Annotated in this window: 68 protein-coding genes, 4 tRNA genes and 1 pseudogene; 9 read left to right on the forward strand and 64 right to left on the reverse strand. The window is 46.8% G+C overall.

Annotated elements, in window-relative coordinates; all coding sequences use genetic code 11:
* From H503_RS0105360 to H503_RS0105385, 6 genes and pseudogenes are all read right to left on the reverse strand, one after another.
* Nucleotides 1–251 (reverse strand): annotated as a pseudogene (locus H503_RS0105360) (helix-turn-helix domain-containing protein); the annotation flags it as partial.
* 164 nt (nt 252–415) lie between these two features.
* Nucleotides 416–607, reverse strand: a complete 192-nt coding sequence (locus H503_RS0105365) for a helix-turn-helix domain-containing protein (RefSeq protein ID WP_026385519.1) — start codon at nt 605–607, stop codon at nt 416–418.
* Between the two features lie 623 nt (nt 608–1230).
* Nucleotides 1231–1422 carry a helix-turn-helix domain-containing protein gene (locus tag H503_RS0105370; protein ID WP_026385520.1) on the reverse strand — a complete coding sequence of 64 codons (192 nt, stop codon included), beginning with the start codon at nt 1420–1422 and terminating at the stop codon, nt 1231–1233.
* A 484-nt stretch (nt 1423–1906) separates the two neighbouring features.
* Nucleotides 1907–2095 (reverse strand): helix-turn-helix domain-containing protein, encoded by a 189-nt coding sequence (locus H503_RS0105375; RefSeq protein WP_009014624.1) that lies wholly within the window; start codon nt 2093–2095, stop codon nt 1907–1909.
* A 370-nt stretch (nt 2096–2465) separates the two neighbouring features.
* On the reverse strand, nt 2466–2636 hold the full coding sequence (locus H503_RS12215) for an excisionase family DNA-binding protein (RefSeq protein WP_108911970.1): 171 nt from the start codon (nt 2634–2636) through the stop codon (nt 2466–2468).
* Nucleotides 2637–3123: 487 nt separating this feature from the next.
* Nucleotides 3124–3318 carry a helix-turn-helix domain-containing protein gene (locus H503_RS0105385; RefSeq protein WP_009014626.1) on the reverse strand — a complete coding sequence of 65 codons (195 nt, stop codon included), beginning with the start codon at nt 3316–3318 and terminating at the stop codon, nt 3124–3126.
* 427 nt (nt 3319–3745) lie between these two features.
* Between H503_RS0105385 and H503_RS0105390 the strand changes: the two genes are divergently transcribed.
* Nucleotides 3746–3829, forward strand: a tRNA-Leu gene (locus H503_RS0105390).
* A 46-nt stretch (nt 3830–3875) separates the two neighbouring features.
* On the opposite strand, the gene H503_RS0105395 is transcribed toward H503_RS0105390, so the two are convergent.
* The 7 genes from H503_RS0105395 to H503_RS0105425 form a co-directional block, all read right to left on the reverse strand.
* On the reverse strand, nt 3876–4352 hold the full coding sequence (locus tag H503_RS0105395; protein ID WP_009014627.1) for an S-ribosylhomocysteine lyase: 477 nt from the start codon (nt 4350–4352) through the stop codon (nt 3876–3878).
* Nucleotides 4353–4594: 242 nt separating this feature from the next.
* Nucleotides 4595–4900, reverse strand: a complete 306-nt coding sequence (locus H503_RS0105400; protein ID WP_026385521.1) for a hypothetical protein — start codon at nt 4898–4900, stop codon at nt 4595–4597.
* 36 nt (nt 4901–4936) lie between these two features.
* The gene (locus tag H503_RS0105405; protein WP_026385522.1) at nt 4937–5488 is read right to left on the reverse strand and encodes an N-acetylmuramoyl-L-alanine amidase family protein; all 552 of its coding nucleotides are present in this window, start codon (nt 5486–5488) and stop codon (nt 4937–4939) included.
* Nucleotides 5485–5676, reverse strand: a complete 192-nt coding sequence (locus H503_RS0105410; RefSeq protein WP_248604840.1) for a hypothetical protein — start codon at nt 5674–5676, stop codon at nt 5485–5487. The genes H503_RS0105405 and H503_RS0105410 overlap by 4 nt, the downstream gene beginning before the upstream one ends.
* Before the next feature lie 4 nt (nt 5677–5680).
* Nucleotides 5681–6016, reverse strand: a complete 336-nt coding sequence (locus H503_RS0105415) for a hypothetical protein (RefSeq protein ID WP_026385524.1) — start codon at nt 6014–6016, stop codon at nt 5681–5683.
* The gene (locus tag H503_RS12440; RefSeq protein ID WP_155877836.1) at nt 6016–6174 is read right to left on the reverse strand and encodes a hypothetical protein; all 159 of its coding nucleotides are present in this window, start codon (nt 6172–6174) and stop codon (nt 6016–6018) included. The genes H503_RS0105415 and H503_RS12440 overlap by 1 nt, the downstream gene beginning before the upstream one ends.
* A gap of 16 nt (nt 6175–6190) precedes the next feature.
* Nucleotides 6191–6643 carry a hypothetical protein gene (locus H503_RS0105425; RefSeq protein WP_026385525.1) on the reverse strand — a complete coding sequence of 151 codons (453 nt, stop codon included), beginning with the start codon at nt 6641–6643 and terminating at the stop codon, nt 6191–6193.
* 50 nt (nt 6644–6693) lie between these two features.
* Here H503_RS0105425 and H503_RS0105430 point away from each other — a divergent pair, with 50 nt between their 5' ends.
* The gene (locus tag H503_RS0105430; RefSeq protein ID WP_026385526.1) at nt 6694–7719 is read left to right on the forward strand and encodes a tyrosine-type recombinase/integrase; all 1026 of its coding nucleotides are present in this window, start codon (nt 6694–6696) and stop codon (nt 7717–7719) included.
* Between the two features lie 618 nt (nt 7720–8337).
* Here H503_RS0105430 and H503_RS0105435 read toward each other — a convergent pair.
* The 36 genes from H503_RS0105435 to H503_RS0105625 form a co-directional block, all read right to left on the reverse strand.
* Nucleotides 8338–8913, reverse strand: coding sequence for a hypothetical protein (locus H503_RS0105435; RefSeq protein WP_026385527.1), 576 nt, complete (start codon nt 8911–8913; stop codon nt 8338–8340).
* 11 nt (nt 8914–8924) lie between these two features.
* On the reverse strand, nt 8925–9551 hold the full coding sequence (locus H503_RS0105440) for a DUF2313 domain-containing protein (RefSeq protein ID WP_026385528.1): 627 nt from the start codon (nt 9549–9551) through the stop codon (nt 8925–8927).
* Nucleotides 9544–10605: a baseplate J/gp47 family protein gene (locus H503_RS0105445; protein WP_051201288.1), complete on the reverse strand. Its 1062-nt coding sequence runs from the start codon at nt 10603–10605 to the stop codon at nt 9544–9546. Before H503_RS0105445 ends, H503_RS0105440 begins: the two co-directional genes overlap by 8 nt.
* Nucleotides 10592–11050, reverse strand: a complete 459-nt coding sequence (locus tag H503_RS0105450; RefSeq protein WP_026385530.1) for a DUF2634 domain-containing protein — start codon at nt 11048–11050, stop codon at nt 10592–10594. Before H503_RS0105450 ends, H503_RS0105445 begins: the two co-directional genes overlap by 14 nt.
* A 12-nt stretch (nt 11051–11062) precedes the next feature.
* A complete protein-coding gene (locus H503_RS0105455; RefSeq protein WP_026385531.1) occupies nt 11063–11467 on the reverse strand; it encodes a DUF2577 family protein in 405 nt (134 codons plus the stop codon).
* The gene (locus tag H503_RS0105460; RefSeq protein WP_026385532.1) at nt 11460–12485 is read right to left on the reverse strand and encodes an XkdQ/YqbQ family protein; all 1026 of its coding nucleotides are present in this window, start codon (nt 12483–12485) and stop codon (nt 11460–11462) included. Before H503_RS0105460 ends, H503_RS0105455 begins: the two co-directional genes overlap by 8 nt.
* The gene (locus H503_RS0105465; RefSeq protein WP_026385533.1) at nt 12482–13021 is read right to left on the reverse strand and encodes a hypothetical protein; all 540 of its coding nucleotides are present in this window, start codon (nt 13019–13021) and stop codon (nt 12482–12484) included. The genes H503_RS0105460 and H503_RS0105465 overlap by 4 nt, the downstream gene beginning before the upstream one ends.
* 11 nt (nt 13022–13032) lie before the next feature.
* Complete coding sequence (locus tag H503_RS12120; RefSeq protein ID WP_026385534.1) at nt 13033–14943, reverse strand: phage tail protein; 1911 nt, start codon at nt 14941–14943, stop codon at nt 13033–13035.
* Between the two features lie 175 nt (nt 14944–15118).
* On the reverse strand, nt 15119–15499 hold the full coding sequence (locus H503_RS0105480) for a hypothetical protein (protein ID WP_026385535.1): 381 nt from the start codon (nt 15497–15499) through the stop codon (nt 15119–15121).
* 50 nt (nt 15500–15549) lie between these two features.
* Entirely contained in the window at nt 15550–15990 is a 441-nt protein-coding gene (locus H503_RS0105485; protein ID WP_026385536.1) for a phage tail tube protein, read from the reverse strand.
* A gap of 12 nt (nt 15991–16002) precedes the next feature.
* On the reverse strand, nt 16003–17145 hold the full coding sequence (locus H503_RS0105490) for a phage tail sheath C-terminal domain-containing protein (RefSeq protein WP_026385537.1): 1143 nt from the start codon (nt 17143–17145) through the stop codon (nt 16003–16005).
* 5 nt (nt 17146–17150) lie between these two features.
* On the reverse strand, nt 17151–17672 hold the full coding sequence (locus H503_RS0105495; RefSeq protein WP_155877837.1) for a phage tail terminator family protein: 522 nt from the start codon (nt 17670–17672) through the stop codon (nt 17151–17153).
* A 26-nt stretch (nt 17673–17698) separates the two neighbouring features.
* Complete coding sequence (locus H503_RS0105500) at nt 17699–18148, reverse strand: HK97 gp10 family phage protein (protein WP_035196034.1); 450 nt, start codon at nt 18146–18148, stop codon at nt 17699–17701.
* Nucleotides 18148–18498 (reverse strand): phage head closure protein, encoded by a 351-nt coding sequence (locus tag H503_RS0105505; RefSeq protein ID WP_051201289.1) that lies wholly within the window; start codon nt 18496–18498, stop codon nt 18148–18150. The genes H503_RS0105500 and H503_RS0105505 overlap by 1 nt, the downstream gene beginning before the upstream one ends.
* Nucleotides 18476–18793, reverse strand: a complete 318-nt coding sequence (locus H503_RS11850; RefSeq protein ID WP_051201290.1) for a head-tail connector protein — start codon at nt 18791–18793, stop codon at nt 18476–18478. The genes H503_RS0105505 and H503_RS11850 overlap by 23 nt, the downstream gene beginning before the upstream one ends.
* Nucleotides 18794–18799: 6 nt before the next feature.
* Entirely contained in the window at nt 18800–19057 is a 258-nt protein-coding gene (locus H503_RS0105515) for a hypothetical protein (protein ID WP_026385541.1), read from the reverse strand.
* Nucleotides 19058–19071: 14 nt separating this feature from the next.
* Nucleotides 19072–20199 carry a phage major capsid protein gene (locus H503_RS0105520; protein WP_026385542.1) on the reverse strand — a complete coding sequence of 376 codons (1128 nt, stop codon included), beginning with the start codon at nt 20197–20199 and terminating at the stop codon, nt 19072–19074.
* A 12-nt stretch (nt 20200–20211) separates the two neighbouring features.
* Nucleotides 20212–20799 (reverse strand): HK97 family phage prohead protease, encoded by a 588-nt coding sequence (locus H503_RS0105525; protein WP_026385543.1) that lies wholly within the window; start codon nt 20797–20799, stop codon nt 20212–20214.
* Nucleotides 20777–22039, reverse strand: a complete 1263-nt coding sequence (locus H503_RS11855) for a phage portal protein (RefSeq protein WP_051201291.1) — start codon at nt 22037–22039, stop codon at nt 20777–20779. Before H503_RS11855 ends, H503_RS0105525 begins: the two co-directional genes overlap by 23 nt.
* A gap of 16 nt (nt 22040–22055) precedes the next feature.
* On the reverse strand, nt 22056–23816 hold the full coding sequence (locus H503_RS0105535; RefSeq protein ID WP_026385544.1) for a terminase TerL endonuclease subunit: 1761 nt from the start codon (nt 23814–23816) through the stop codon (nt 22056–22058).
* Between the two features lie 6 nt (nt 23817–23822).
* Nucleotides 23823–24200 (reverse strand): hypothetical protein, encoded by a 378-nt coding sequence (locus H503_RS0105540; RefSeq protein WP_051201292.1) that lies wholly within the window; start codon nt 24198–24200, stop codon nt 23823–23825.
* Between the two features lie 69 nt (nt 24201–24269).
* Nucleotides 24270–24674 carry an HNH endonuclease gene (locus H503_RS12945; RefSeq protein ID WP_051201293.1) on the reverse strand — a complete coding sequence of 135 codons (405 nt, stop codon included), beginning with the start codon at nt 24672–24674 and terminating at the stop codon, nt 24270–24272.
* A gap of 175 nt (nt 24675–24849) precedes the next feature.
* A complete protein-coding gene (locus H503_RS0105550) occupies nt 24850–25365 on the reverse strand; it encodes a hypothetical protein (protein WP_026385546.1) in 516 nt (171 codons plus the stop codon).
* A gap of 60 nt (nt 25366–25425) precedes the next feature.
* Complete coding sequence (locus H503_RS0105555) at nt 25426–25848, reverse strand: RusA family crossover junction endodeoxyribonuclease (protein ID WP_026385547.1); 423 nt, start codon at nt 25846–25848, stop codon at nt 25426–25428.
* Nucleotides 25849–25852: 4 nt separating this feature from the next.
* Nucleotides 25853–26089, reverse strand: a complete 237-nt coding sequence (locus tag H503_RS0105560; protein ID WP_026385548.1) for a hypothetical protein — start codon at nt 26087–26089, stop codon at nt 25853–25855.
* The gene (locus tag H503_RS0105565; protein ID WP_026385549.1) at nt 26086–26355 is read right to left on the reverse strand and encodes a hypothetical protein; all 270 of its coding nucleotides are present in this window, start codon (nt 26353–26355) and stop codon (nt 26086–26088) included. Before H503_RS0105565 ends, H503_RS0105560 begins: the two co-directional genes overlap by 4 nt.
* Nucleotides 26356–26366: 11 nt before the next feature.
* Nucleotides 26367–26591: a hypothetical protein gene (locus H503_RS0105570; protein WP_035196037.1), complete on the reverse strand. Its 225-nt coding sequence runs from the start codon at nt 26589–26591 to the stop codon at nt 26367–26369.
* On the reverse strand, nt 26588–27397 hold the full coding sequence (locus tag H503_RS12125) for a DnaA/Hda family protein (RefSeq protein WP_051201295.1): 810 nt from the start codon (nt 27395–27397) through the stop codon (nt 26588–26590). The genes H503_RS0105570 and H503_RS12125 overlap by 4 nt, the downstream gene beginning before the upstream one ends.
* Nucleotides 27398–27410: 13 nt before the next feature.
* Complete coding sequence (locus H503_RS0105580) at nt 27411–28145, reverse strand: DnaD domain protein (protein ID WP_026385551.1); 735 nt, start codon at nt 28143–28145, stop codon at nt 27411–27413.
* 64 nt (nt 28146–28209) lie between these two features.
* The gene (locus H503_RS0105585; RefSeq protein WP_026385552.1) at nt 28210–28698 is read right to left on the reverse strand and encodes a hypothetical protein; all 489 of its coding nucleotides are present in this window, start codon (nt 28696–28698) and stop codon (nt 28210–28212) included.
* 11 nt (nt 28699–28709) lie between these two features.
* Nucleotides 28710–29618, reverse strand: coding sequence for a recombinase RecT (locus H503_RS11870; protein ID WP_051201296.1), 909 nt, complete (start codon nt 29616–29618; stop codon nt 28710–28712).
* Nucleotides 29619–29630: 12 nt separating this feature from the next.
* Nucleotides 29631–29891, reverse strand: a complete 261-nt coding sequence (locus H503_RS0105595; protein WP_026385553.1) for a hypothetical protein — start codon at nt 29889–29891, stop codon at nt 29631–29633.
* Nucleotides 29892–29895: 4 nt separating this feature from the next.
* Complete coding sequence (locus H503_RS0105600) at nt 29896–30876, reverse strand: YqaJ viral recombinase family nuclease (RefSeq protein WP_026385554.1); 981 nt, start codon at nt 30874–30876, stop codon at nt 29896–29898.
* An 84-nt stretch (nt 30877–30960) separates the two neighbouring features.
* On the reverse strand, nt 30961–31266 hold the full coding sequence (locus tag H503_RS0105605; RefSeq protein WP_026385555.1) for a hypothetical protein: 306 nt from the start codon (nt 31264–31266) through the stop codon (nt 30961–30963).
* A gap of 2 nt (nt 31267–31268) precedes the next feature.
* Nucleotides 31269–31421: a hypothetical protein gene (locus H503_RS12445; protein WP_155877839.1), complete on the reverse strand. Its 153-nt coding sequence runs from the start codon at nt 31419–31421 to the stop codon at nt 31269–31271.
* A 387-nt stretch (nt 31422–31808) separates the two neighbouring features.
* Nucleotides 31809–32102 carry a LysM peptidoglycan-binding domain-containing protein gene (locus H503_RS0105625; RefSeq protein WP_026385558.1) on the reverse strand — a complete coding sequence of 98 codons (294 nt, stop codon included), beginning with the start codon at nt 32100–32102 and terminating at the stop codon, nt 31809–31811.
* Between the two features lie 153 nt (nt 32103–32255).
* Here H503_RS0105625 and H503_RS0105630 point away from each other — a divergent pair, with 153 nt between their 5' ends.
* Nucleotides 32256–32768: a hypothetical protein gene (locus H503_RS0105630; protein WP_026385559.1), complete on the forward strand. Its 513-nt coding sequence runs from the start codon at nt 32256–32258 to the stop codon at nt 32766–32768.
* Here H503_RS0105630 and H503_RS0105635 read toward each other — a convergent pair.
* Both H503_RS0105635 and H503_RS0105640 read right to left on the reverse strand, forming a co-directional pair.
* On the reverse strand, nt 32733–33047 hold the full coding sequence (locus tag H503_RS0105635; RefSeq protein WP_026385560.1) for a hypothetical protein: 315 nt from the start codon (nt 33045–33047) through the stop codon (nt 32733–32735). The two genes, H503_RS0105630 and H503_RS0105635, sit on opposite strands and share 36 nt — an antisense overlap.
* Nucleotides 33048–33136: 89 nt before the next feature.
* Nucleotides 33137–33346, reverse strand: a complete 210-nt coding sequence (locus tag H503_RS0105640; RefSeq protein WP_026385561.1) for a hypothetical protein — start codon at nt 33344–33346, stop codon at nt 33137–33139.
* 168 nt (nt 33347–33514) lie between these two features.
* Here H503_RS0105640 and H503_RS12130 point away from each other — a divergent pair, with 168 nt between their 5' ends.
* The 4 genes from H503_RS12130 to H503_RS12220 all read left to right on the forward strand — a co-directional run bounded on the left by H503_RS12130 (nt 33515) and on the right by H503_RS12220 (nt 36732).
* Entirely contained in the window at nt 33515–33925 is a 411-nt protein-coding gene (locus H503_RS12130) for a helix-turn-helix domain-containing protein (RefSeq protein ID WP_051201297.1), read from the forward strand.
* 3 nt (nt 33926–33928) lie between these two features.
* Nucleotides 33929–34201 carry a hypothetical protein gene (locus H503_RS0105650; protein WP_026385563.1) on the forward strand — a complete coding sequence of 91 codons (273 nt, stop codon included), beginning with the start codon at nt 33929–33931 and terminating at the stop codon, nt 34199–34201.
* 29 nt (nt 34202–34230) lie between these two features.
* Nucleotides 34231–35088, forward strand: a complete 858-nt coding sequence (locus tag H503_RS0105655; protein ID WP_211219245.1) for a KilA-N domain-containing protein — start codon at nt 34231–34233, stop codon at nt 35086–35088.
* Between the two features lie 123 nt (nt 35089–35211).
* Nucleotides 35212–36732 (forward strand): recombinase family protein, encoded by a 1521-nt coding sequence (locus tag H503_RS12220; protein ID WP_071604136.1) that lies wholly within the window; start codon nt 35212–35214, stop codon nt 36730–36732.
* Here the strand turns inward: H503_RS12220 and H503_RS0105660 are convergent.
* From H503_RS0105660 to H503_RS0105680, 5 genes are all read right to left on the reverse strand, one after another.
* Nucleotides 36695–36770: transfer RNA gene (locus H503_RS0105660), tRNA-Lys, on the reverse strand. The genes H503_RS12220 and H503_RS0105660 overlap by 38 nt on opposite strands.
* Before the next feature lie 3 nt (nt 36771–36773).
* A tRNA-Gln gene (locus H503_RS0105665) sits at nt 36774–36849 on the reverse strand.
* Between the two features lie 16 nt (nt 36850–36865).
* A tRNA-His gene (locus H503_RS0105670) sits at nt 36866–36941 on the reverse strand.
* Between the two features lie 127 nt (nt 36942–37068).
* On the reverse strand, nt 37069–37497 hold the full coding sequence (locus H503_RS0105675; protein ID WP_009014628.1) for a HutP family protein: 429 nt from the start codon (nt 37495–37497) through the stop codon (nt 37069–37071).
* 28 nt (nt 37498–37525) lie between these two features.
* On the reverse strand, nt 37526–37756 hold the full coding sequence (locus tag H503_RS0105680; protein WP_009014629.1) for a hypothetical protein: 231 nt from the start codon (nt 37754–37756) through the stop codon (nt 37526–37528).
* A gap of 156 nt (nt 37757–37912) precedes the next feature.
* Here H503_RS0105680 and H503_RS0105685 point away from each other — a divergent pair, with 156 nt between their 5' ends.
* Nucleotides 37913–41104: a DEAD/DEAH box helicase gene (locus H503_RS0105685; RefSeq protein ID WP_026385565.1), complete on the forward strand. Its 3192-nt coding sequence runs from the start codon at nt 37913–37915 to the stop codon at nt 41102–41104.
* A gap of 68 nt (nt 41105–41172) precedes the next feature.
* Here H503_RS0105685 and H503_RS0105690 read toward each other — a convergent pair whose 3' ends face one another.
* From H503_RS0105690 to H503_RS0105725, 8 genes are all read right to left on the reverse strand, one after another.
* Nucleotides 41173–42201, reverse strand: coding sequence for a ribonucleotide-diphosphate reductase subunit beta (locus H503_RS0105690; RefSeq protein WP_009014631.1), 1029 nt, complete (start codon nt 42199–42201; stop codon nt 41173–41175).
* A gap of 21 nt (nt 42202–42222) precedes the next feature.
* Nucleotides 42223–44505, reverse strand: a complete 2283-nt coding sequence (locus H503_RS0105695; RefSeq protein WP_009014632.1) for a ribonucleoside-diphosphate reductase subunit alpha — start codon at nt 44503–44505, stop codon at nt 42223–42225.
* A 159-nt stretch (nt 44506–44664) separates the two neighbouring features.
* On the reverse strand, nt 44665–45765 hold the full coding sequence (locus tag H503_RS0105700; protein WP_016460016.1) for a glycosyl hydrolase family 18 protein: 1101 nt from the start codon (nt 45763–45765) through the stop codon (nt 44665–44667).
* Nucleotides 45766–45870: 105 nt separating this feature from the next.
* Nucleotides 45871–46803: a manganese-dependent inorganic pyrophosphatase gene (locus tag H503_RS0105705; RefSeq protein ID WP_009014634.1), complete on the reverse strand. Its 933-nt coding sequence runs from the start codon at nt 46801–46803 to the stop codon at nt 45871–45873.
* A gap of 46 nt (nt 46804–46849) precedes the next feature.
* A complete protein-coding gene (locus tag H503_RS0105710) occupies nt 46850–48448 on the reverse strand; it encodes an NAD(P)/FAD-dependent oxidoreductase (RefSeq protein ID WP_021736553.1) in 1599 nt (532 codons plus the stop codon).
* A 3-nt stretch (nt 48449–48451) separates the two neighbouring features.
* Nucleotides 48452–49384 (reverse strand): CdaR family protein, encoded by a 933-nt coding sequence (locus tag H503_RS0105715; RefSeq protein WP_016460014.1) that lies wholly within the window; start codon nt 49382–49384, stop codon nt 48452–48454.
* Nucleotides 49371–50231 (reverse strand): diadenylate cyclase CdaA, encoded by an 861-nt coding sequence (gene cdaA, locus H503_RS0105720; RefSeq protein WP_014129023.1) that lies wholly within the window; start codon nt 50229–50231, stop codon nt 49371–49373. The genes H503_RS0105715 and cdaA overlap by 14 nt, the downstream gene beginning before the upstream one ends.
* Nucleotides 50232–50261: 30 nt before the next feature.
* Nucleotides 50262–51533 carry a M20 metallopeptidase family protein gene (locus H503_RS0105725; protein WP_014129024.1) on the reverse strand — a complete coding sequence of 424 codons (1272 nt, stop codon included), beginning with the start codon at nt 51531–51533 and terminating at the stop codon, nt 50262–50264.
* A gap of 315 nt (nt 51534–51848) precedes the next feature.
* Between H503_RS0105725 and H503_RS12550 the strand changes: the two genes are divergently transcribed.
* On the forward strand, nt 51849–52058 hold a 210-nt coding region (locus H503_RS12550), incomplete at its 3' end, for a transposase family protein (RefSeq protein ID WP_026385566.1).

Raw genomic sequence — 52058 nt, forward strand, 5'->3', positions numbered from 1 at the left:
TGACAGGCGACAGCCATCATTGACTGTCCGGCATTTACTTGTGAAACCAATTCAAGTTTCTCCTCTGGGGACCATGCCTTGTAATGTGCTTTGTGACACAATGCTTCCGGTCCGCCAGCCTGTTCGATACGATTCCAAGTACGAATCTTGTTACGAAAATTTGCTGTTTTAATTCCTTTAGGTGTTTTTACCCACTTACCTTGACGATAAAGTTCTACACACATCAGCTTAAATTCAGTCGTATAACGCAAAATGTACCCTCCTTACTGGGTGTCCAGTAAAGAGGGTACATTTCAAGAAGCCGATGCTCTCTTAGGTCCCTTTTTCTTATCATATTCTTTTCAGCAATTCAGAGTCATCCCAGCTATGCTGGGATAAAGTTTTCTGCCTCATTTTTCCCAGGCATTTATATGCCTCAAGTAAAACTGCTTTTTCCTGAGCTAATCCATTCATCAATGGATGCTTTTTTGAAACGCCATTGCCGCCCAATTCGCACAGCCGGGATTCCCCTTCCCGACCGGATCCAAAAATGGACAGTTACGGAGCTTACCCCTAGATATTTTGCTACTTGTTCGATTGAAATCCATTGATCTTTAACGTCTGCCATATGTACCAATCCTCCATATTCTCCAAATTCCTTTTCTGCATTGCATAGAACGTGCACCAGAATTCCACTATTACAGTACCATACCGACATCTATTTTTCACTTCTCAATTTCTTACATTATTTTGTAATAGTTTTTATTCAAAAAATTGATTTTCTCTATATCCTTGTCCAAATAAGGACGTTCTGGGCAATCAATTTCCGGTATGTTCATTTTTTCTTTATCTTTTACGGGATCTATCGTTTTTTATGCACGTTTTTTTCTTTTCCCCCATCAAGTGAATCTTTTTCCTATCTGGTTATACCTAATACATCTACTAGTTGATTTCTCTAATCGCAGCGCCTCTTTTCATGGAAACGCCAAAGCGCTTCGTAATCATCTCTTTATTTTACTAAACAAAGAGACTTTATTATTATACTATAGTTCGAATTGTATGGGACTTTAAAAAAATTGAAAAATACGCTATAACAAATAAATATTACTTGCAATAACTTTTTTATCAAAAAGTTAGGGTTAACCATTGGGTTCTCATAAGAAAAAACTCCCCACAGAAGACGTTACCATCCTTCTTTGGGGAGTTCCTACATGAGGGGACCGGCAGCAAACCAACATCCACCCATTCATTTCAACTGAAATAGCTTTTTCCCGATTTAATCCATTCATCAATATCCGAGATCCGAAAACGCCATTGACGGCCAATACGGACAGCAGGGATGTCCTTTCCCGAGCGGATCCAGAAACGTATGGTCACAGCGCTGATGCCAAGATATTCAGAAAGTTCCTCAATGGAGATCCACTGTTTCTCAATCTTTGACATAGAGCATCCTCCTTTCCGTGATTTGATGGGCCATGCCTTCGCAAAGTAAGCAGAAATCATTATAGCAGATTTATATTTCCTTTTCAATTGATTTTAATATATTATTTGATATTTATATTTATTTTATTATTAAATCAATTATCAATTATATAATTTTTTCTTTATACTGAAATTGTTTATTCTTATTCCATCTTTCACTATGATTCTTTTATTCTATTTGTAAAAGATGAAAATTTCATGAAGATTTTACTCTTGCCAATTCATCATCGCGATTTTCTTCTGTTTTCTCTAAATCTCTTTTGTTTTTACCTTTTTATTGTAGTGAATGCATCCTATCAAAACAACAAGTTCCAATCTATAGGAATAGCAAGATCTACAAAATCATAAGAAAAAAATTATTTATGAATGCATGAAAGAAGCGGGGCCTATTCTCTTATGCCCCGCATTTATCATCCGATACGAATCAGCAGCCATTTTCAGGCTGTCATACGAGTTCACTTCTTCCGGATTCAATCCATTCATCAATCTCTTCAATCCGAAAGCGCCATTGACGGCCAATCCGGACAGCCGGAATATCTTTTCCCGAACGGATCCAAGAGCGAATGGTCACGGCACTGATACCAAGATACTCAGACAGCTCTTCAATGGATATCCACTTATGGTCCACCATCATCCTCTCCCATCTCTTTCCGTATTGATAACCATGATACAGCTTCATGTTTATTACGGTTATTATGGTTATTATGGTATTTATTTTCTTTAGTTGGTATTATACTACAAAAAGAAATATAATAAAAGTTGCAATTTTCTTACTTATTATCAAAAAAAACGCTAATATATTAAATTATATAAAATTATACGAAATTATATAGGATAATATATATATTTTCTTTTTCCTTATAGTTTTTATTATTCGCACAAAAAAGAGACCCCTAAGCTTAATGATGCTTACTGAACCAGCCTCAGGGTCCCTCACTTTTTACCCGATTCTATAAAAAGTCTTCCGATCCTGTAGACGGAGGAATATGTGCACACGCCTTTGTTCAGGCGCTGAAATTGCTTCTTCCTGATTGGGTCCATTCATCGACGTCCTCGATCTTGAAGCGCCACTGACTGCCAACCCGAACAGCTGGAATATCCTTTTTCGAACAGATCCAAGAGCGATTGGTCACGGTACTGACATCAGGATATTCAGAACGTTCTTCAATGGATATCCACTTTCTTTAAATTTGAGATATAGCCAGCCTCTCCTTACATGAAATCCATGAGTGACTGAGAAGAAGACGCATCTCGATTTCCTTGGCATCCTGAGAAAAGCCTGACGCGCATTTATGAGCAGATGGCAATCCTTTTGACCTCTTATTCATGGCGTATTCCGCAGCCCAGCAAATCGTATAAAAAGATGAAATCAGTCCCCACCTTTCGTCATCGTGTCCGAATCCCAAGTCCTCATCAAAAAGAAATCATCTTTCTTATGATTCTTCATATCTACTTTTTCTTATCATTCTATTCATCCTTTGATGATTTAGATTGTACTAAAATTTAAATTACATGTAAATTTAGTATTTTCTAATTATAGCGATATCCATAGTAGATAAGGATCCACCCGCAGGATACAAACACATTGTCTTCATCGCAAAAAAGACCCTGCCCTTTTTCAGGCAGAGCCTTCTTTCCCATGGAAAAAGAGGAAAAAATCGGTCAATCATCGAAATTGCTTTTTCCTGATTTGATCCATTCATCAATATCCTTGATTCGGAAACGCCACTGCCGCCCCACCCTTTTTCCAGGCAGGTTCTTTCCACTGCGCAGCCAGTAGCGAACCGTCACAGGACTGACACCGATATATTCGGCGACTTCTTCAATATTGATCCAACGCTCTTTATTTTCATTCATAAGCCCTCGCAATCTACGGCCGCCAGAAAAATCAATTCTGGCTCCTACCGCCCTGCACAGTTCATCCTTATGGAAGGTATGAACCCCTACGACGCTCACCGTATCTCTTTCAGGAATCGTGCTGCGATTTATTTTTTGAATGATGACGATTTATCTTTCATTGAATCATTCTTATATCAAATATATTATATAGTAAATATTTTATAACTTAAAGTTTTGTCCTTTATATCACGATGTTAAAGTAATATTAAGTACCAAGTTTTACAATTTATAAAAATCTACATCTTTTATTTATCAATTTGATAACAAACCCTCCAAATTGTAGACAACTCTTCTCCACGCCTTCCCAAAATCAACATTTGCAATTCTTGTCATTTTAGATTATAATCTTTCATATCCCTGTGTGGCTTGACGCGGGGATCTTTATGCGGATGTGGCGGAATTGGCAGACGCGCTAGACTTAGGATCTAGTGTCTTCGACGTGCAGGTTCAAGTCCTGTCATCCGCACCAAAAAAGGACCTATCGCTTTGAGCGACAGGTCCTTTTCCTTTTTCATTTACACCAAACGACGTTCATAGGGATCACTGCTGATTCCCTTTTTTAGGATTTGTTTGGCCCATTCCTGGGCGCAAAAGAGGGAATGGTCCTTATAGTTGCCGCATTCCTTTTCCTTTGTTCCCGGCACGTCTTCCCATTTTGTCGTTACAATAAGTTCCAACGCTTCCTTGAGGGCTTTTGCCACGTCCCTGGGATCATGGTGGCCCCAGCACAGGAGATGGAAACCTGTGCGGCAGCCAAAGGGAGAGCAGTCAAGATATCCTTTGATGCGAGGGCGTAGATAAAGGGCCAAAAGATGCTCTAAGGTATGCATGCCCCCTGTAGGGATTTCTTCTTTGTTTGGCTGGGCCAGGCGGACATCAAAATTGGAGACAATATCGCCGTGTTCCCCTTGTTCTTCCCCAATGAGACGTACATAGGGGGCAATGACCTTTGTATGGTCAAGGGTAAAGCTTTCGATGATAACTTTTTCCATGATTGTTCCTTTCCGCGTTATCGCATGACAGCAAAAGTCGTACATAAATCAAAACTCCCCACCCTCTTTGAGGATAGGGAGCTTACAGTTGAAGTGGTGAACTTACCCATACCACATACGAACCTCACCGTACTGGTATCACAGGACTTTTTTACAGTCCGGATCCGTCGGGAAGTCGCATGAAAATAAAGGCCATAGCACAAGACACGGCTATGCCTTTATTATATCATCAATCTTCGATTTCATACACCCTTGGCAGGTTCTTCTTTTGCGTTCTCCGCCGTTGCTTTCGTCAGTACGGTCTTTACCACAAACACCAGCCCTTCCATGACCAGCGGCAGAACGATGCCATCACGGACGCGGCACCAGCCGGATTCCTGAGGAGCCTGTGCCTTCACCTTTTCAGAAAAGCCATCTACGGCATTTTCAATGATTGGCATAACTTGTTCCAGCAGAGTGTTGGTGACCTGGTCTTTCAGTTCATCGGTCACGACATCGACATTCAGCACATCAACAATATTGTCTCTCACATCAGTCCATTTACTCATGATTATTTTCTCCTTTTCAACTTTCGCAGCATACGGTTACTGGATGCTGCATTCATAGTCCGTTACACCTCTGGCAATTGCCCTGGCAAAATCATCCTGCTTTTCTTCCAGCAGCTGTTCATCATCATCATTGGAAATGAAAGCCAGCTCAACAAGGACCGCCGGAGCATCGGTGTTAGTCAGTACATAGAGCCCATTGACACCGGGCGTAGCCGTTTTAACGCCGCGGTCTACAGTCCCCAATGCGTCAACAATCTGATTCTGGATGCAGGCTGCCAGAGCATGACCGGCAGAGCTGCCTGCACACGCCCATGTTTCTGTACCGGTTGCGGAAGCTGCTTCTGCGGAATTGCAGTGGATAGAGATGAAAAGATCTGCACCACTGGCATTCGCCTGATCACAGATTTCTTCAAGGCTGTCGCACTGGAAGACGTTCGTCACACCTACACCAGCAGCCTTGAGATAGTGAGCAACAAGGTCACCCACTGCCAGTGCTACATCGCACTCACGCAGCCCAGTATTGCCGTTCACCGCGCCCGGGTCCGGATTGCCATTGGGTGCATGGCCAGGATTAATAAATACGTTCATTTATTGTCACCTCCTTTCGGTGTGGAGCCCTTGATTGTGCCGCCGATGTATCCCAAAAGGCCGGTCACAATGCTCATGGCCAAATTATCGAGCCCATAAAAAATAGCCATTATCAGGCTCGCTGAAAGAGCAATAATGACTAGAATGTTTTCGATATCAATTTTTTCAAACTGGAACAACTCAACCACCGCCTTACACGTCATCCGGAAGCTTGTGCGGAAGGCTGCTAAAGCGCTTATAGATTCCGCTTACAATACCGTTCCCTCCAAGGTCACAGTATGCGGCATACATTGAGCCCATGATTTCCACCGTATTAATCGGGGCATATCCTTTTTCAAGGCATGTCTCCATTCCAGTGATAAGACGGTCGCGTAGCAGGGCCTGCACTCCCTTGACCAAAGCTTCATTTCGTACTTCCTTTTCGTCTTCTTGCTCTTTAATGCGTTTTCGCTGCTGTTTCCACTCATACAACAGGATGCCTGAAAATAAGGATGGCACGCCTGCTAAAAGAATCTGCCACCAATCCACTATTTAGCCTCCTTAGTTGTGCTGTCGGCGGTCTTGCCCGGTTCAGCATCCTTGGGCGCTTCTTCCTGGTAAAGGCAGCACTTCGGATTCTGGCAGGTACCGTCATCACGTAAAACCTTCAAGCAACGAACACATCTCTTCTTGAGTTTAAATGCCATGATTGTGGTCCTCCTTTTATTCGTTCAATGCTTTCATATCCGAATCAAACTGTGCATCGAGATTTGTCAGTTCAGTTCTGAGTTCGTTCTGAGTATCCGCATCACCGGCAAGAGCCGCAGCCAGATAATACTTCATGAGTTCTTCTTTGTCAGATTCATACGTAGACTGCAGCTCTGCCTGTTTTTTTGCTTTCTGCTCCTCGGCTGTTGGCTCCGGTGCAATGTATGCGGTCGGCTTACCATCTGCACCTCGTACATATTCGCCAGTCAGGTACTGGTTATAATCTGCTGCGGAAATGACATCTACGACAGCTGCATCCTCGAACAAATCTTTAGCCTTTTCCGTTAAGGAAGCCAGCTTTCCTGTATTCTTGTCCTTGCCAGGGTCAAAGTCGCAGATCAGCGAACCAACGCGCTTGCCATCTGCATCGAACCCCGCCACGTAGTAATCAACGTTCGTACCGTTCATTCATTAATCCTCCTATAGTAAAATGGCCTCCGTAAAGGAGGTTTTTTATTATGCGTAAACCAAATGGATACGGCTGCATCAAACGGCTGTCCGGTAACCGGAGGAGGCCGTTTGTTTTTGTAATATCGGAGAATGGTAAGCAAAGACCTGTTGAATATTTTACCAACCAGATTGACGCTGAAATCTTTCAAGCTGATTACAACAAAACTCATAACCATCGCTCCCTTCCTGGTCATCAAATCACATTGGAAGAACTGTACCATCGGTGGCTGCCAGCACACACGGCAGATACCTCGCCATCAAAATCGACACTGTGCAGCTATGAAAATTCATTCAAGCATCTCTCATCCCTGCACCAGGAACCGTTTGCCAGTCTGAAATACATGGACTATCAAAGAATCATAGATGATATGAGAAAAAGCGGGCTGTCGTACAGCTCGCTTAAAAAAGTACGGTCACTCATTTCATTACTTTCTCAGTATGCCAGTAAAATCGAGCTAGCCAACAAGAACTATGCTCCTCTCTTATCCATCGGAAAGAACAAGCAGGTCCGCCCGCACAAGCCGTTTAGTCGGCAGAAGATAAACCGTTTATGGAAAGCAGTTTGCAATGATAACGTTGATACTGTGCTGATATTGCTTTATACGGGTATGAGAGTCGGAGAACTGCTCCATCTCCATAAGTCAGACGTCAACATCCGGCAGCGTTTCATCCGGATCACCAAGAGCAAAACCGTTTCCGGCATCCGGATTATTCCCATCCATCCCAGAATCCTTCCATTGATAATTGCCAGGATGGATTCTCCCGGAACCACTCTTCTGAGTGACACCAACGGGAATCCATATGACTACAGTCGCTATTGCATCATCTGGCGCTCAGTCATGCAGCTCATCAACGCTGCCGGCCATACAACACACGATTGCAGGCATACTGTCACAACCCTGCTTGACAATGCCGGGGCCAACGAAACTGCCAAGCGGCGCATCTTAGGGCACGCGGGCGGCGATGTCACCGAGCGCGTCTATACCCACAAAAATATTAGGCAGCTCCGGAAATGCATTGAACTATTAAAATAATGTTACTAATACGATACTGTAAAGCAGATGGCAACCACGATTTCACTATATATTTTGTGATTTCGTGGTTGTTACTACTGTTTCCAGCAAATCTGATGAAAATACGGTGATTCCAGAATTACTGATTCCCAGAAATGTCCACAACCAGCGTAAATGCTGGATTGCAATAAAAGAAAATCTTTTCAGGGACCGTGCATATTCTCCATAGTTCTCTCCTCCAAAAGCAACCAGTATACAGTGGGTATATCCAAGAAGCAATAACGCGTTCAGCTTCCCTATCGCATTTACATCTAACTGGACGCTAATTCCATGTTCAGAAGCTCCTGGCACTGGATATTATACTTTTTTGGAAGTTGTTCGGAATGGTATGACAGGAGCAACAATCAATACATACTCTGGCAGTGGTCAGATATTAGATCATACAATTAGGGCTATCGCCATAGGATGGTAAACAGTGGGGAAGTAGTTATGAATCGCAAACTCTTACGCTACCGATACAAAGCAAGATATTGGTCATTATCGGGATGCACGAAGGCACTACAAAACAAACGGTTTCTTACTCACAATCGGAGAATAAATGGGTTGGTTCAGATAGCTCTCTTTATTTGTTTTATATTGCTATTTGCAAATAGCAAGAAAGGAAAGCGTTTCAGGTTCTTTATTAAGGCTAGATGTGACCATCGTCCCACTCAGACCGTTATACTGCGCTGAAACGCCGTAATGCTGGATATACCCATTAAGCATAGTGGAGGACAGCGGTAATGTGAAAGAACCAGAGCCATTGATGATTTGGAAAATTCCCCACTGTATAATTAGCCCGCCGAAAAAGGAGCCCAGGCAAACATACCCATTTTGTGCGATATTGTACTTCACTCCGGATGCCGTCAGCACCATCTTGAGAAGCTGCCCGAACCAGCTACCTGTTTCAAGCGCCGTAATGGCTGTGATGGCCGTAGTGAGGGCCAGCTTTTTGATGATGTCATCACCGAGTGTTGCGATTTTCTCAAACAGCTTAAACCGGTTTTCGTGAGCAGCGTCTGATTCGTCGTGCCCCTTCAGCGCCTTTCCTCCGGATTCATCTAATTCTTGAGCCTTTGCGTCGATTGCGTCCATATTGGCATTGATATCAGCAATGTCAGCAGCATCGTTGTAATCCGGCTTAATCAAATTTAAAAAAGCAGTTCTCAGTGCCATTGATTTTCCTCCTATTCAACATCTTTAATCATCGAGTCTTTCCAAGTCCTCGTCTTCATATATTCCCAGTCATGGCGCAAGGCATAGTTATCAGCCCATTCGATTCCTTGTTCTTCCTCCCAAGTTCTAGCCTTCAAGTTTTTCCAAAATAGTGGATAGTAAAAATTCCGCCAGACGTTATAGTCATAGCGGAATTCATAATCAATATGAGCTGGTTTAATTTGGTCGACAGCTGCGACAAGGTCGTCAGTATAAGGGGCTGGTTCCAAATAATGCCGAAATGCATATGTAATCGTCGCGTCTCCATCGTATTCTGCGAGACAATCTCCTGTGTAGATTCCGTCGCAAATTTGCTGTATAACCGTCATCGACGCAAATCGCTTCGCTAGCCAGGCAGACTGGATATTCACCCGTCGAGCATCCAATGTTGCGTCTTTGCCAGGCCTAAGCCCCAGGTCTTTTTCTAAGACGCTGCAGCCATGCTCATCCAGGCGGTCAAAAAACATGTTGTTGTAGTCCTGGTCTAATTTTTCGTTTGCGCTTTTCATATCTGTATCAACGGCGGCATAAAGGGCTTTAACCCACGGGTCCTGCCTATACCACGCATGCAGCGCACGCAGCATGACTTTATCAAGCATAGGTAACATCTCCTAACACTGCGACCGATTCTTTCGGGATGACGATATTTGATGTCCCGCCGTTCACCTGCAGGTCTGCATAGTCAAGGACGCCCGTGGTTCCAATGATGGCAGCGCCAATTCTGGCGCAACTTATATAGTCTGTTTCAGCCTCTGTCGCGGCGAATGCCTGCGACTTAATGTACTGCTCAATCGCAGCCGTAATATTTTGTTTGATTTCCTCTAAGTCTTCAGATACAGATACAGATACAGATACAGATACAATATCAGCAGCCTTCACTGTACAGACTGCACCGACTGGAGCCTGTCCATCCCCGCGCCCTGTTTGGCCAGGGTCAATATAATCCTGCACCGCCTTCACGAGAGTTTCCGACGCCGGCTTATTGTCGTTCCCGATGATTACGACCTTAACAGTATTCTTACCAGCCCAATGCGGAAAAACGCGGGCATGGCCGACACCGTCCACAGCCTTCGCCCAAGCTAGATAGTGATATTTGTTGCCACATGTTGCAGGAATCTGTAGTTTTTCGTAATAGCGCTTCCGAAATTCGTCATCAGTTTCGACGGCATATCCACCTTCAGCCGGCGCCGGATTCGTAACGGCACCGATGCCGTTAATTGTAACGGGCATCTTAACAATCGTGTCTGCTGCGACATTTCCCTCTGTCCCTGGGCTGAGTGCCTTAACAATCACGGTATCACCCTGGGCAACTGTTTTAGTTTCGGCAGCAGCAAATTGCACCCCGTCTTCGGTTTCAAAAAGATCTCCTCGGATGATTCGACCCGTGCCAGCAATGATTTTTACAGTTGCTGTCGCACTAACCGCGGCGTTGCGCATGATTCCAACTCGTTGCATGCACCAAGCATCTAATTCAGGACCTTCTAGATTATCAACGTTCTGTTTCTCCTCGATTAGGAAGGCTTTTTTCCACAACTGATACTGCCCGAAAGAAACTCCGCGCGTAATGTCGTAGGTTGGGAATCCTTCAGTTTTTTGATAGTCGTCCGACACACCTTTCAGAATCGTATTGTGAATTTGGTTAATCGTATACATTCTCATTCACCTCAATTTCCGTTCCGTCATGCATCACTGCGGTGAAGCTGAAAATGCCTGTCTGTCCGGAAAATGTCCAATCCTTCGTTTCCTTCACGACAGGGCATGTTTTCAGCAGGTCATCAGATATTTGTCGTTTGATCGTTGCAATAGCGACTGAGCGCGGCAGTCGATAGCCAACCAATCCGTTGGTGTCGACCCCAAAATATCTGTCGTAAATTGCATATTTGTTTTTAACCGTATTAATGAACAACCTGATATGCTGCTGAATGCTCTCTGTCAGCGTGCATTCACGGTTAAATCCTGAATTAAAGATGAATCGTCTCTTTCTCCAATCAAAATAGGGGCTTCGACCTAATGTCGTTGCCCCTATTGTTGCTTTAACGGTCGACGTTTCCATTGATGCAACCGCCAAATCATTTAAATCAATGTCAGATGGAAACATTGCTCCACCTCCTTACACGATGATATCAACGATGAAGAACCGTTGATTGTCTGTTGTAGGCGCTACCATCACACGGTTCCCTGGCTGCCAGTCATCAATGGGATGCAGCGTGACATGCCCGTTCGCTGAGTTGGATGTTGAGTAGCTGCTGCCACCGTGAGAAAACCCGCCGGAACATGGCCCCGTCGTCAAATTCCCGTTTTGAGATTCCTGGTCAATCGTAAAGTCGCTTGAGCGTTGCAGAATATGCCGGCAGATGTATCCGTTACGTTTGTCAATAATATAAGCGCCATCTTGGATTGATATCTTCCAGTCATCTCCTATCTGCAGAATCACCCCAATGCAATTAGAAATAGGCTTCGGATTGTCCCGCTTCTTAAATTGATTAGCAATGTCTTGAGCCCATGTATCAGCCATTTTCTACCACTCCTTCTGCATTGTCCTTTGTTGACTGAATTTCAAGCGTCATGAAGTGATTGAGATTGTCGTATGTGTGATAAGCAGATAGAACTAAAAAATCTCCGACTAGACCGAGTTCCGCACTATTAAAGCTCAAGACGCGCCCAGACCGCACTTCATCAGATCCGAAAAGATTCAGCCGTTTGCTGATTTTCTTTCTGCAGAGCTCCTTCAGCTTTTGGTTCGCAATCTTCTGAGCATCTGCTTTTTTCTTGTCAGTTACGTTCTCGTAATGAACGACTTCGCCGTATACCCTTGCTGCGTCCTTGTTTTCGGCAGTTGCGATAACAGCGGCATCTTTTTCGTGACCGGATGTGATAACGACCTTGGTCACAATGTCTTTGACGCTGCTTTCCGCGGTGTAGTCTCCGATGACGTCTGTCACATCAAAAGGCGTCTCATTCGGAGCAATTTGGTATGTTGCCTTTACCTTCAGCTCATCCCGCTTCGTGATGCAGAGCTTATCCATCCTGACTTCCATCCGGTATTCAACCCCTGTCGCAGCAGTTTCCTGTGCAATGATATCCTTCAAGGCCTTGGAAATATCGTCCCCGTTGTAGATCTTATTAATCACTGTATTCATTTCCGCAAGTTCTCCGATTTGGATGCCCTTGCTGTCACAAATCCTTCTGATGCCGTCTGATGCCGTACAATCAATTAGCTGCACGAACACCTGATCCTTGTTCAAAAACCAAGCGTAGTCATATGCCTTGTATTTAAACTTTGATAGTCCTTCTTGAGATTCTTCCTCGATGATTCCAGTGAAAACAGTAACTCCGTTGTTTTCAAAGCAAATCTTTCCGCCGAACTCCAAAAGGTTTCCCTGGTAATTACCGTCCAATGGATTCTCGATCAAGTCAAACGTAAACTCCTCGCCCAGTTGGTCAATCTGATCACTCCGTGAATAGTTGCTTGTTATTGCCGTGATATCTTTAGTCATGCCACCATAGGAGTAAGTCAGTTTAAAATCATTCATTCAATCACTCCTTCGGCTGCTTGATCATCAGCAATATTCACCGACGGTTTCTTATATTCGCGGAAGTCAATCTGGAACTTTATGTCATTATTCCTTTCTTGGTGATATGTGAAATTATCGATCGTGCAAAGCATGTCTAGCTTCACCGCCCCAATCGTTTCGACGAACATCAAGCGGAAAACGACTCCTTGCCGGCGCCATTTTTCTATCCAGTTGACGTAATCCCAGCCATTCCTGAATGTTGCCCCTGCTCTGATGAAGGAGTAGTTTTTACTGACAGGGAAGATGCTGGAGAATGAGAGCGTGCGGAGCTTAGGAGCTCCAATCACATTGATGTCTCCCGTGACAGAGGCAAACGTATCGTTCGCCTGTGGACTATTGACTTCAGGCAGGTCCCCCGGAATAACTGGGAAGATGATACTGTCTCCAATATTGTCGACCTTCAGTACGATATTAATTCTAGAGCGCAGGACAGAAGTGAGGTCAGAATATGCTGCGCCGGTATACTGCCTCAAGATGTCCATCAAGATACTCATGCCCTCACCTCCTAGCTATTATCAATGGCATCGCGGACCTTTTTCGCGATATACTCGCCCGTCTGCCGCATATACTCTCTATTTCCAATGACGTTCCCTTGGACCGTTAGATTAACCGTTACGCTTCGCCCACCGCCACCATTATTAACGAGCTGCAGAAGTTCTTGATGCGGCATGATCTGGCTGCCAGACGGTAGCGTGATAAGTTCGCCGCCGTTTTCGTTGACGTAGGTCGGCCCACCTCTAAAAAACGGCGTTCCAAGGGCATTATGATCCGGACTATCTCCAGCTCCTCCGCCTCCGCCGAACGATGGGAACTTAATGGAGCTGATTTTAGAAGCGATCCTATCGATTATATCAAGGATGAAGTTGAGTGGAGCCATTGCAATATCTTTTAGCCCTGTGAATATTCCAGAAAAGATTTCAACGATATTAGTCCAAGCGCCCTCCCAGTTCCCGGTGAAGACATTCACGATAAAGTCAATGACACTAGCGCTGATATTGATCACATCGCTCAAAACAACGCCAATGACATCAACGGCAGCTCCAACAATGGCGGTAATCAACGCCCATTGTGCCTCCATTACTGGAGCAAGGACACCCGCAACGATTTCAGCTAACTCAAGGAGTCTTGCGCCGAACTGATTCACCGCATTCCGAAAAGGCTCACTCTGCGTATAGAGTGTGTAGAAGGCAACGGCCAAAACGCCGATTGCAGCCGCAACCAAGCCAATGGGATTAAGCATTGATGCAAATTGTAAAAGTCCGCCGGCTGCCTTGATGCCTGTGAATAGTTTTTGCAGCGTCGTGACCTTGCCAATAATACCGTTGATAACGTTAAAGGCAGCAAACCCCGTCGCGATTCCCGCAATAATTGGTCCAACATTTTTGACCAGCTCCATAAAATCTTGGAAATGCGTCACTAGAAATTCAATGCCGCTTGCAATGCTTTCTACGATGCCAGGCAATTGCGCAGCAAGATTTGTTGCGAACTGCTGGATTGTCGGCAGCATTTTCTCAAACTTCTCGGTCAATGAATCAAGGACAGGCTCCAGAGCCTTTCCCAGTGGCGTGGTTAGGACAGCGAAAGCGTTCATAAGCTTCGTCTGCATTTTAACGAGCTTTTTCCCGACCTCTTCCTGCATATCGCCGTAATCGTTCATGATGGCAGCTGCCTGACCGGCGTCGGTCTTCCTCATGGCTTCATTGACGCCACCAACGTTTTGAGCAAGGACTTCCGCAATCATGGCAGCACGTTCATCCGCCGTTCCAACCTTGATTATTTCCTTTTGATAGTCATCAAGAGAAATGCCCACACGCTGCAGAGCGCCAACGTTGCCCATCATAACCTTACCAATCATATTTGCGACGTTCACAGCGTCTTCCTGCGTCGCGTTTAACCCTTTTTGATTGACAAGTAGGTCTAGCATACCACCGGACACTTTTTTAATCTGTTCCTCAGTCATCTGGAACGTTCCTAGCTGTGCCATGCCGGCAATGGTTACTTCGTCTCCTATGACGCCGACCGTTTGCAGCTGAGATGCGTAATTCTGAAGGGATTTAGCCGCTTTTTCGGCAGCACCCGCTCCTTGTACCTGGATATCCTTTACGTTTCCAAGGATTGTCACTAGTTTTGTTTCTGCAGCAATTTGAGCATTTGCCTTTTCGATAGATTCCTCGGCAAAGGACTTGATGCCAGCGATAGCAAGTCCAGTTCCAATCGCTGCCAGTCCAGCTCCAAATTTTGCAACGGAGTCAGCCAAGGAAAGGAACTTTTGATTCGCTCCGCCCGCAAAGGAATTAACCATATTGGTTGCATTTTTAATTTGTCTCGTTGTCTTTTTGGTTTCGGCAGTCATTTTCCTGAGCGGCTGCGAAAATTTGTCGACTAGCGTCAAAAGGACGTTAATACCTCTGGCCATGCTTATCCTCCTTTCCCTGGCATATTGTTCAAAACTTTTTGCTGTTCCCCTGCCACCATATCTGCATGCAGTTTAAAAAACTCCCATTCCAGAGGAGTCAGCGATTCCAATTCCCTAATACTGTGGCCGCGCTCAATATAATAGCGGATGATGATGAGGTCGCGGTCCACATTCATCAGTTTTTTAGTTGATCCGTTCCGGCCCCGTTCATGTAGAATTTTGACAAGATTGCCTGCCCAAAATTAACAATCCCCTCGATGTTGTCGCCGAAAATAAGTGGTACGACATCATACGGCTCAACCACGCCAGCACGCAGTTTATCGTCATGCAGCAAGGGAACACTGTCGTAAATCAATTGCACAATAGCTTCGTAGTTGTCCTTGAGTTCTCGGCTCCCTTCAGACAGGGCATTTGCAACATCCAAAACCTTGTCGATTGGTAGCTTCTGGACCATAAAGGTCATGCCAATCTCAGGCGCCTCAATCGGAAAAAAGGAATTTCTGTCATTTTCGCTCTGCAGTTTTCTGCGGAGCAGTTCATCTAAGGTTGCTTTCATGTTTTCCTCCGGTCAAAAAGAAAAGCGGGTTTCCCCGTTTTCAATCAAATTTAGTTAAAGTCATTCATAGTGTCCGTGTTTTCGTATCCGCCGGCACGGAAAGGAATGGACTCTTCCCCGACCTTTGAGTTCTCGAAAGAAGCCATATTGAATTCGTCGAACGTTACATTATTGAGCCTGACGCGCTCCATACCGGTAACGCTCGGGTCTGAAATTTTCGATACCAGGTTGATTTCCGGCATGTCCATCGATGTAACCCCATCGTCAAGCAACTTCAAAACGGTGGAATCAACTTTGTGCAGAACCATGGTTCCTTCGATGGATGCTCCGACATAGCGACGCTGTTTGATGGGGTTTCCGTTTTCATCAATGTCTTCATATTCAAGTTTAACCTTGCATTCAAAGCTCTTGACATTAGCTAGCAGCTTGTCGTTCATCCAGAGTCGTCCATTGGTACCCCGAATGATTTTGTTGGTAACTCCTTTGTTCATGCTTTATCCTCCTTATTCCATTGTGATAACAAATTTGAGGTCTTCGATAGCATCAAGGATCTTCACAGTTGCAGCCAAAAAGATGGTCGTTTTAAATGCCATGCTGCGGACCTTTTCTTCCGTCCAGTCGACAGCTTCGCTCTTGCCAACGGACAGCCATGCGTTTCGCTGAGCTTCCACATCGATGAAAGCCTGGTTGCCTTTTGTTCCGGCAATGTCATTGCCGGTGTAATCAGGATCCATGATTTCTTCCTTCGCCAACTCCTTAAAATATGCATTTACTGAGTCAATAAAGAGTTTCTGGTTCGAAAGGTAGTTTTTATATTTTCCCTGATATTTCTGTTTAAACGTTGTCGCAATATCCTCAATGACAAGGTTCATGGACTCCACGATGATGATATGACTCATGTCTTCCGTGTCCGTGCTAGTGAACGTCGTCAAGCTGTTCACACCTTTAGCGATTTTAACTTCATCATCGTCAACAATCAGGACGAAATAGCCTTTGTCAATCCACTCGTCAGTACTGACTTCATCGGTTTCGATGTCTGCAACATCGGCAAGATCCTCGAGGACGTAAGACGTGCAGGACCGATTCATCGGAAGGTTCGCCAGCAAAGCGCAGAGGCGCGGCAGATATTCATTCATCGGCACAACGACATTGCTCTTTATGCCTTTTGCGTCCGTTTGAATCTCAGTTACCGTAGGATTCTTCGCGTTGATGACGTATTTAGAATCGGCCGTTGTCGCGTCGAAGACAACGGCGACCGTATGCTTCATCTTGCCTTTTTTGGTTTCGTTGTAATCAACCACATAACTGGCAAGGGGCTGCTGTTCGCCAGGGTCAGTCGTGCAGACGTAATTGTATTTGCATTTAGCCAGGACCTTCAAGGCATCCTTGAAATCTCCTTCAGTTGGCAGACTAATGACGATCACCTTGTTCACCGCAACAAGAAAGCAGCGTTCGATGATCCTCATATTTTCTGCAGTATAGTCTTTAGAAATCAAATCCATGGAAGAGCGATACACTTTTTTGGTAATCGCATCGCTCCTGAGTGTGTCATCACGAATGATGATGGCTGCAACGCCACGTTCAGACCGCTTGATAGCAGAACGAGCAAGTTGCTTAAAAATAACTTCAATTGTTGGCAGTCCCATTTCGTTCACTCCTTATCTAAATCTTCTTTCTTGTAAACGGCATCTTTCTCGTCACCAATCACATTCCCAGAGCTCCGTCCCAAATCAGTTGACGGTCTGACATTTGGGACAAACTCGATCTCCGTGATGTAATCAGCGTCTGGCAGTCTGTCATCATTCTGGACGAGCAGGACCGTGAAAGCAATTTGGAGGGCCTTATCCCTCTGACTGATTTCAGCGTGCAGATCATCATTTGCCTGGATGACAAAGTCATAGAGTTCATCTTCTTCGTCGTCGCTCAGTCGCGTCGTACCCTGCAACATCCTAATCAACTCGTCCCGTTTGTGAATCAGGTCAATATAGCCGGTATATGTGTTGGCAGCAAAGTAATAGAGCCTCATCTCAAGGGCATCGCGATAGTAAGTTCCCACACGACTCGTATCGACATCTTCCAGGTCGATAAAAAAACATGGCCGGTCAAATCCTTTGCTAATATCTGTATTTGTGACGTCAATCTTCGGATAGGTGGCATTCAGCAGCTTTGTCAACCTCTTAATCACTTGAATCGGGGAGATCATAGGAATCCACCTTCTTCCAGAAGCTTGTCAACATAAGCGTCCGCCATGCCTTCAAATTCGCTCTGGAATGCTGTTTCCGCTTTGGCCATGGTATGTCTTCCCTTAACCATACGTTCAGTCTTTACCGCATGCTTTTCCCCTGGCAAGTGCCGCCAAAGAACATGTCCATGCTCATACAGATGCGCATGAGGAGCCTTGTTCACAACACGAACAGAAAATTCATTATTTCCATAAATATAGGGCCGCCCCCTGGACAGCCCTTTGACAAGATTCCCCGTTTTGGAATGCTTAATTTCCGAGCGATATGCAGCCCTTGCAGATGCTCGCATCCGATTCCCTGCACGTCCCATGAACGACTTTGTCTGCTTAGGGAACTTGTCCTTAGCCAGTTCCAGGAAGTCGTCGCTCAGCTTAGTAAACTCCTTCAAATCAAAATGGATTTCCATCACTGAATCACTCCTTCCGTGAAGATTTCTAATCGTTCGTGGTTTGCATAAGGGTCCAAGATGTAGACAATGTCGAAACGTTGCCCGCCGTACATGATATACATATCTGTCGTGAGGTCCGGACGATAGCGAATCACAAATTTGTGAGTTACCCGCGTAAGTACCGTATCAGCGACACGTCCCTGAAGCATGTTCCCCGTTTGCGGAATGATGGCCGCATATACGACATCAACCAATTCAGCGGCTATGTCATACTGCCCGAGTTCATTTTCCATTCCTTCCACCGTACGAAAGATTTCGATTTGCCGATTGAGCATACTGGTAAGATTAGCGGTTTGCTTTCTGTGCATAGTCAGGTCCTCCTTCCAGTCCAGTGTAAGAATGCTGATCCAAAATCGAACGCACCGTCGGATTAACCTCTGCGCTCTGGACCGTAAACTGTCGAACATCGTAGAGGTCTGCAACAAGCGCCATAACGGCGAGGGTTATGTCTTCGTAGTCATCTAATTGAGCATCCGTAAGACCGGTATAGGATGTGACGTAAGTTACGGCAGCGGCAAGCATCGGTTTTAGCATCGTGGCAGCGCTGCCGTCCGCTCTGACGTACTCCTGAAGGAATTCAGCTGTCAGCTCCGATACTTTCATACGTCATCAAGCCTCCTTCGCAGCTGGTCTTTTCCTGGACGGCTTCTTTTTTGGCTCATCTTCTACAGGTTCGGGAACATCCGGTTCGGCCCCATCCGGGTCTGTTTCTTTTTCGGAAGTTGCTTCTTTTATCTCTACTTCCCCTTCAATTACTGCGAACCCGGCCCGAATTAAATCACGTCCGGTTTCTTCAGTAACGTCCCTTACTTCGCCAGGAATCATGGTTATGATTCCAGAAAAGCTGCACAATGCTTTGATTAACATAAAGACTCACCTCCTTATTCATGCATGGTGAGCTTTGCAACCTTTTGTTCTTCAACGATTTTGCTGTCAAATTCGCCCCAGGCAATGACTCCGTAGACGTGTTCGTCAGCATATCTTTCCTTCAGAACCTGGACGCTGATGCCTTCAGCAATTTTGACGTAGAGACCAGAAAAATCGCCGTAATAGATAACCGCCTTCCCGGCTTCCATCTCAGGCATGGCATCGGACGCATATACAGGTCTTCCGAGCAGTGTCCACCCGAATCCGTTGGCAAGGTCACGATTCAGCAAATATTCACCGTCTGCATTTTTGAGTTTGCGGATGGCTTTGAATGTCCCGTTGCTCATGATCCATGCGGCATCCTTCTGGAAACGCTGTTGCACTGCGGACTGAAGGTCGATGAGTTCATCAACCGTAATAACGGACGTTGTTGCGGCGACAATGCCCTGGCTGCAGGAGGCAAGTCCTGTCATTTTACCGTTCGTGCCGGCAAGCAATTCTTTTTCAAGGAATTCTGCCATAGCTTCGGCAATCTTAGTAACGACGTATCCACTAAGATTGAAATTAACATTGTTGATGAGGGAAACGGAAACCTTCGTCAACGCGCCAACAAGATAGCCAGTCAGTGTAATTCCCTTGAAGGAGCCAGATTTAGACGTCAAAGCCGTGAACTCCTCGGCATAAGTTGCGACAGGACCAGTCGTATCATCATAAGACGGGAAAACAAGGTCTCCCTTCACGTTAAACTTAGAAGCCATCGCATAAATCGGACAAATCTCTTTCAACGTTTCAATGATTTTGCTTGCGATTGTCTTCGGAATGACAACTCCATTGTCGGTCTTCGTCATGCCACCATCGCGGAGTTCTTCAAGGTTCCCGCGGATAAATGCGGAAAATGCCCGACTTTCAGTTTCTTCAGCAGACTTCTGTCCCGGAGTCTTTTCGACAATCTTCCCCATGTCCTCGTTCGCTCTCAGTTTTGCGATGGTTTCGTCAATGGAGCGGATTTCTGCAGTAATAGAATCAAAGTCTTTGTTTTCGTCTTCCGTCATGGCTCGGGTTTCTGCTTCTGCTGCCTTAACGATGGCATCCAGTTTGTCGACCAGTCTGTTACGTTTTTCAATAAGTTCCTTAATAAACATTCGTTTTCCTCCTTATTTCTTTCCAAAAGATAAAACGATGACTTCCCGTTTTCTTCGCTCCAAAGCACTGAAGATATCATTAACGGAATCCGTTTTGTCGTCTTCGACTCGAATTTCCTTCAGTGCGGCTTTTTCGTCGCGCGTGTTGATCGACGTCGCGTAATAGGCTGGCGTCACATCAAGGATAGAGACTTCGCCCAAGCTGATATCGGTCAGTTCTCGGACGCGTCCATTCTCAGGATCTTCCTTCCATGTCTCTCCGTTTGGATTGATGTAAAAGGCAAAAGACCACCCAGACAGCATCCCATCACGGCCTTCCTGGACAATTTCTGAATCGTTCACGATTGCACGGGCGTACAGACCGATATTATCTTCCTTGAGCTCTAATGTTCCATTTGCGATGCCTCCCAAAGGCCTCAAATGGTTGAACCAAAGTTCGATGTTCGGATTAGCAGCAATCGCTTTAGCGAATGTCCCCGTTTTGACAATCTCCCTAAATATTTCTCCATTGATGTCCTTCAGTGGTCTAGAAAGGCGTTCAACGGCGTTGACATAGCCCTCAATGATTGCAGTATTATCACTGCGGATTTCCACCTTCATTCCCTTCATCTCCTTTCGTTGGCGGTTTAATTGGCGGCTCCGAAGCATCATTGATGTTAGCTTTGATGCCCGTATTCGGAGTGTAGATTTCTCCCGTTTCCGGCTTATACAGGACCGCATCAAGCCCAAGTTTGATGTATTCCATGCCAACCGGCAGCATGTTTTCCTTGACGCGAATATCATCGACCGTTAGCCAGGAGTTTTTAAGACCAATTTCGTAGCACTGATACCGCGTCATCGTGTCCGCTTCTGTGATTGCGCTGCTGTCTAGGACAAAGAAGAGCTTTCCTTTCTCCGATTCAAGGAGTATGAATTTGTTTAATGCATTTTCAATTGCCCTGGCGACTGGAAGCACAGCCGTCCGAATCGCCTGTAGGTATACATCAGAAGACGGTTGATCCGAAAAAAGGCCTGTCGGCAGCCCAAAAAGCGAATAAACGGCGTTATTATTAGCTACTTTGTTGTCGAACAGCTGGTTCTCCATGGCCGTTGTTCCAATTTCCTGGAAGTCTAGCCCGTCGTTAAGGACAACGACCGGATTATCTCCCGAAAACAGCTTCTCCCACGCAAGACGCAGGGACCCCAAGATATTGTGGTCAAGATGTTTGCTTGATTTCAAAAAGCCTCGTTTGGCGCCGCTGCCAATGGTGTTGTGTTCGTATTTCAAAGCTTTGAACATCGTAGAAAAAAGCGATTGATTCTCTTCCAGGATGCCGTGACCTTCCATCCCGTCAGTGCTGTCCCGCAGAATCCTAAATATCTGGTAATCGTCGTATCTTCTAGCTTGAATCCAGTAAGCAACTTGCTTGAAGACTGGGTCCTGATTGCTGATAGCGGATACACTCTCACGAGAAACATAGTTGATGGAGCGAATTCGGTTCCGCTGCCAATTAACAACGGCATAACCTTCTCCATCAAGGAGATAGTCCATAACAATCGCACGTTTGAACTGTACAGCGTCAAGCGTATCGCCTGTTTCTCGGTTCAATAGCTCCGTCCGGTAATCTTCAACCTCTTCTTTTCCTCCGTCCGCCCTCGTCCTGTAGAGTCTGACCGGCATTCCCGAAACAGCGCCGGCAATGAATTGCAACGAAGATGCAACGGCGGGCAGCGTCATTGCCTGCCCTTTGGTGCACTGCATGGCTGTTTCACCAGCGACAAAGTCCTGGAAGTCGCTCAGAGATGCAGCCGGATTCTCAAGGGATCGCTTTTCCCCTTTAAAAAAGTCTAGGAAACCCATTATTTCACCTCCTTTCCTAGAACTGCGCACCCCATGTCATAGGCGTGTTCAGCTTAACGTCTTGTTCTAGCAGATACATGGCATTGATCGTCGCTGCAACGATATCGATCTTCCCGTTAGACTTCTTCTTGTTTACATATCGGTTCATGTTTGTGTCGTAGACGCATTTTGCGTTTTCAAAGTTGATTTCCACCATTTTGTTGTTCGCTTCGTAATGAAATTTACCGTCTGCAATAAGCTCTGCGAGCCACTTTGTTGAAGAATGCAGCACTGAAGAATGCTGCTTGATTTCGACTACGTCGATTCCGCCGGATTCCCACTTTTGAGCTGATGATAAGCAGTTATAGCGATCATACCCAAGAGCCTTTATCTTGCATCCATGGTGATTAGCGATATTGAAGACATAGTCTTCAACCACTCTGTAATTAATTGTTCTATCGCCGCAAGGAATAATATGTCCTGCTGCGATATATTCAGCGTAGGGCACTCTTTCAGCCCTCGTCTTTTCATCGATTCTGTCCGCAGGAATGAATACCATCGGGCGGCAATAAACTTCTCCAGTTTTAGCGTCATAGGTAATGATGCTTACTGATGTATTATCGTTCGTCATCGAAAGGTCAACACCGATATAGACCGTCTGCCCATCTATATCAATCTTTGGCACCTTTCCTCGCCTCAGATCATCCAGGGAAATGTAGGCTTCGCCATCATATGTTCCAGATGCCATAATATTGCAATGTTTGGTGAGAAAGTTTGTCTTCGTACTTTCAATATTGAGAGCCCTGGCGTGTTTTTTCTTCAAATCATCCCAAATCTCTTGGATTTCGATGCCGGCAGGATTGCCTTGAGCCATCGCCAGAGGATTCGTAATCCATTCTTTAGCAATGTCAGAATCCGGTTCATATAACAACGAAAAAATCGCCCTATCCTCCACCTGTCCATCAAGGACATGTTTTGAATATGCGACTTCGGCCTCAAAGGGATTATTTACTTTTGGATACTTTGTGCTGATAATGCAGCCTAGCTTGTTTTTAATGTTGAGCTGCCCTGATGCCATGGATTCAATGGCGCTGTTATTCGGCAGCGCGCCGACTTCATCTGCGAGAAAAACATTCGGTAGACGGCCGTCAAACTTGTTATTCGTGTAGGCAAGCGGCTTATAAGTCGTCTGTGTAAGCGTGCATTTGATGCTGTCCCTCAGCAGCTTGAATCGTTTTAGTCCATTCATGTCGTAGTAGACAAGAGGAGACACGGAAAGCGTATTCTGAATAGCGTCCTTTACCTCCTTAGACAAATCAAGATCCGGAGCAACACTAAAAAACTTGGAAAAAGGCGGCTCCGTAAGAAATAGAATGATGAACAGCGTGCCTATAGTATATGTTTTAAAATTCTTTCTGCAGATTTCAAGCACGGCCCGTTCATAACGTCGCTTTTCTGGGTCTTTCCTGGAAACCTCCGCAAGGACCGCTACATAGAATAGCCATTGATAGCTGACAGTGCAGTCATACAATGATTTTCCGAATTGCAATCCTCTTGGCATGATGAGAAGCTTCAGAAGCCCATCAATCTGTCGGCACTTGTGGTCGCTGATAACATATTCAGGATCATCACCGTTTGCAACCTTCAGGAAGTCTTCACATTGCTTAACAACGTAAGAAGGTGCTTTGTAAACCGCCGCAACTTCTGGAATTAAGTTCATCTCGGCAACATTGCCAGAAACAATCGCGCTGGCGTAACGATACGCTGGATGTTTTTTGATATATTCACTCGCTGGCATGCAGCATCAACCCTTTAACGCCTGCAAAAGCGGATCATTTTCAGCCTTGTTCTGCGGGCTTGCTTCTTTCTTTGCTCTTGCCTCTTCGAGCATTCGGCTCAAGGCTTGAGCGGTCTTGTTGGCGCTGTCCGTCACGCGATTGTAGGAGTTGATTCCAGGGTGAGTATAAATATTTGCTCTGCCTTTCACGTATTCCTTAGTGACTAGCACGCCATCTTTTTCTAGGCTCTTTTGCAGTTCCTCTGCAAGAGCGACCTGAGTCGTATATCGCCGGAATGTCGTCATGAACAAATAGTCGTCAGTCAAACCAAATGCGTCGGCCTTTTCCAGCAGGTCTCGGGCCATCCTATTTAATTTTGTTTGCGTGATTTTCATCGTTGCCATTCCAGTCCTCCTTTCCAAAAAAAGCGTGTGTGTCTAACGATGGTGTGTTTTGAGGTAGGGCAGTAGGGTCTAGGGTTTAGCCGGCTCTTTCAAATCTGGAAGCCGGGGGGATACTATCGCCAGCTGACGGAGACGGTCTGCCGGAATAATGCCGTGCTCAGCTTCGTCATGATGCCTTGAACACAATGAAATCAGATTGTTTGTATCAAGTCTCTGACTGAAGTCCCTGTCCAGCGGCGTGATGTGATGGATCTGAAGGTCATTGTTATTCAGTCTGTGTTCATCCTCTAAACAGATGCGGCAAAGATAATGATCGCGCTGAAGAATTTCCATTCTCTTCTTCTGCCATGCTGCTGAACTCCTGAACCTTTCGTTCTGTCCTCTTTCCTTTCGATACCATTTGTGCTTTGGCTTCTTCGGACAGACATACCCCATGGGGTGCATCCGGCCACAGTAGGGGCATGAAATAAGCATAGGGGTTTCACTTTCTCTTGTAAGCAGATAAAGAAAAAGCCATGCCCAATGGCACGGCCTGTATTTAGTTTTCGATGCTACCAGTATACCACGGGTTTCCTGCTTTGATCGTACACAGACCGTACACGTTTCTGCTCAAAATCTACACGATTCTGCTCAAATCTGCTCAGAACTGCTACGGCTCTTTGAAGAACACCATGTTCCCCTGGTGCTGCGGAATGGCATTCCGTCCGAACATCATGACAGTCAGGGTTTCCAGTGCGACGCCTGCCCGCTTCCGGCAGAAACCCACACTGGAATTCACATGTCTGGCTGTGCTGTCCCAGGAAGTTTTATCAATGAAGCGGTCAACCAGGATGGTTCTATCCGTCTCAGAAATCTTTCCCATGGCTTCAAGGGATCTGTCCAGCCTGGCCATGATTGGCCCTAATCTATCCAGTTCAGCGGAATACCGGTCAATCTTATGCTGCAGCTCTTCATGTCTGGCATAAATCCGCTCCTGCTGGCTCTCCTTCTCCCCGCCGCCGCAGCCACCAGTAGGAGAGATGGATGGTGAAGCAGGTGTTGCCTCCTGGCTCAGCATCGCTCTGCACTCTGCCATATCGGCCTTGACATTGGCAATGTACTGGCTAAATTCATGATAGCGGTAAAGGTATTCCCGCACCGCATTGATATAGTCATTATGAAACATTGGGCCATCCTCCTTATGTTATGAAAGGCATGGCAGCGCACAAGGCTCTGCCATGCTTGTCTATGCTTTTTCTTCTGTTACTCTGACTCTGATGTATCCTTCACCCTGGGCCGCATAGAACTTCCTGCAGGTCGCCGTCACGACTTGTTTGTCGTCTGCGTAAGCGAATTTGTTGAGTCCATCCAAGACAGCCTTGAGTATATTGTCCACGTCCGGCATCTTCGTCGGTCGCAAAATATTGTTTTGGCAAAACACCTTTTTCCCTTTTGGAAAAGACTTCGGAATCTTGAAATAGGCATCAACAGATACGCTAACATAGCAGTCATCCGGGACCAGTTTCCCGCCAGCATCAAGATAAGCTATGCGAATTTGCTGCTCGTACTTTTCAGTTTTCCTCGTCGTGTAGATTCTGCCGCTAAGCCTTGAAAACCTTGGTCTGTCCTTCCCTTGAGGTTCTCCTTCAACATAAAATACCGTTTCCATTTGGTCACGCCTCGTCATCAATTGCCCAATCTCGCGGGTCTATTCGCTCATCCTTCAGGCACATCACGTCATCCAAGATACAGAAATCGCATGTTTGCTTTGAGCAATAGGCCTTAATCTTCTTGGCAGCTTCCAGGATTTCACGCCGCTCTATTTCATCCGTTCTCCACTTGAGAGGCGTGTTTCCAGATAATCCATCAGGATAAATATAAACGTTTGGAAATTCTTTTCCTTTTTTCATTGTTTCATCGCCTTTCTGAAGGATTCTTCACATTCCAGGCGGCGATTCTCCTGGCAAGTACGCTCATCGTTACATTTGCGGACCCACTGTCCGAATTCGTCATACATCCAGTGCCATTGTCCGGGATACAGCTTCCGGCCGCAATACGCGCACCAGTGATACTCACCACGATTTTGCAGCAGCTCTTTCCGCAATGCCTGAATGGCCTGCTCCGTATTCTTCTGCCGCCGTCTGTTCTTTCGCCCCATCAAATTAACGCTGTTCATTTTTCACCCTCCTATCGGTAAATCTTCCCAGTTCTTTTGTTCTTCAGAACAATCCTTTCAATCACGTCAAAGCCAGCATCTCCAAGGATGCATTTTGCTCTCTTCAGTGCTTTTTCCATGCGTGCAGCATCAACAGCATTTTGTTTATCTGCTTCTTCTTTTTGAATCTTTTTGAGGGCATTCCCTGGCGTCGGATCTGCATATCCTTCTTGGTTCTTCATGAATTCATTTTTCATTTCGCACCCACCAATCTTTGATTTGCCCCTTGCACAAATAGCCCGTAAGGATTAATCATCTCGAAGATCCTGCTGCCTAGCGCTTCGTCAACGATCGTAATGTCGTTGACGCTGTACTCGCTGCTGAAAATCGTCGTCAAGTGATTAAGATATCTCGAGTTGACGATGTCGAAGATGATCCGCAGCTCGTCCCTGTCGACATCCACGAGATGCCCTTTCTGCACTTTACCGCTGAGCTTGAAAAGGTCATCAATGAAAAGGTTTTGACAGGTTTTCCACTTGGTCATCGCCCGCTCATAATCTTCAGCATAGCTCCGCGCCGCTTTAGTCAGGTTAGGCATCTCTGTGCGATACGAAAAATAATAGTGCAGTTCATGCTTGTCGACGGTCAGTCCGTGACAAACAGCGATGCAGATATGAGTCTTCCCCATCCCAGATTTTCCGAAAACCCCAAATCCAGGTCCGCCTTTGACATGATCCTGCAGGTATCGAGTAGCCATGTCCTTCATCAGCTTCGCTGCTGGGCTTCTATTCCCGTCGAAGGCTTCCAGCGTATACCTGGCATAGTCCTCTGCGCTAACGCCGGATTTCTTCAGCCGGCTGACAACTTGTCGCTGTTCCCAGCACTTCGGGCAATGCCCCATAGACTCATGATCTCCGTTTTTGACCAGCACCCAGCCAGTATTGCTGCATCGATCACACTGGATTCCATCTACTGGAACTTTTGGCTTCGGCTGCTGCTCTGTCTGGCGTTCCTTCATCGTCTTTTTGATGCGCTCCATCATTTGCTTGATATAATCTTCCACTTCGTTCCCTCCTTCAGAACGGTATGGCTTTAACTTCATCCGGGATATCTCTCGGCATGCTGCCGTCCGGTTCGTCGTATCCATCCTGGCTCCATCGCTTTAGGATGCCTGCGACATATTTTATTGTCCGTTTTCCTCGCAGTACAGCTCGATCAATGGCCTTAATGCACAAATCCTTGCCATATTCTTCTAGCAGCGATAATAGCATTTCCGATTCACTTCCACTTTGGAGAGGATGAATTGTTTTTTGAAAATGCTCGACGATTATTTTTTGGTCGCTGCTTTCCTTAGCGTTTATACGTTTATATGTTTCTTTAGGTATGTGGTCACAGACGCCAATAGATGCGTCACCAACGCCAATAGATGCGTCACCAACGCCAATAGATGCGTCACCAACGCCAATAGATGCGTCACCAACGCCAATAGGATTTTCATTGCTTGCGTCACAGACGCCAAAGAAATGAATCGCATAAACAGGAGATTGCCGTCCTCTGCGAGAGACTTTAATTAATCCAGCTTCTTCCAGCTCTGCACGAGCTCGTTCAATGCTTCTGCGCTTCATATGCGTATCCTGCTCAATTTCGGACATCGAAAGGTTAAAGCTCTCACGCCATCCAGTCATATTGCAATAATGAAGCAGGGAAAACCAGAGAAGAATTGAATTTGATGATAGTGCATGGTCTTCCAGCCAGGCGTGGAAAGCATTTATCTCTGCAATGTAGTTTATCTTCAATCTTCCCTGCGCCATTCTGGTTCATCCTCCTTCAAGTAGATAGCCCGACCGGAGTTTCCTCCGGCAGGGCTCTGTTTTTCTATTTCTTGTCATCGCTGAAAAGAAGTTTTTCTTGAGCGCGTTTGCCATCAATAAAAAGCAGCACTTCCTTCATGAGAAGCTTGAGCTGGTCAGCCGTCGAAGCGAACATGAATACGGCCTCGTTGATATCCACTTCGGAATCAATCGGCTCGGTCTTTTCCGGCGTGCGAATAGGAACTGTAGCCATTGCCAGCGGGACCTTAAAATCTGCTTCGATAATCGCACTCATCCGGTCGTTACTGTCATAGTCAAATTTGACCACCCGCGGTCTGATACGATCGTCCATGCCTTGAAAATCAATTTCCAGAAGGCTGGCAACGTGACTGCGCAGATCAAACATGGCTTTGTATAATTCCGGCCTTGCTTTTTCTGCAGAAATCAAGGTGTAGGACTCCGTCCCCATATCGCCCGATGCATCATAAGAAATCTTGATCTTACCTTTAGCAACTTGAATAGCAGTGATGATATATTTCCTATCCTTTTCCATGATTGCCTCCTTTAATCAACAAAAGAAGAATCGCCCAATTCTTCCGGCGTAAACGGCGTGTCTGGGTCAATGGTAGTTTCAACCTGCTGGTCTGCAGTTCCCTCAACCTCAATATCTGCATATTCCATTTCATTGGGTTGGTCAGCCATATCAGGCAAAATGCTGCTCTTAACGGTTTCGTCAGTGGAAATCGCACGGACAAATTCGGTTTTAAGAGGGGCGTATTTGAGCAGTTTCTTCAGTACAGTCTTTTTGGCCATCTCTTCGAAATTGGTCTGCCAAGGACTGAAACTCTTCTGAGCAGCTTTAGAGAACTCATCCCGATGCCTTTCGACATCTTCCTGGCTCATGACCTCAAAGCCACCACCTCCGTCTTTCGTATGATAAACAGCATAGTAAGCAACTGGCGTTCCACGGTTAGTCAATGCCGGTTTGTGAACAAGCTTTGGTTCAAAGCCATATTCAAATTCAAAATAATCTCCGCTGTATATGGTATGCGCAGCAATATCAAGGACCGCCTCAGACCGATAAGCTAAATCAATGAATCCTTTGTACCCAAGCTGAAACTGACATTCAGGAACTTTGCTAACGTTACCCTTCTCATCTTTAACATTGCGGTTATACCTAATCAGGTAAGCCTGACCAAGCGGCGTATTAGGCTCCACGCCAAGCTGTGCCGCTTGCATCATCGCGCCCAGGAAAGATTGCGGCGTGCATTCCTTTAGGTCCGGATTTGTACTAAGCGCTGTAAAGATCATTCGTGTGAAACGTTCTGGAGTCAGGACACTTGGGAGTGCCGCTCTGATTTGTGGTTCCATGGCTTTGATGAGACCCTTCAAAGTCGCTCCCTTCTGCTGAATTTCCTGCTGTGCTTCCTGCCTTTCTGCCGTTTTTTTCGTCAATCCACCTTTAGTGTTCATGGTCAAGTCTCCTTAATCTTCAGGATTTCTAATATCAACAATCTGTTCATAAGCCCCATAGGCCAGCATTCTTCCCAAATGATCTTGAGCTTTTAAGGCTCGGCTCTTGTTATCAAATCTTGCCAAAATAATGTCGGCAGCATTTAATCCAAAATAAATATGTAATTCATAACAGCATGGAAAATATGCTCCCCCATATTGCAGTTCCGCAATATAAGACCCTGAAATCTTATTCAGTTGATAAAAAGACAGGTCCCCTTTAATGATATCCATGACCTTAGCCCTCCTTAATCTCTTTGATGGAAAATCTTCTGCTTGCTTTCCCTACCGTCACAAATCCTTGCTCCTTCAACTCTTCATACAGCCCTTCATCTGCTTTCTTGAGCTTAGAAAGCGAACAGGTTTCTCTTCCTGCAATCGTTTTCCATTGGACCCTGTGAGTTCCAATCCGTCCGGATTCAGCCTCTCCAAGCATTTCCTTCAGAAAGTTTTGGTTAAGTTTAATCTGCGCCTTGAGCTGGCTCATGATTTCCATGTCGCTGTTAATCCGAGCGATTAATTCAGCCGCCTCGTTCGGGAGCGCGATTTCCTCTGCCCTGGAGTCTGGGTATCTAGCTGCCAATGCTTGGGAGCAGGAAAGGGATCCATCGACCGGCGGCGCGGTCTTGGTGGTAACTAGCTCCCAAAAGGCCTTTTCGGCAGCGATAAGGGTCTGGATGTCCTCTTCATTGCGCTCGATTTTTTCCCAGCGGGCCTCATTTCCGCCGATAAGGACTGCAATATACCAGGCATCAAGTCCGGTTACGGCCATATAGTGCAGACATTGGCAGTAGTAGGAGTCGGGAATTTCATCATCCTTCCACAGGCTAGCCTGCTGCACGCCTGCCGTCTTGATTTCAAGGCCCGCGCTCTCGCCAACGACGACCCTATCAATGTTCGCAATCATAAAAGGATGATCCGTGCTTTGCAGCGTTCCGCAGCGTTCCACCTTTTTGCCCGTTTCCTTGGCGAACCACCTGGCGATGTTTTCCTCATTCACCGTTCCCCAGTAGACCGCTTGATTGCCGCTGAGGTCTTCCGGCTCCGCCTGCCCCGTCTTCTCCAGCCAAAGCTGATATGGTGACTTGAACGGGCTCAGCCCCATGATGATTCCAGCGTCGCTCCCGCCGATTCCAAGATTTCTTGTCGCCAGCCACTTGGCGTGGTCCTGGGCATCCTTGACTGACAAGATCAAGGAGCAATTTTTAAATTTTGCCATTTTCATAGTCCTCCTGTATAATGGAGGTGAATCCTGACCACAAGATTCACCTCTGACCCGTCAGCACTGCCATGCTGGCGGGCTTTATTTTTTGGTGGATTTGCTAAGGTCAAATGCAACGCTCGCAAGGGAAACCGTGAGGTTCAGCAGAAACCTCATCGCACGCTCACGCGGCATGTCTTCAATCAAACTATCTACAACAGTTATCAAATGCGCAAACATTTGAGAATACGAACCTTTTGCCACAAGAGGATGCGCATGATCTTCATCGCCATAATCTGCGAGGGACAATACGATGGTTGCGTCTTTGTACTCACTGATTAGAGCGGGCAATGCATCCACATGCTCCAACGCTTTAACCCAAATCTCATCAGGGATATACTGTTCCATTTTTACTCCTCCTCGTTCACAAACCATTCTTCAGCCGGGATACAGATTTCGCAAATTTCCTTGCGCGAAAACGGGCAGTCCGGACATCGTGTTTCGCGGCAGTATTTTCGCAGTTTTTCAGCAGCGGCCCATGCCTCTTTATCACTAATTTTCATGGGTTCACCTCATTTCACAAATTTCTTCACAAAAAGCTCTGCATGCCCAAGCTGCCAATTTCTCGGCAAATCATCATTCAGGACGCAAAAGGCATAGGCCTGGATTGCAAAGGGACATTCGTCGCAATTCTTGCGATCGCAATATTCCCTCAACTGATCAGCCATTTGAAAGGCCGTTTTATCATCTATCATCGCGCATCTCCATCTTCAATCGGACTTCGTTCGATCTTGCTTGGTTTAGGTCCCAATTGCGTGGTGAGTGTCCAAACATGCAATCTTCGTCCTCGTCATCGAAATGAAACGGGCATTGACGGCATTCTTGATCCCAGCAATAATCCTGCAGAATTTCTGCAATTTTAACTGCCATCTCAAAATTTTCGGTCTTCATCAGCGTCCACCCTTCCTCACTCTGACCTTGATTTTCATGCCAGGCTGTAGGCTGCCTGGCTCCTTAATTCCGTTTTCTTCCCTCACCCGCATGATGATGGTCTGAATATCCTCATAGCCGCCGTAGCGCTCACAAAGTGACCAGAGGCTGTCGCCAGTGTGGACGACGTGCTCAAATGTGAGATAGTCGGTTGGTTCCGGCTTAGTCCTCTCGCCCCAGATGGCTCCTGCAGTCAGGATTCCCGCAGTGATAAGGGCCGTTGCGATGATGGCCGCTTTAGCTTTCGGTTTCATGTCTAACTCCTTTCTCCTTTAACCACGCCTCATATTCGTTTTGATGTTCGACCAGATACCGTCTGATATAGTCAATCAGCTGTTCCATGCTAACACCGCCTTTCTTTGTTCTTTAGCTCCGTGGTATACTCATACCAATGGGAGGCGAGCATAATGTTTGAATTTGTTTTTACTGGAATTGGTTCGGCCTTTTTCAGCCTGGTTGTATACCTTTATAAAAATTGGCGCAAAACCGTGAATGCTGACAAACAAACCTATCAAAATTATCTTTGGTGGCTTCAGCTGAATGCTGAAATAATTAAGAATATGAAATATAGTCAGGCAATCATTGAAACCGCTTGCTCTCAATTTCATCTTCTTGGGCCCTATACATTGAATTACATCGAAATCTTTGATGATGCCCTGCGTGCTCAAATGCTTTCTTATGACATCCTGATTCAAGGCGCCTTGGTGAGAAAAGGGATTTCCTCTAAGGATTTAGCTCGATTGGAATTTGTATCACAATCGCTCTATCAAACCCTTTCCCAACGCATTAAATTAATTGATGAAATCCTTGGCAAATACGCATTTTCAAGCTTTATTTCGTACTATGGTTTACCTAGAGTAATCAAGCGTATCGCGGATAAATACTTAATCCGGAGTAACACTGGCGATATAAAACAATAGGGTTCCAAAAATGATTAATCCGACTAAGCAGCCTAAAGGAGTTATCCAATCACTGCCGATTACGACCTTATACCCGACATCTGCAAGCAGTGCAAAAAGGCATCCCCATAAGAGGTAGATAGGCAGACTATTTTTGCTCTGAAAGTCTTGTACGAACATCAGTGCAAGCAGTTTTTCAAACCTTTTCCTGTCTTCCAGGCTCATTGAACCCTTGCAGTATTCCTCATATTGCCTCTGAAATTCTTTTTTCTTCTCCTCGTCATCATTCCAAATTGTCATCGTCATCACCTCCCTCTCTTTGACATACCATGCCTGCTCAGCGCCTTGTTTTCGGTTTTCCGATTTAAATAATTGCATTACGCAATTATTTAAGCAAAAAAAAAGTCATAGAATTCAAGTTTCGTCAATTTTAACTTAGTCCCAAGCCGTTCGGCCTCATCCAAATAAATCGGACGCACGCCATTGAGCTTTTGATTAGCTGTGGATTGAGCACAGTCTAATGCATCTTTTCCAGTTAAGTCCTTTTGAGTTAATCCAAGTTCAGCCATCCGTCCTTTGATTTTTCTCGTATTAATCATTGCAATCCCTCCTCCCTTAATTGCGCAACGCAATTTTTATAGCTAAATCATATCACTTTGTTTTAGAAACGTCAATGCATAATGCAATAATTTTATTTTTACACAAATAAAATAATGCGTTACGCAATATTTTATGGTATAATGGAAAAACAAAAGGAGGGAGTAGCTATGTCGATGATTAACGAAGAAATCGGGAAAAGAATAACAGAGGCTCGTGAAAATATAGGGATCACAAGGAAAGAATTGGCAGAAAAAGTCGGTGTTGCTGCTTCGACAATTACTCGATATGAAAAAGGAAATATCGAAAATATCAAGTTGCCTGTAATTGAAGCCATTAGTCGCGCTCTCAGGGTTAACCCCATGTGGGTCATTGGAAAATCAGAATGTAGGAATGTAGAAGAGATGCACACCGAAAAAGATTCTTACTACACAAATCCAGAGACCGCAGAATTAGCTGAACAACTCAGAACCAATGCCGGTTTGCGCATGCTCTTCAAAGCTTCGGCTGACCTTGATCCCGATAAAATGAAAGAAGCCTATAATTACGTGCAGTATCTAAAAAGCAAGGAGCCAAAATAAAACATGGTAATCAATGTCATCCAGACGCCCCGCCTCCCTTCCGGGGTTGATGCTCTCTCGGTAATCAACGCCGACGACAGCTTAACCATCCTTGTATCCGAAAAATTGCCACCACAAAAAATGCACGCCGCTGTTGTTCACGAAATCGCTCATATCATTAGGGCCGACTTCTGCAGCGATACTGATGCATCGCAGCTAGAAAAAGACGCCCGTAAGGACGCCTTGACAAAGATTGATTGGGCCGATCTGGATATTCACTATAAGGTGGTTGAATAGAATCATTTGAAAGAAAGGAATTAGGTATTATGAAAGAAATCAAATCGGTTATCCATGCACATGGAATAGACATTAGATTATCTAGTTCTGCTGAATCAGACTATATTTCCTTAACAGATATTGCAAAATACCATAACCCTGATGCACCTGCTGATGTTATAAAAAATTGGATGCGAATCCGTGGAACTATTGAATTTTTAGGGCTTTGGGAGAAATTACATAATCCAGATTTTAAACTGGTCGAATTCGACCAGTTTAAAAATGATTCAGGTCGTAATTCTTTTGTGTTATCCCCTCAAAAATGGATAAAAGATACAAACGCTATGGGGATTATTTCTCGATCAGGCCGTTATGGTGGAACCTTTGCACATTCTGACATTGCATTTGAATTTGCTTCCTGGATTTCTCCTGAATTTAAGCTTTATATTATCAAGGATTACCAAAGGTTGAAATCCGATGAAAGCCACGCAAAAGCGCTAGATTGGACTGTAAAGAGAGAACTTGCAAAAACGAATTATAAAATCCACACAGACGCCATCAAAGAAAATTTAATTCCTTCGGAAATATCGAAAACAGAGGAGGGCTATACTTATGCCAGCGAAGCTGATGTAATCAATATCGCTCTTTTCGGTAAAACTGCAAAGCAATGGAGAAATGAACATAAAGGCGAGAAGAGCAATATGAGAGACGCCGCAACAATTGAGCAACTCATTATCTTAGCTAATTTAGAAACAATGAATGCAGAATTAATACGAGAAGGCATACCGCAATCCGAACGTTTATATAGATTAAATCGGATTGCTATTTATCAAATGAGTTCACTATTACAAAATAAACCAAAAAGTGTTCAACGACTAAAACAACTTCAGAATACCCCTCACTTGTAAAATAAAAATCCCTGCTGGTACCGCAAATACCAACAGGGAAAGCGCAATCCACCATCTCAAAGGGGCTTGCTATATCATTTTAGCATACTAGCCCCTTTCTAGCCATAGAAGGAGGCCATTATTATGCAAAAGAAAATCATTGAGGATAAAGGGAAAGCTGTCATATATGCCAGATACTCGTCCGATCGCCAGCGGGAAGAATCCATTGAAGGACAGCTCCGTGTATGTGAAGACTACGCCAAAAGAAACGGTATGACCATCCTACATGTTTACGCCGACAGGGCTCTTTCTGGTCGCAGTGACCAACGCCCCGAATTTCAAATGATGATTCAAGCGGCCGCTACGCAAGCCTTTGATACAGTCCTCGTTTATAAGCTTAACCGTTTTGCCCGTAATCGCTACGACAGCGCTAAGTACAAACACAAGTTAAAGAAATACGGCGTCAAAGTTGTCAGTGCCATGGAAAACATCGCCAATGATCCATCAGGCATCCTACTAGAATCCGTCATTGAAGGAATGGCGGAATACTACTCTGCGGAACTCGCTGAAAACGTCATGAGAGGCATGACGGAGAATGCCCTGGAATGCAAATGGCCAGGTGGAACCGTGCCGCTAGGATACAAACTCGATGCGGCGCACCATCTTATCATCGACGAACCTGCAGCCAAAACTGTGCGATGGATATACCAAATGGCCCTGGAAGGTCGGCAGCCATCATCAATCATTCGCGAGCTCAACGCCGCCGGATGCCGCACTGCCTTTGGCAGACCCTTTGGCCGCACAAGCCTCAACACCATTCTAAAGAACGAGCGATACATTGGCGCCTTTGTTTGGAATGACATCAAAAAGCCGAATGCAATCCCAGCCATTGTCAATCCTGAAGACTGGCAAAAAGTCCAGGAAATCACGAAAGCGAAAAAGAAATGCATCGCTAAATCTCGCGGCGAAAACTATCTATTGACTGGGCGGTTATTTTGTGGCCAATGCGGCGGAAGCATGGTTGGCACGGCAGGGACCTCGAAGATGCAGCGCGTCTATCATTATTACGATTGCGGAAACCATCTGAAGAAAAAAGGATGCACTACAAAGGCGATCCGTGCAGATAAGCTAGAAGACATTATCTGTAATACGACCACTCAGCTCCTCAGTAATCAAGAGGCTATCAGTGCCATTGCAAAGCAAGCTATCAGCGCTCAAAAAGAGCAAGGACCGTCCCTGGTCCTTCAGTCGCTGCAGAACCAAAGAACAGAAATTTCAAGGAAACTCCAAAACTGCATAAAAGCTGTCGAGAAAGGCCTTATTAGCCAGACCGTGACAAATCATATTCAGGACTACGAAAAACAGCTCCAAACCTTAAACGACGATATCAGGAAGGAAGAATTGATGAACCAGGTGCCACGATTGACAGAAAAACATATTGAATTCTTTTTCTGGTCCATTTCCCAGCAAATAAAAAAAGCGGACAAGTACAAGAGTATTTTGCTCTCATCCCTCGTCCGCAGTGTCATCATCTATGGAGATTTTATTGAGATCCAATATAACTACAAAAAAGAACTCCCCATCCTACAGAATCCTGTCAAGATAAAGAGTTCTTATTTGAACAAAATGGTGATCCACCCGGGATTCGAACCCGGGACACCCTGATTAAAAGTCAGGTGCTCTACCAACTGAGCTAGTGAATCAAATGGCTGGGGCAGCTGGACTCGAACCAACGCATGCGGGAGTCAAAGTCCCGTGCCTTACCGACTTGGCTATGCCCCAATAAGCCCAAAAAAAGTGGGGTGGCTAGTGAGGATCGAACTCACGCGTGCCGGAGCCACAATCCGGTGTGTTAACCGCTTCACCATAGCCACCATGTCGTACTTATCAGCGACTTTGTCATTTTACCACATCTTATAGGGTGTGTCAACAAAATTGTAAAAGGAAAAACAGGGCGGCAAAGGGAGCCTTCCGGCAACAGCCCATCTTTTAGACTGCGGTTCAGTCCACACCGGCAAGGGTCCGATGAGCAAGGCCAACAGCCATTTCATTGAGGTTCAGAACGCCAACACTCATGAAGATGGCGACGCAGACGTGTTCCCCATAACGAGCAATGCCCACCTTGCCGCCGACATTAAAGCCCGAGGCTTTGGCAATAACCTGGCTTAGGGCTTCATGGGCAGCACCTGCCACAGTTCCAGCCCCGACGTGACTGTCTGAGACGATATGCTGCCGTTCGGCCGCCACCATGGCACGTTCCACAATCTTTGTGACGCTTGGCAAAAACTCACCGCCAAAATTAACGGCAGCCGTACGGAATCCTTCTTTGGCGTAATTTGCTTTCAGGCGGTCCTCATCGTCCCTTGTTTCAGACATGGCCATGCGCAGGGCCGCTCTCCCAACATCAATGCTGAAAATTTCTTTTTCCATTGTTTTGCTCCATTCCTACTTCGATTCATCAATAGGACCGATCACCCATGAGGGGATGATGGACCCGTTTCAGTGTCAGTTTCTTAGCAATCTCCACAGCTTCCTTGAGGTGAACATCGGTTTTAAAATCCTTGTCCTCAAAAATACACATGGGATCGTCCACACCAATCTCACTGCCCGGCATATATAGATATTGGTCATTATCTGGATCACCGAGGATGTACCCAGCTCTCAGTTCTTCTGCAATGATTACGGACACAGCGAGGCCTCCTTTGCTTTTTCTGTCCTACATACTGCATTTATTGTAACAGGTGCCGGCCATTCATGCAATGGATTTGCCACGCTCCCCCTATTTCTTTTAGCTGCAGAAAAGGACGCGATCTGCTATACTGGAAAGCATAAAGGAGGATGCCCTATGGAACTTACGCTGCTGCCTGATGGAATCTATGAGCGCGTCATTTCAGACGAACTCGGGAAGGTGCTTGACGAGGCAAGCAAAGAAGAACAGATTTGGAAGGAGACGGAGACGGTCGATTCCCAGGAAGGGGCCCGTTATCTATCTGATTATGCCGGCCGCCTCATTCACTGTTGCCTAAAGGAAATCGCCGATCAGGATGAAGAAGGAAGTACGGCCCTTAGTAAGGAACTTCATCTTGTCAATGACCTCATCCGGCTTCTTTCAAAACGCATGGAAACCTTAGGCGAAGGCCACACCGTAAGCCGTGAGGATTTTCTTCTCACCCAGCTGAAACGGCGTCAGAATACCCTCAAGGAAATCATTCTGGAGCGGCCTTTATCGGGGCTTTCCCATTCCACGCTCTTTACCAACAGCAAAAAGGACGTTTCCCTTGTAACGGAACTGCAGCGGGAAATCCAATCCGCGGACCGCATCGACCTGCTCGTTTCCTTTATCAAATATTCAGGGTATATTATGATCCGCCCCTATCTCCAGGAATTCACCCGCCATGGAGGAAAGCTCCGCGTCCTTACGACAACCTATATGGGTGCGACCGATCCCAAGGCCGTAGCCGAGCTGGCGGCTCTTCCCAATACGGAGGTCCGGATTTCCTACAATGTCAAGGAAACGCGTCTTCATGCCAAGGCCTATATTTTTTACCGCAGCAGCGGCTTTTCCTCGGCTTATGTCGGATCATCAAATCTCTCCCATGCAGCCATCGCCGATGGACTTGAATGGAATATGAAGATCACCCAGCAGGATATGCCCCTTGTCATGGAAAAAATCCATACGACCTTTGATACATACTGGCATAGTGATGAATTTCAGGACTTTAGCGAAAAAGACCGTCCGCATCTTGAAGACGCCATTGATGCTGAACGGGGACGGGGCAAAAAGGAAGGTTCCGCCCTTTCCTATGCTTTCCGAATCCGTCCCTACCCGTATCAGGAACAGATCCTTGATGCCCTGCAGGCTGAGCGGCAAATCCATCACCGCACGCGCAATCTCGTTGTTGCCGCTACGGGTACAGGAAAAACCGCCATTGCAGCTTTTGATTACGCTCGCTTTGCCAAAAATAGAAACAAGGAAACCCGTCTTCTTTTTGTGGCCCACCGGGAGGAAATCCTCACCCAATCCCTTTCCGCCTTTCGTCAAGTCCTCCAAGATCCAGGCTTTGGGGAACTTTCCGTAGGAAACTTCAAGGCCAAACGGGCGGACCATCTTTTTATCTCCATTCAAACCTTTCAGCACCAGCGTCTATGGGAAAAACTTGATTCCCATTACTATGACATGATCATTGTTGACGAATTCCATCATGCAGCAGCACCGAGTTACCAGAAACTGCTCTCCTATTTCAAGCCAAGGATCCTTCTGGGCCTTACGGCAACGCCAGAACGCATGGATGGGAAAGACATCCTCTCTTATTTTGATGGTCATATGGCAGCGGAAATCCGTCTTTCTGAAGCGATTGAAAGACGTCTCTTGGTTCCTTTCCATTATTTTGGCGTAGAGGACCCCATCGACTTGAGTCACGTTGCTTGGTCAAAGGGGCAGTATGAAACAGATGAGCTTATCCATCTTTATGCTAGGGATCATACGGCAGAGATCAGGGCCAACGCCATCTTAAGGGCTCTCACTCGCTATACCAGTGATCTGCGGGATGTAAAAGGCATCGGTTTTTGCGTTGGAATCCAGCATGCCGAATTCATGGCCCGTTTCTTCACCAAGGCGGGGATTCCTTCCCTTGCCCTATCGGGGGATACACCTGATGAAGTGCGCCGGAAAGCAGCAGCTGACCTAGCTTCCGGCAGGCTGACCTTCCTTTTTGTTGTCGACATCTTTAATGAAGGCGTCGATATCCCCGCCGTCAATACGGTACTTTTCCTGCGTCCCACGAACAGTCTCACCATTTTTTTACAGCAGCTGGGACGCGGCCTGCGCCTTTTTGAAGGCAAGGACTGCCTTACGGTCCTTGATTTTGTCGCTCAGGCAAACCGAAAATACGACTTTGCTTCCCGTCTTTTTGCCCTCATGGGGACAAGGAACCTCTCCATTCGCCGTGAAGTTCAGCTAGGCTTTCCCCACGCACCCAAGGGCTGCTGCATTCAGCTGGAAAAAGTTGCCCAGCAAAGAATCCTTGAAAATATCAACAGCCAGCTAAAAGGCCTTTCCTACTATATGGAAACCATTCGTGAACTTTACGAGATAACAGGGAGCGTACCGACACTTGCGGAATTTTTCAAAGCTTCCGGCATCGATCCCCACCTTTTTTATAATGGGAAGCGAACCTACACAAGGCTGCTCATGAAGGCCGGCCTCATAGAAGAACGGGAAGAAAGCCTTGAGGAAAAAGTCCTCATGAGAGCTTATCCGACGCTCCTTTCCCTGGATTCCCCGCACTGGATTTCCTATCTCAAGGAAAACCTGAAAGCTCCTCAACGGCCAACAACGATTCTTGATAGGGAATATGCGGCCATGCTGTACCACACTCTTCTTTCAAAGGATCTGGAAGCCCTTGGGATTATTTCCCCAGAAGCGCTCATCTTGAGCCTTAGCCACTGGCATCCCTTTATCAAGGAACTGGAGGCCTTTTTGACGATGCAGGAAAACGCCCTGTCCTTCCTGCCCCAGTCCCCCGGGGTCCTTTATCCCTGTGCCCTTGAAGTCTATTGTCACTACACAAGAAACCAAATCTTTGCCGCGCTTGGGTACGATCATCCCAGTTCCATCCGCGAGGGCGTCAAGTTCATGACCCCAGAAAAGAGTTTTGCTGTCATCCATCCAACGGATGTCTTTCTTGTAACCCTGAATAAATCAGACCGCGACTTTTCGGAGACAACACGTTATGAAGACTATTCCATCGATCGGATGACCTTTCACTGGCAAAGCCAAAGTACGACGACACCCCATTCAAAGACGGGGCAGCGTTATGAAAGGCTGTGCAGGGAAAAGGAAAAAGCGGGTTATATTCTTCTTTTTGTTCGTGAAAATAAAAAAGATGCCTACGGCGGCACCCAAAGCTATACGTTTCTTGGCCGTGTAAGCATCGAGCGTCTTCAAGGCTCACAGCCCATGACCGCGATCTTGAAACTTGCCCTGCCCCTATCTGCCGGCCTCCTCACGGAAACCGACGCAAGCGGCGTCCTGTAAAGTCCTGTAAATGAAAGATCCCAACAAACGCGTCACATAGACCATTCGTTGGGATCTTTTGTGTTATGCTATACCAAATCGTCAAAGTCAAAAGCGGCGGCTTTCGTGTAGTTCGTTACTTTCGCTTCAAAAAAGTCCGTTTTCGTTCCATTGAGATTGGAGAAGCTTTCAATCCATTCCATGGGATTCTGACTGATTTCCGGGTAAAGGGGCGCAAGTCCAATGGCTTCAAGGCGGATATTGGCCAAATACTTGATGTACTTTTCGATCAGGCCATTATTGAGCCCCAGAATCTTATCATCCGTAATATACTGGCCCCATTTGATTTCATTTTCCGCACCCTGACGGATCATGTCGGCAATATGAGCATCCTGCTCCTTTGTAAAAAGATCGGGCCGTTCATGACGCAGTTCGCGGAGGATATTCTGGAAGAGAATGAGGTGCGTCACTTCGTCACGGTTGATATATTTGAAGATGGTGCTCGTTGCGGTCATTTTCCCCTGGCGGGCCAAGGTGTAAAAGAAACTAAAACCTGAGTAGAAATAAATGCCTTCAAGGATATAGTTTGCCACAATGGTATGAAGGAAATTGCCTTCGTTCGGATCATCGCTGAAGCGCTGATACGCATCGGCAATAAACCGATTCCGTTCCAATAGCGTCGAATCCGTGCGCCATTCATCATAAATCTTATCCCGTGTAATGGGATTTGTCACCGTATCAAGGATATAGGAATAACTCTGCGCGTGAATTTCCTCTTGAAAAGCCTGGATATTTAAGAGGGACGCCACTTCCGGTGCCGTGATATAACGACTTATGTTTGGCAGGTTTTCGCTCTGGACGCTGTCAAGAAAGTTCAGGAAAGAAATAATCTTATCGAAGGCACGGCGCTCGCTGTCCGTAAGGTACGGGAACTGCTTGATATCTTCGTTCAAGGAAATTTCTTCGGGGATCCAGAAGTTATTGAGCATGGTCCGGTAAAGTGTATTGGCCCAATCATATTTGATTCGGTTCCATTCGCGCAGGTTTGTCGTATTACCGCCAATCATGGCCTGGGTCCCGCGCTGCCCATGTTCATTAAAAATAAGTTTCTTTTTCATCTTGCGCTCCTTCTCACACAGTCAGGATGAACAGCTCGTGCATTCATCCATTTCAAGGGACTGGTTCCGCACATAGTAAATGGTCTTGATGCCCTGTTTATAGGCTTCAATATAGAGGTTCAGTATTTCCGAGGCCTTCATGCGGGGCGTGATATAAAGATTAAAGGATTGGGCCTGATCGATGTGGCGCTGACGGGCTGCATTGGCACGAATGGACCACTGCTGGTCAATGGTATGAGCTTCCTTATAGAGCCAGAATGTCTTTGGGTTAAGGTCCGGTGCCGTTTTCGGGGTAAAGGATCCTTGTTTTTCCTCTATGAAGAATTTCTTGAAAATAGGATCGATGCCAGCCGTTGTATTGGCAATGTTGCTCGTTGAACCGGTTGGCGCCACAGCAAGGAGATACCCATTGCGCATACCGTACTTGTGGACGTCGGCAGCAAGACGCTGCCATTTTTCACTGGTATAGCCGCGCCGGGTAAAGTATTTGCCCGTATCCCATTCAGATCCCTTGAAGGCAGGATAAGCCCCCTTTTCTTTGGAAAGTTCCATGGACGCTTTGATGGCATAGTAGGCAATCTTTTCAAAAAGGGCATCAGCCGCGGCTATGTGTTCTTTTGATTCCCAGCGCAGGCCGTGCTTTACAAGATAATGGTGGTAGCCGCTCGTGCCAAGGCCGATGGCCCGGTATTTGTCACAAGTCAGCCGGGACTCCGGTACCGGCGTCTGGTTGATGGTAATGACATTATCGAGCATGCGCACCTGAAGGGCAATCTGTTCTTCCAGGAAATCTTCATCAATCTTGCCAAGGTTGATGGAATTCAAGTTGCAGGTGACCATATCGCCTGGCGCTGTCACTGTCGTAATGGTCCCATCGTCCTCAAGGATTTCTTTTTTGAGGTTCGTAAAGCCCACATTCTGTGCGATTTCATGACACAGGTTCGAAGCATAGATCATCCCCGCGTGCTTATTGGGATTGGCTTCATTGACCGTATCCCGGAAAAAGATGAAAGGGGTTCCCGTTTCAACGGCACTTTTCATGATTTTTTTCATCATCTCAAGGGCGGGGACGCTGATGCCATGGAGACGGGAATCCTTTTCACAAGCAAGGTAATGCTCCGTAAAGGCTTTATCTTCCTCCGTATCGTAGAAGTCTTCCAGAGCAAAGCCCATGACCGTATTCACTTCATGCGGATCAAAGAGGGTAAAATTTTCGCGTTTGATGAGGCGCTCCATGAAGAGGTTCGGAACGGAAATAGAGGGAAAGATATCATGGGCCTTGCGCCGATCATCGCCGTTATTGGTCCTCAGTTCAACAAATTCATAAAAATCCTTGTGCCAAATATCAAGGGTCACCGTCGCGCCGCCCTTGCGCCTACCGAGCTGGTCAACGGCAACAGCCGTATCGTTATAGAGCCGGACCCAGGGAATGACCCCTCCGGAAGAGTTCTTGAATCCCCGGATATCACTGTTGAGGGCCCGAACCTTCCCCAGATAGATGCCTAGGGCCCCTCCATGCTTGGAAACACGGGAGAACTTGCTGTTCACATCATAAATGGACCAAAGGTTGTCATCGACACCTGCCACAAAACAGCTGGACAGCTGATGAAATGGCGTGCCAGCATTAGCAAGGGTCGGCGTTGCCGTTGTCATCTTGAGCTCGCTCATAAGGTCATAGAACTTCTTGGCGTAGGCCACCTTGTTTTTCCCTTCAACGAGAGCAAGATGCATGGCAATGGCCATAAAGCGTTCCTGCGGCAGTTCATAGACTTCCTTGTTAAATCCCCGTACAAGATAACGGTCTGCCAGGAGTTTGAGTCCTTCATAGTTAAAAAGGTAGTCCCGTTTCGGTTTGATATAATCCCCCAATTCCTGGAGCTCATCTTCCGTATAGTCTGTCACAAAAAAATCAGCATATTTCTTCTTGTCAACCAGCATATGGATGAGATTGGAGAAATTCCCATAACCAAAGGCCTTATAACGGCGCTGGATGGCAGCCTCTTTATAGAGGTCAAAGAGGAACAGGCGGGCAGCCACAAACTGCCAATCCGGATTCATCTCCTGAAGGGGTACCCCGCCCCCTTCATGACGGGAGGGAATGACTTTTTCAATGGCCGTGCGGATCAAGGTCTGCTGGATCTGTTTCGTGGTCATACCATCGACAAACTGAAGCTTGGAATCCATTTCAAGCTCCATGGGATCGCATGAATCAAGTCCCAGACAGGCAAAAGCAATCATACGCTTGGTCTTTTCGACGGAAAGGGGTTCAAAATGCCCGTCCCGTTTGCGGATCATGATGTCCATAAGTGGCTTCCTTTCTTGTTCCTAAAAGTAAGAAAGACCACAAGATATAGTGGTCTTTGATTGTTTCTTTGGGTTCCTCATACATTATACGGGCTCATAGTCCATAAATCAAGTAAGAATTATTTTATGATTATTATTATAAAAATAGGAAACAGGACATTATTGTTGGGAAGCATGGGCTCCATTTTTCTGACTGATTTCAAGAAGGTGCCAGACATCGGGCGTTTCAAAGCCATATCGCCAGGCTGCCGTCCCTGCCAGCTGATACTGTATTGCGAGACGGGACTTATAGTAGAGGCTCAAGGCATCTTCCTGCCAAAAGACATAATCCCTGCCGCCTTCCGTATAGGAAACCCGAGTCATCTTTTCCTCTGGGAGCCAGGTCTTCCGGAAGGTCGGAAGGTTCTTTTTATCATGAATGAGCTGCTGGGCCTGCCACATACCAAGGGTTCTCGCCCGATACTCCTTGGTGCCTTCCGGGGCCTCCCATAGGCGCATATAAAGTGGGAGACCAAATAGAAGTTTTTCCGGGGGAACGCCCTGGGCAAGAGTCTCTTGGACCTTCTTTTCATCCCAATTGAAAGAAGCCGTCGGTCCCGGCACTTTACTCAGCCGAGAAAATTGATCATACGTCATGAGAACAAGATAATCCACGCTTTTCGTCAAGGCCTTCCGGTCGTAGCAGCGGGACCAATTGGGATTGCGGCTGGGAGCTGTGACATCCATACTGAGGATCAGTCCCTTCTTTTGGGATTGACGGCGCAGATAGGCCATGAAGCTTGTGAGGGCATCACGATCTTTTTCATAGATGTTCTCAAAATCGATATTGATTCCATCAAAACCGTGCGTTTCAGCCTCTTTCAGGAGCTGGTCAATGATAAAGCGCTGGGCATGGGGGTCTTGAAGGAATTTATGAGTAAGATCCGGATCAAAGGAATTGGTCACAAGCGGCCAGACCTGGTACCCTTTTTTGTGGGCCCGTTCCGTATACCCTGGCACAGCCGCGCCTTCCACCTTTCCATATTCCCCCGTTACACGGTACCAACACGGCGAAACAACGGTCAGGCCTGGGACCTTGGGCAGCGATGAAAGATCCACGCTGGGATCATCCTTATGCTGCCAAACCATACTGATGGGATGCGTCAAGCTAGGCGCCGGTTGGGGCTTAGCTTGGCTGTCCTTTTTAGGGGTGGCGCAGCTTCCCATCCCTATGACAAAGGTGAGGAGTACAAGTCCCAACAAAAAAGAAATTTTTCGCATAGAAGCCTCCTGGATCATTGTTTGTCCTTATTGTATCAGGTACGAAAAAAGAGAGGCCATGAAGAAAATGAAATTCTCATTTTTTCACAGCCTCTCGTACATTTTTTATTTTCTGAAAGCGTCCGTCAGAGGCGGAACAATCTGTTTCTTACGGGACAGGACGCCGGGCATATGGAAGTGACCGTCAGCTTCAGGGTTGCCGAAGGCTTTTTCCAGGACGTCGCCGTTCTTGCCAGCCCAAAGAAGTTCCGTCACTTCCGTCATGATATCCGTAACCATGAGAAGGCTCGTGTCAGATTCACCAGAAGCCACCATTTTTTCCAGTGCGGCCTTCAATGCCGGCCATTTTTCCTTGGCTTTTTCGCCGTCCATGACGTTCACTTGGGCAACGGTGACTTTTCCTTGCGGGAAATCAAATTCCTTCATATCACCGTGGCAGATTTCATCAGGCGTGCTGCTGTTGATGGCAGAACCATGCTGCAGCATATCAAGGGCATAGGCTTTCGGATCCTTGATGCCGGCGATTTCAGCAAGTTCCAGACCAATCTTGCGGTCCGTTTCCGTTGTTGTCGGAGATTTGAAAAAGAGCGTATCAGAGCTAATGGCAGAAAAGAGCAGGCCTGCATACTGCGGCGGCAGGGCAATACCATTTTCCTTGGCCAGTTTGGCAATAATGGTAGAGCAGCAGCCCAGCGGTTCAACGCGCATATAAAGGGGTGCAGCCGTCTTCAGGCCGCCCAAGCGATGGTGATCGATGACTTCCTTTAGGTCCGCATCGGCAAGACCGTCTACAGCTTGGGATTCTTCGTTATGGTCGACGAGGATAAGCTTTTGGCCCGGTTCGACTTCTTCGATGAGTTTCGGTGCTTCCATCTTGAAGGCATCAAGAACGTATTGGGTTTCCTTGCTGACTTTGCCGGCTCTGCAAGCGACAGCCGGTACACCGAGCTGCTGTTTGACATAGGTATAGGTCAAAGCGCAGCAGATGGAATCCGTATCAGGGTTCTTATGACCCGTTACAATCGTCATGTTTTCCATGAATGAACTCTCCTTTTTACCTGTACAGAATTGTATATACACAAAATTATACCACAGTTGGCGCAAATCGTGCCATAAAATGCCGTGCCTCATGGAATCCGTCCATAGCGGCACTCGTGATGCCGCCGGCGTAGCCGGCTCCTTCACCGCAGGGGTAAAGGCCGCGGCAGTTCAGGGACTGTCCATTTTCTCCGCGTACAATGCGCAGGGGCGCGCTGGTTCTTGTTTCCACGCCTATCATAAGACCTTCCCGGCTGAAACCGGGCAGACGGCGTTCAAAATCACGGAGCCCGTTTTCCAAGGGATCGGTGACAAAGTTTGGCAGGATCTTTCTCAAATCATAGGGAACAAGGCCGCGCCGATAGGTTGTCTTAAAAGGAACGGATAGATCCGGTGCCGTATGATCCACAAAGCTGCGGCTTGACTGGGCCGGAGCCCGGTAAGCGCCAGCAGCCCTGTAAGCAAGAGCCTCATAACGGCGCTGAAAGACCATCCCACCCAAAGGACCTTCGGGAAAATCGTCGGGTGTCACAGCAACAACAAGGGCACTGTTGGCCCGACCCGTATCCCTTTTGTAGGGGCTCATGCCATTTACGACAAGTCCTCCTATCTCAGAGCTGGAGGCAACGACTTCGCCGCCCGGGCACATGCAGAAGGAATAAACAGCCCGGCCGGACGCGTCATGATAGATGAGGGCATAGTCAGCAGCCCCCAGCTTCGGATGCGCGGCAAATGGCCCGTATTGAGCCTTGTTGATGAGGGCCTGACTATGCTCAATGCGCACGCCGACAGCAAATGCCTTGGCTTCCATATGGACGCCGCGGGAATAAAGGGCTTCATACGTATCGCGGGCGCTGTGTCCGCAGCAAAGGATGACGCCGTTTGTTTCGAGGCGTTCCCGGCCGTTTAGGGTAACAGCCGTCAGCCCTTTTTTCGAATCCAGATGAAAATCCGTCACCTGTGTTTCATAACGGATTTCCCCACCCGCCTTTTTGATGCGATGGATCAAGCCCGTGACCATGATGCGGAGACGGTCCGTCCCAACATGGGGCTTTTGTTCATACAAGATTTCTTCCGGAGCACCGGCGGCAACAAAGGTTTCAAGGATATGTCCCACAATGGGGTCATTGACCCGCGTCGTGAGTTTTCCATCGGAAAAGGTGCCCGCCCCGCCAGCGCCAAACTGGACATTGCTGACAGGATCAAGTTGTCCCGTTTGCCAAAATGTTTCCACATCTTTTACGCGGTGGGCAAGATCCCGTCCCCGCTCCACTACAAGGGGATGGTAGCCGTTTTCCGCAAGTTCGAGGGCAGCCATCAGCCCGGCAGGGCCAAGTCCCACCACGAGGGGACGCCCGTGCAGCTTTTCGCTTCCAATCTGGGGCTTTGGGGTCTGTGCCCTTTTATAGGGCAGGATGAGCTGCTTTTTTTCAAGACGGCTGCGTTCCCCATTGGTTAGCTCCAAATCAAGGAGCAGATGATAGACAAAGGTGATACTCTTCTTGCGTCGGGCATCGATGGCCTTTTTAAGGAGTGTCACGCGGCGGATCTTTTGGGGAACAATCCCAAGCTGCCGTGCCGCCGCTTCCTCTAGGGTGCGGCGGCTTTCAAGACCGACGCGGAGGTTATTCATTCTAAAAAGCATGGTTTATTGGTCCTTTTCGTTTTTCACGGTGATTTCAACAATGACATTATGTGTATCGGCAAGGACCTTGTCAGGAATCTGGAGAGGCATATTAAGCTCCACATTGCTTGTGATATTGTCAAGGACAATGGGGGCCGTCTTGATTTCCTTCAGTTCTCCCAGGACCTTGGGATCTGCCGTCAGGCGCACGGTCTGGGGCGTGATCTTGGTTCCGACCAGCGTGATGCCACTTGGCAGTTTACCCGAAAGATCGGCTTTGATAGGAAAATCGTTGGTCCCTAGCTGACGCACGATGGTGACCGTCGTCGAAACCTTGCTGGGCGTCACCTTGACATCGTACATTTCGCGGCCCAACTGGTCAACGGCCACGGCGGTCGCATCTGTTTCAAAGTTCTTATCGTGGTTTGAGATATCGACCATGACAAGGACCTTGGCCACTTGATTGATGCGCTCTTCCGCCCCGCTGATTTTCACCTGTAGGGGATTGAGATCCATCCGGCTTACGGTGATGCCGCTATGAGGTACGCCCACAATGCGCGCTTCCAGTTTCATCTCTTTTGAGACCTGTGTATCGATTTCAAGCTGGAGCAGACTCGGCGTGATCTCGATGACCTCGCCGTTCTTGACTTGGGCCGTGACGCGGTAGGTATTGCGTCCTTTGCTGGCCCCCTCAAAATCGATAAAGGCTTTTACATCCGCTGTGCGAAGCGCCGCAATCTGGCTTCGCGTTCCGCTTACGCGCACGTTGACCGTTTCAGGCAAATCCTTGACGAGCATGTCATCCTGAAGATGCACCGTCTGCAGGGGTACGGTAAAGCTACGGGTGGTGATTGGATTCTGTTCATTCATGACATAGACCCAAAGGATGGACGCAACGATGACGCACATGATCCGGGCCAGCCACGAATTTCTTGTTGGGTGTTTACTGCTTAGCATCATCATCGCCTCCTTTGCTGCGATCCTTGAGGCTCAGAAGCTTTGCCTTGATGGAATCTTTCCAGTTGAGCATGGGTTCCTTCATGACAGGACGCAAAAGGTCCTTCACGTCGCGGTGGGTCAGATAGCGCTGGAGTGCGCCGCCGCGGGCAAGGGAAATTGCCCCTGTCTCTTCACTTACGACAAGGATCAGGGCATCAGTCTGTTCCGATAGACCAATGGCCGCACGGTGCCGCGTCCCCAGCTCCTGGCTGAGGTTCCTCGCTTCCGTCAAGGGCAACAGGCAGCTTGCAGCTGCAATGCGGTCGCCGCGGACAATGACAGCTCCGTCATGGAGCGGAGTATTCGGAATAAAGATATTTTCAAATAGGGCCGTGCTGATCAGTCCGTCAATGCGGACGCCCGTTTCAATATAATCGTCAAGGCCTGTTTCCCGTTCAAAGACAATCAGGGCCCCAATCTTGTTGCGGGACAGATCATCAGCCGTCAAAGCCACCGATTCAAGCATGTTTTCTACCTGCATCTCATTAAGGACCGTGCTGCGGCGGAACAGTTTGCCTCGGCCAATCTGCTCTAGGGCACGGCGCAGTTCGGGCTGGAAAACAATAGGCAGGGCAAACATGACAATGGTCATGAATTTTTCAAGGAGCCAGTTGATCACATACAGATTCAGCCATTTGCTGACGAGCATGACCAAAAGCAGCATCAAAAGGCCCTTGACAAGGGACGCCGCCCGTGTGTTTTTCAGCATTTGGTAGAGCTTATTGAGGAAATAAGCAACCACCAAGATATCGATGACATCCAGGAAGGTGATGGTATGGATGAGATCTAGGACATGGGATTCCAAGGGTTTCGCCTCCTCAAGGTTCTGGATTGGTTAAATATTCCGTTCGACCAGTTCTTCAACCGGTTCATCCGTCTTTTTAAAAGGAATGTCTCCTTCATAAGCAAGGAAGGCCAAGGCATAACTGACGGCCATGGCAGAGCCCATCATGAGGCCCCTTTCGTCCATATCAAATTCCGGCGTATGGTGATTGGCCCCGCATCCAAGGTCCGTATTTTGAATGCCTGTAAAGGAAAGGACCCCTGGATAGAGCTTTTGGAAAAGGGCGAAGCTTTCGGACGCCATCCAAGGCGCCGCGTCAACGACAGCGTCTTTTCCAAGATCCCGCACAAGAGCCTTTCGTCCCAGCGCCGCGCAGGTTTCATTATTGCGCACCTCATAAAGGGCCTTGGGCATGTGGGTGATTTTATAGGAACATTGATAAAGGGCCGTAAGATGATCCAAGGTCTTTTTTAGATAGGTCTCAAAAAGGGACCCCGCTTTTTCATAGCTGAAGAAACGAGCCGTACCGCCAAAGGTGAGAGTACCGGGAATGACGTTGTACTGGTCACCACTATGGACAAAACCCAAGGAAATGGTCAGGCATTCAAAGGGGTCGACACGGCGCATCCGGAAGCTTGAAAGCTCACTATAAATCGCGTGAAAACAGTCAATCGGGCTCCGGGCAAGATCGGGCCGGGCTCCGTGACCAAACTGACCAGAAAGCTCGACAACAAAAGCGCAGCCTCCACTCATGACAGGACCAGGACAAAGCGATACGGTTCCAGCGGCCATATCCCAGCGCACATGGGTCGCATAGCAGCCATCGATGGAAAGCTTCAGGTCATGAACGATGTAGGGCAGGAGATTCCTAATGTCTCCACTTGTTTCCTCACCGCGTTCAAAACAAAAGACAATCTTGCCGACAAATTCATCCTTATGGGCGGCAAGGATGCGTGCCGCCGTAAGGGTCATGGCCATATGGCCATCGTGCCCGCAGGCGTGACTGACACCGGGGATCTTGGAAATACAGGCTTTGGGTTCTTGCAGGTTTTTCTCACTTTCCTTAATGGGAAGCGCGTCTGTATCACTGCGCATGAGGAGGGTTCTCCCCTTTTTCCCGCTGTCAAGGATGGCCAGAAGGCCCCCGTCAGGGACATTCACGGTTTCAAGGCCGAGGCCCTTGAGATACGATTCGAGGAAGGCAATGGTCTTTTCTTCTTCATTGCTTAGTTCCGGATATTCATGAAAATAACGGCGCAGACGGACCGTTTCCGCAAATTCCGCCTTTGCCTCGCTGAGGATGTTCATAGGCGTTCCTTTCATAATAAGACGCTGCTTGGCAGCTTATGAAGGTGCCCGTAGGGCCCTTCCGGAGACATAAAATTACAGTTTATTATACCATGAATTGCCGATTCTTCCATGCCTTTAGCCTCTTTGCCCCGCAAAAGTTCCATAAAAAGACACAACCTCCTTCCATAGGAAAAGAGACACTCACCGGTGCTTTTATTTTGGTTCTATAATAAATGTTGGGGTGAGGAAATATTCTTTCCTCACCCCATTTTTGCATAAAAAAGTGGACATAGACGGCATCCACTCTTACAATTAAATCGCCAAACCTAAATGAAAGGAAGATGGCCTATGTCCACATTTGATTATATAGCAAATTCCTTGAATGTCAAAGGTAACGTAATAAAAAAATGCATCCACAGTGAGCAACAAATTGAATTTATTATGGAACTGAATCGAGCTGTTGTCCAATGCCCTAATTGTCATGCGAAGACCGATAGAATCAAGGATTACCGTTGGCAAAGGATTGCTATCGGATCCATTTTGCACCAACAGGCTTTT

The organism is Acidaminococcus intestini DSM 21505 (assembly GCF_000425045.1).
Lineage (GTDB): Bacteria > Bacillota > Negativicutes > Acidaminococcales > Acidaminococcaceae > Acidaminococcus > Acidaminococcus intestini.

What these genes read in the sequence shown, in the direction of transcription:
- H503_RS0105440 (WP_026385528.1), bottom strand. Translation starts at nt 9,551, where the DNA reads ATGCTTGATAAAGTCATGCTGCGTGCGCTGCATGCGTGGTATAGGCAG.
- H503_RS0105540 (WP_051201292.1), bottom strand. Translation starts at nt 24,200, where the DNA reads ATGGCAACGATGAAAATCACGCAAACAAAATTAAATAGGATGGCCCGA.
- H503_RS0105515 (WP_026385541.1), bottom strand. Translation starts at nt 19,057, where the DNA reads ATGTTAATCAAAGCATTGTGCAGCTTTTCTGGAATCATAACCATGATT.
- H503_RS0105635 (WP_026385560.1), bottom strand. Translation starts at nt 33,047, where the DNA reads ATGACAATTTGGAATGATGACGAGGAGAAGAAAAAAGAATTTCAGAGG.
- H503_RS0105375 (WP_009014624.1), bottom strand. Translation starts at nt 2,095, where the DNA reads ATGATGGTGGACCATAAGTGGATATCCATTGAAGAGCTGTCTGAGTAT.
- H503_RS0105535 (WP_026385544.1), bottom strand. Translation starts at nt 23,816, where the DNA reads ATGCCAGCGAGTGAATATATCAAAAAACATCCAGCGTATCGTTACGCC.
- H503_RS12445 (WP_155877839.1), bottom strand. Translation starts at nt 31,421, where the DNA reads ATGAAAATTAGTGATAAAGAGGCATGGGCCGCTGCTGAAAAACTGCGA.
- H503_RS12440 (WP_155877836.1), bottom strand. Translation starts at nt 6,174, where the DNA reads ATGGCATTTAAACTCAAGAAGAGATGTGTTCGTTGCTTGAAGGTTTTA.
- H503_RS0105500 (WP_035196034.1), bottom strand. Translation starts at nt 18,148, where the DNA reads ATGGAAATCCATTTTGATTTGAAGGAGTTTACTAAGCTGAGCGACGAC.
- H503_RS0105505 (WP_051201289.1), bottom strand. Translation starts at nt 18,498, where the DNA reads ATGCACAGAAAGCAAACCGCTAATCTTACCAGTATGCTCAATCGGCAA.
- H503_RS0105675 (WP_009014628.1), bottom strand. Translation starts at nt 37,497, where the DNA reads ATGGAAAAAGAAATTTTCAGCATTGATGTTGGGAGAGCGGCCCTGCGC.
- H503_RS0105695 (WP_009014632.1), bottom strand. Translation starts at nt 44,505, where the DNA reads ATGGACATCATGATCCGCAAACGGGACGGGCATTTTGAACCCCTTTCC.
- H503_RS0105595 (WP_026385553.1), bottom strand. Translation starts at nt 29,891, where the DNA reads ATGGATATCATTAAAGGGGACCTGTCTTTTTATCAACTGAATAAGATT.
- H503_RS0105710 (WP_021736553.1), bottom strand. Translation starts at nt 48,448, where the DNA reads ATGCTTTTTAGAATGAATAACCTCCGCGTCGGTCTTGAAAGCCGCCGC.
- H503_RS0105520 (WP_026385542.1), bottom strand. Translation starts at nt 20,199, where the DNA reads ATGTTTATTAAGGAACTTATTGAAAAACGTAACAGACTGGTCGACAAA.
- H503_RS0105550 (WP_026385546.1), bottom strand. Translation starts at nt 25,365, where the DNA reads ATGTTTCATAATGACTATATCAATGCGGTGCGGGAATACCTTTACCGC.
- H503_RS12220 (WP_071604136.1), top strand. Translation starts at nt 35,212, where the DNA reads ATGCAAAAGAAAATCATTGAGGATAAAGGGAAAGCTGTCATATATGCC.
- H503_RS0105625 (WP_026385558.1), bottom strand. Translation starts at nt 32,102, where the DNA reads ATGAAACCGAAAGCTAAAGCGGCCATCATCGCAACGGCCCTTATCACT.
- H503_RS0105460 (WP_026385532.1), bottom strand. Translation starts at nt 12,485, where the DNA reads ATGAATGATTTTAAACTGACTTACTCCTATGGTGGCATGACTAAAGAT.
- H503_RS0105640 (WP_026385561.1), bottom strand. Translation starts at nt 33,346, where the DNA reads ATGATTAATACGAGAAAAATCAAAGGACGGATGGCTGAACTTGGATTA.
- H503_RS0105480 (WP_026385535.1), bottom strand. Translation starts at nt 15,499, where the DNA reads ATGAAAGCAACCTTAGATGAACTGCTCCGCAGAAAACTGCAGAGCGAA.
- H503_RS0105445 (WP_051201288.1), bottom strand. Translation starts at nt 10,605, where the DNA reads ATGTATACGATTAACCAAATTCACAATACGATTCTGAAAGGTGTGTCG.
- H503_RS0105600 (WP_026385554.1), bottom strand. Translation starts at nt 30,876, where the DNA reads ATGGCAAAATTTAAAAATTGCTCCTTGATCTTGTCAGTCAAGGATGCC.
- H503_RS0105650 (WP_026385563.1), top strand. Translation starts at nt 33,929, where the DNA reads ATGGTAATCAATGTCATCCAGACGCCCCGCCTCCCTTCCGGGGTTGAT.
- H503_RS0105570 (WP_035196037.1), bottom strand. Translation starts at nt 26,591, where the DNA reads ATGAAAAATGAATTCATGAAGAACCAAGAAGGATATGCAGATCCGACG.
- H503_RS0105395 (WP_009014627.1), bottom strand. Translation starts at nt 4,352, where the DNA reads ATGGAAAAAGTTATCATCGAAAGCTTTACCCTTGACCATACAAAGGTC.
- H503_RS0105565 (WP_026385549.1), bottom strand. Translation starts at nt 26,355, where the DNA reads ATGAACAGCGTTAATTTGATGGGGCGAAAGAACAGACGGCGGCAGAAG.
- H503_RS0105700 (WP_016460016.1), bottom strand. Translation starts at nt 45,765, where the DNA reads ATGCGAAAAATTTCTTTTTTGTTGGGACTTGTACTCCTCACCTTTGTC.
- H503_RS0105455 (WP_026385531.1), bottom strand. Translation starts at nt 11,467, where the DNA reads ATGGCTGATACATGGGCTCAAGACATTGCTAATCAATTTAAGAAGCGG.
- H503_RS0105715 (WP_016460014.1), bottom strand. Translation starts at nt 49,384, where the DNA reads ATGCTAAGCAGTAAACACCCAACAAGAAATTCGTGGCTGGCCCGGATC.
- H503_RS0105385 (WP_009014626.1), bottom strand. Translation starts at nt 3,318, where the DNA reads ATGAATGAAAATAAAGAGCGTTGGATCAATATTGAAGAAGTCGCCGAA.
- H503_RS0105585 (WP_026385552.1), bottom strand. Translation starts at nt 28,698, where the DNA reads ATGGAAAAGGATAGGAAATATATCATCACTGCTATTCAAGTTGCTAAA.
- H503_RS0105370 (WP_026385520.1), bottom strand. Translation starts at nt 1,422, where the DNA reads ATGTCAAAGATTGAGAAACAGTGGATCTCCATTGAGGAACTTTCTGAA.
- H503_RS0105580 (WP_026385551.1), bottom strand. Translation starts at nt 28,145, where the DNA reads ATGGCGCAGGGAAGATTGAAGATAAACTACATTGCAGAGATAAATGCT.
- H503_RS0105400 (WP_026385521.1), bottom strand. Translation starts at nt 4,900, where the DNA reads ATGAGTAAATGGACTGATGTGAGAGACAATATTGTTGATGTGCTGAAT.
- H503_RS0105450 (WP_026385530.1), bottom strand. Translation starts at nt 11,050, where the DNA reads ATGTTTCCATCTGACATTGATTTAAATGATTTGGCGGTTGCATCAATG.
- H503_RS11855 (WP_051201291.1), bottom strand. Translation starts at nt 22,039, where the DNA reads ATGGGTTTCCTAGACTTTTTTAAAGGGGAAAAGCGATCCCTTGAGAAT.
- H503_RS0105690 (WP_009014631.1), bottom strand. Translation starts at nt 42,201, where the DNA reads ATGAAAAAGAAACTTATTTTTAATGAACATGGGCAGCGCGGGACCCAG.
- H503_RS0105555 (WP_026385547.1), bottom strand. Translation starts at nt 25,848, where the DNA reads ATGGAAACGGTATTTTATGTTGAAGGAGAACCTCAAGGGAAGGACAGA.
- H503_RS11870 (WP_051201296.1), bottom strand. Translation starts at nt 29,618, where the DNA reads ATGAACACTAAAGGTGGATTGACGAAAAAAACGGCAGAAAGGCAGGAA.
- H503_RS0105490 (WP_026385537.1), bottom strand. Translation starts at nt 17,145, where the DNA reads ATGGGACTGCCAACAATTGAAGTTATTTTTAAGCAACTTGCTCGTTCT.
- H503_RS0105705 (WP_009014634.1), bottom strand. Translation starts at nt 46,803, where the DNA reads ATGGAAAACATGACGATTGTAACGGGTCATAAGAACCCTGATACGGAT.
- H503_RS0105365 (WP_026385519.1), bottom strand. Translation starts at nt 607, where the DNA reads ATGGCAGACGTTAAAGATCAATGGATTTCAATCGAACAAGTAGCAAAA.
- H503_RS0105465 (WP_026385533.1), bottom strand. Translation starts at nt 13,021, where the DNA reads ATGAGTATCTTGATGGACATCTTGAGGCAGTATACCGGCGCAGCATAT.
- H503_RS0105425 (WP_026385525.1), bottom strand. Translation starts at nt 6,643, where the DNA reads ATGAACGGTACGAACGTTGATTACTACGTGGCGGGGTTCGATGCAGAT.
- H503_RS0105605 (WP_026385555.1), bottom strand. Translation starts at nt 31,266, where the DNA reads ATGGAACAGTATATCCCTGATGAGATTTGGGTTAAAGCGTTGGAGCAT.
- H503_RS12945 (WP_051201293.1), bottom strand. Translation starts at nt 24,674, where the DNA reads ATGCTTATTTCATGCCCCTACTGTGGCCGGATGCACCCCATGGGGTAT.
- H503_RS12130 (WP_051201297.1), top strand. Translation starts at nt 33,515, where the DNA reads ATGTCGATGATTAACGAAGAAATCGGGAAAAGAATAACAGAGGCTCGT.
- H503_RS11850 (WP_051201290.1), bottom strand. Translation starts at nt 18,793, where the DNA reads ATGAAAGTATCGGAGCTGACAGCTGAATTCCTTCAGGAGTACGTCAGA.
- H503_RS0105435 (WP_026385527.1), bottom strand. Translation starts at nt 8,913, where the DNA reads ATGGCACTGAGAACTGCTTTTTTAAATTTGATTAAGCCGGATTACAAC.
- H503_RS0105405 (WP_026385522.1), bottom strand. Translation starts at nt 5,488, where the DNA reads ATGAACGTATTTATTAATCCTGGCCATGCACCCAATGGCAATCCGGAC.
- H503_RS12120 (WP_026385534.1), bottom strand. Translation starts at nt 14,943, where the DNA reads ATGGCCAGAGGTATTAACGTCCTTTTGACGCTAGTCGACAAATTTTCG.
- H503_RS0105655 (WP_211219245.1), top strand. Translation starts at nt 34,231, where the DNA reads ATGAAAGAAATCAAATCGGTTATCCATGCACATGGAATAGACATTAGA.
- H503_RS0105685 (WP_026385565.1), top strand. Translation starts at nt 37,913, where the DNA reads ATGGAACTTACGCTGCTGCCTGATGGAATCTATGAGCGCGTCATTTCA.
- H503_RS0105630 (WP_026385559.1), top strand. Translation starts at nt 32,256, where the DNA reads ATGTTTGAATTTGTTTTTACTGGAATTGGTTCGGCCTTTTTCAGCCTG.
- H503_RS0105430 (WP_026385526.1), top strand. Translation starts at nt 6,694, where the DNA reads ATGCGTAAACCAAATGGATACGGCTGCATCAAACGGCTGTCCGGTAAC.
- H503_RS0105560 (WP_026385548.1), bottom strand. Translation starts at nt 26,089, where the DNA reads ATGAAAAAAGGAAAAGAATTTCCAAACGTTTATATTTATCCTGATGGA.
- H503_RS0105525 (WP_026385543.1), bottom strand. Translation starts at nt 20,799, where the DNA reads ATGAAGGTGGAAATCCGCAGTGATAATACTGCAATCATTGAGGGCTAT.
- H503_RS0105725 (WP_014129024.1), bottom strand. Translation starts at nt 51,533, where the DNA reads ATGAAAGGAACGCCTATGAACATCCTCAGCGAGGCAAAGGCGGAATTT.
- H503_RS0105485 (WP_026385536.1), bottom strand. Translation starts at nt 15,990, where the DNA reads ATGAACAAAGGAGTTACCAACAAAATCATTCGGGGTACCAATGGACGA.